We start from the raw sequence: 56542 nt of genomic DNA on the forward strand, positions 1-56542 counted from the left end.
TGTCTCGCCCACTATCCGGCGGCTGACCAAACCCTCCTGGCCAACTTCGCCGCCCCTGGCTAGGTTGACCGCACATACACCCACGGCTTTCACAGCAAAACACGCTGAGCGCGCACCCCCGTGCACCGAGGTCGTCGAGCGTGCGCTCAGGGCGCACGAGCGTGCACCGAGGCAGCCGAGCGTGCCATCAGGACGGCCCGATCACGAATACTCCACCCTGCATGCACCCTCAAAGCCGCCACCGCACACTCGATACGGCGGCATCACATTGATCGCCGCCAAGACATTCCAGGCCACCACCCTCCTGACCACACGGCCCACCAGTGGTGCCGCACCCGCAGCGATGCCCGGCCCACCCGGAATGCGTTCCGCCACAACCGGACGCGCCGGCGTCGTACCCCGCTACGGTCTCAGAATGACCGTGATGTCGCGCCCATTATCCGGCGGCTAACCACACACAGACCAACGCAATCCACGGGTCGAACCCACCCAGCAACGAATTAGGGGGTGTTCATCGGTCATCCGCGCCCTAGGTGAAAGCAGCAAACCCTGCCCGGAACGGTTCGACCTTGACGCTTGCCGCGAAAGTGAATTTTGCGGGTTCTATGCCGGATGACTCCTTCTGGCCCATCAGATCCAAAGGCCCAGTTGAGAACTGGCGGATCGCAGGGGATCAGAGGCGACGCGGGTGGTCAAAGGACGGTTACGGCGCTCCCATATAGCTCGGAATACCCAGTGGTGCAGTCGTTTCCGGTTATCATGCCGGCCACCGCGTCGAGCGATCGCTAACCGCGGAGCCATTATTTTTCATTCGGGAGCGACACCATCGAGCTTTCATCGTCCGTTCACACTCGCGAATGTGTCGACGAGAATCTACGGAACCATTCGGCCTTTCGATATGCTGAGCCCGGTCGCATCCGGAGGCGAACTCATTCAAGCGGCACGAACCGCTTACCCCGGGGCCCACCAAACGCTGTCACGACTTCGCAGCAGTGTGTCAACATGTCGCAATGACACTGCGGGTGTGGGTGCCGCGGCGCTTGGGCGGCGGTCTGGACGGTGTAGGCAGGTCGGCGCTCGTGCTGGCGGTGACGCTGGCGTTGTTATGCACGGCATGCATGCATTCGCCATCTCCGTCGAGCCAGCGTCCGTCGGCGACCGCGGCGACCAGTGGGCCAACGACAGCGGCCCATCCGCCCGCGCAATATGCACCAGCGCCGTGTCCCACAACACCGCAACCCGTGCCGAAGCTAGAAGACGCCCGGTGCGCGGTGCTGGTGGTTCCCGAAAATCGCACTAAACCCGGCGGGCGCACGCTGCGCTTGGCGGTCGCCATTATCCCGTCGGAAACCCAGCCCGCGGCTGCCGACCCGATTGTCTTCATCACCGGCGGGCCGGGTGAGGACGCCATCCTGGATCCGCCGATCGCCGAGGGCGTGGGGCTCAACCGCACTCGCGATCTGATCTTGCTGTCCCAGCGCGGCAACCACTCGTCGCAACCCGCACTGACCTGCCCGGAAATCGACCGGTTCTTCGCGCGTCGCGTGAGCCTGGTGTATGACGCAACATCCACCGGCGACGAGTATGTGCAGGCGGTAAGGGCCTGTCACGACCGATTGGCAGGCGGCGCCGACCTGACGGCCTTCAACTCCACCGAAAGCGCCTACGACCTCATCGATCTGCGCAACGCGTTGCACGTAGATCAGTGGAATGTGTTCTCCCACTCCTATGGCACCGACCTGGCCTTGATCTACTCGCGGCTGGACGCACCGGCGATCCGGTCACTGGTCCTTGACGGGATGACGCCGCCGTCGATCGCGAGCCCGGGCTGGACCTGGAGCAGCGCGCGGGAGGCGTTCGACAACATGATGAGCGCGTGCACCGTCCAGCCGGCATGCCAAGCCCACTACCCCAACCTGGCCGACACTTTCGTCCGGCTGGTCAATCAGATCGAGGCGCATCCGGCTACCACCACCGTCAAGGTCGAGGGGGCCGGTGATACCCAAGTGGTGCTCGACGGCGGCGCCTTGCTGAATTGGATGGTCCCCCTAGGGACACACTTTCCGGCCGAGCTGCCGGCCGGGATTGATGAACTCGCGCATGGCAATCCGGCGCGGATCGCCCGGCAGTGGGCGTCGGCCTGGGTGAACCCCGGCAAGGCCGGGATGATGGGTTGGGGCCTGACGCTAAGCATCTGGTGCAGCGAATGGGTGCCGTTCGAGTCCGCAGACGACCAGTTACGGGCCGCCCGGCAGGCTTTCGCCGCGCTGCCTGATTCGGTGCGCGCCCAAGCCCCGCAACTGCCGTTCCTGCGTCAGGGCTGCACGGCCTGGAATGTGCCCAAGGCCGCCGATTGGGTGCGCGGAGTCAGCGACGCCGCGATGCCGGCCCTGGCGCTGTCTGGCAGTTATGACGGGCAGACCGGCGCGGCGTCGGGACAATATGTCGCCCAGCATCTTCCGCATGCGATCTCGGTGACGGTCCCGGGCGTGGCACATGGGATTTACGCCGATCGCTGCGGCGCCGCCGTCATCGCATCCTTCTTCGACAACCCACAGCAGCCCGACACCAGCTGTATAGACTCCACCACCCCGCCGCCCTACGCCATTAACCCGCCGCCACCGTGACGCTAACTCGACGGTCTCTGCTGGGCGGAGCAATCACGGGGGCGGCGGCACTGGGATTGGCGTCATGTTCGTCCAGGCCTGACCGAACCGCAAAACCCGCGTCCGTCTTCGACGAACTCGATGCCAAAATCGATGCGGGCATGAAGGCCTACGGGATCCCGGGCGTCGCCGTTGGCGTGTGGGCCGGCGGTCAGGAATACGTCAAGGGCTACGGTGTCACCAACATCGACCATCCGGTGCCCGTGGACGCCGATACTGTTTTCCGAATCGGTTCCACCACAAAGACATTCACTGGCACCGTGGTCATGCGACTGGTGGACGAAGGCAAGGTGGACTTGGACGCGCCCGTGCGCCGGTACCTTCCCGGGTTCGCCGTTGCCGACCCGGCTGTCAGCGCGGCCGTGACGGTGCGTCAGCTGCTCAACCACACCTCGGGCTGGATGGGTGACGACGTCCAGGACTTCGGCCGCGGCGACGACGCGATTTCGGCCTACGTCGCCTCGATGACACGCCTACCGCAGCTCACGGCGCCGGGAACCGTATTCGCTTACAACAACGCCGGTTTGGTGGTCGCGGGCCGGATCATCGAGGTTGTCACCGGCTCGACATACGAGTCGGCGGTGCAACGTCTACTGCTGGACCCGCTGCAGCTAAGCCACACCCATTACTTCTCCGACCAGATCGTCGGTCTCAACGTGGCGGCCGCGCACAACGTGGTCGACGGCAAACCGGTTGTCGATACCGGTTTTTGGTTGTTTCCGCGTAGCTGCAACCCGACCGGAGCGTTGATTTCCAGCGTGCGAGACCAACTGCGCTACGCCAGGTTTCATCTCGGCGACGGCACGGCACCCGACGGAGACCGGCTGCTGGGAGCGCAAGCGCTTGCGGCAATGCGCTCGGACCCTGGCGCCGGCGGCACCCTGCAGGTCGAGCTCACCGGAATGGGTGTGGCCTGGATGCTGCGGCCATCCGCGGAAGGCCCGGTCATTGTCCAGCACGGCGGCACCTGGAACGGGCAGCGCTCCGGGTTCTTCATGGTGCCCGAGCGCAACTTCGCCATGACGTTGCTCACCAATTCCGACGGCGGAGCGGCGCTGACCACAGACCTGTTCGCCGACGACTGGGCGCTGCGTCGCTTCGCGGGGATCAGCAACCTGCCCGCGGTACCGCAGCACCTCAGCGCCGCCGACCTGGCGCCGTACCAGGGGCGTTACGTCGCCGAGCTCATCGACGAGTCCGGGCATCTCGGGCAGGCGGTCATCGACTTGCGGACCGGGGATGGCCAACTCGACGGCACGATGAGTGCCGGTGACTCCGGCACGGACAGCAGCCGTATGGGCCTTGCCTTCTACCGGCCCGACTATGCGATCGACCTCGGACCCGACAACAAGCCGCTGGGCACGCGATCCAATTTCGTGCGCGACTCAGCCGGCGACGTCGCCAGGTTCCGCAACCACGGACGCCTTTTCCAGCGCCGGTAGTGCGACGGTGTCGGACCGGGCCGTCGAGCAGCCCCGCGTCAGCGCGACCTTCGGCGCGTCGCGGCGATCCAGCTCAGCGTCGCCAGCGTCGCCACCGGATAGACCAGGCCGGCCCAGGCCAGATACCAGGGCCGGCTGATCACCCAGATGGTGGGTTGGGCGAAGCTGAGCAACCACGGCACGCCGATCATGGTCAGCGCCAGCCAGCCCCCGCCGATGATTCGAGCACCAAGGCGCTCGCGCAGCGGTCCCTGCAACAGCCAGATCATCAGCGGCACCAGCCACACCCAATGGTGGGTCCACGAAATCGGCGAAAGCAGTAGCCCGAACAATTCGACCACCAGCAACTTGCCCAGCTGATCGCCCACATCCAGCGCCCGCCACGCCAGGACAGCCAGGACCGCCGTGACGGCAATGGCTGCCAGCACCAGCGGACCGAAACCGGCGTCGTGTCCGAGAATCCGCGAAATCGCGCCACGCCAGGACTGATTGAACGACGTGGCAATGGGCCCGACGCGGCGCGCGTCGCCCAGCAGGTCGGTGAAGTAGTAACGCGCCTGGTCGCCGACGACCAGTACCGACACGGCGACGCTGGCCGCGAAGACGACCGCCGACGCGGCCGCGGCTAGCCAGCGCCGTACGCCAACGAGATAGACGGCGGTGATCGCCGGCGTCAGCTTGATGCCGGCAGCCACCCCGACCAGCAGGCCCGACAGCCACCATCGGCTGGTGTAAACGGCCCACAGCGCCACCAGCATCAGCAATACGTTGATCTGCCCGTAGTCGAAGGTACTGCGCAGCGGCTCTAGCCAGATGGCGATCGCCGTCCACACCATGGCGGCGCGGTGGCCGCGACCGGCCGGCACACCCAACAGGCGTTGGCTGATTCGGACCGCGCCGTATAGCGCCGCCATCGTCGCGAGCTGCCACAGGAACGCAAGCAGACTGAACGGCAGCAGATGCAGCGGGTAGAAGACGACCGCAGCGAATGGTGGATAGGTGAACGGCAGTGGGAAATCCGGTGTCTGATCGGCGTACACGTAGCTGTACAGGGTGCCCGGGTGATCCAGAGCCGCCGCTCCGCCCACATAGACATGCAGGTCGACGAAGTTCGCGCCGTTGGGCGCCAGGTAGGTCCAAGCGAATCGCGCGATGACGCTCAGGACCAGCAGCAGCGGCGCTACCGGCATCTTCCGCCGGGCGGTTCTCGCCTTGACGTCGGCTGAAGTGGTGTCTATCCGCACGACTCTAGTGGGAACGCGTTGCGCCGGTGGCCGGGTCACCGCCGTCACTCGTATCGGTAACGATCACATAAATGCCACACGTGTCACTTGAGTCACACCAGTACCGCGATAGCTTCGGCTTCGGGACCAGTCACCGCTAACCAGGGAGAGTCATGCCAACCATTTGGACCTTCGTACGCGCCGCCGCCGTCTTGGTCGGTTCGTCCGCCGCCTTACTGACGGGCGGTATCGCCCACGCCGACCCGGCGCCGGTGCCGGATCCGGTTTCCAACATCCCGCAGCAGCTGATCGCCTCGGCCGCCAATGCGCCGCAAATCCTGCAAAACCTCGCGACGGCCCTGGGAGCGACCCCTCCGGTCCCCAGAGCCCCCGAACCGGCGCTTGCCGCCCCCGGCGTCGCGTCCATGATTCCCGGGTTAGCTCCGGCCGCGCCGGCTGCACCGGCGGCCACACCGACCATTCCCGGGGTGAACGCGCCGATCCCGGGGATCACCGCACCCGTGGCGGCTCCGACGGCTCCCGCGCCGGTGGCCACGCCGGCCATTCCCGGGGTGACCACACCGATCCCGGGCATCACCGCACCCATGGCGCCGGCGGTGCCGGCCGCTCCCGCGGCACCTGCGGCGGCGCTTCCCGGGTTGGCATCGGCGATTCCCGGTCTCGCCCAGGCGCTGCCGGGGTTGGCTTCGGGCGCCATTCCGGGACTACCGGCCGCTGCACCTGCCCCGGCCCCCGCGCCCGCAAGCCCGGCAGGTCCGCCTCAGACGCTGCTAGCAGCCCTGCCCTGAGCACAAGCGCCTAACGGCTGACCATCACCGAGGACTGGGAGAAATAACTGTGGCAAGCACATGGAGCCTGTCCAAGGGTTTGGCCGCCGCCGTCGTCACCACGGCTGCCGCGTTCGGGCTATGCCCGGACGCGGCAGCCGACCCGGCGGCGCCGCAGCCCAACCCCAACCAACAGCTACCGGGCCTGCCGGCGTTATCCCAGTTGAGTCCGATAATCCAGCAGGCCGCCAGCAACCCCGGACAGGCGACGCAGTTGCTGATGGCGGCGGCGCAAGCGTTTGTCCATAATCCCGCGGCGCCGACGGAGTCCAAGAACGTCGCCGCTTCGGTGAACCAGTTCGTGGCCGAGCCGGCCAATCCCGGTTCTCCTGCTTTGGGGGTCCCGGCACCGGCTCCGGCTGCCGAGACCGCCCCGGTGCCCCACGTGCCACCGCCTGGTGTAGAGCCCGGAACGCTGGCGCATCTGCCGACCGGGGTCGATCCCGCACACGCCGCGGGCCCCGTCCCGGTCGCGGCTCCCCCGTCGGTTGCCGCACCGGCGCCGGCCGCGCCACCGCCGTCGGGCGTGCACGCTCCAGCCGCCGCACCCGCGCCGGCCGCACCCGCCGGGGCACCGGCACCCGCACCCGCCGCGGCACCGGCACCCGCTCCTGCTTCGGCCCCTGAAGGGACCCCCCCTCCGCCGGCCGCGGCTCCGGCGGCGGCCCCCGGATTCGGTCCGGACGCCCCGCCCACGCAGGACTTCATGTATCCCTCGATCGGCACGAACTGCCTGGCCGGCGGTAGCAACGTCATCGCTACCGCGCTGTCGGTCGCGGGCCCGGCCAAGATTCCGGCGCCGGGGCCGGGGCCCGGTCAAACGGCCTATGTGTTCACCGCCGTCGGGACCCCCGGACCCGCGGACGTGCAGCGGCTGCCGTTGAAAGTCACCTGGGTGAACCTGACCACCGGCAAGTCCGGGAGCGCCACGCTCAAACCTCGGCCCGACATCAACCCGGACGGGCCGACCACGTTGACCGTGATCGCCGATACCGGTTCGGGCAGCATCATGTCAACCATTTTCGGTCAGGTCACCACCAAAGAACGGCAGTGCCAATTCATGCCGACCATCGGCTCAACGGTGGTGCCCTAGACCTGCCTAGGCCCACGGCACCGCGAGTACATCGCGACACCCCAACGCCCGCAACAGCTTTGTCACGAGTACCCGTCGGAGCGGCGAGACCCGGCGGCTCCGGTCACCGAACCCGGCTCGCCGCCGCGGCCGCCAGCTAACGAATCACGACATCAGTACGCCATGAACAAGATGGCGTCGCGGTCGTAGTCGAGGCCCGGATGAACGTCGGCAAGATGTTTTTGGGTCAGCTCTACCAGCTCGTCCTCGTCCTTACCGGCGATGGCTTCGCCGCACGGACACGTTATGTGTGTCTTCACGTTGCCGCCTTTCCCTTGGCTTTGCCGTGGCCCGTTACTTGGATTTCTTGGATTCTGCCTTCATCTGTTTCTTGTGCGAGCGCACCTGCCCGAGCGACCGGGCGTCGACGATATCGGCTACGGAGATGTAAGTGCCGGGTTGGCCGTATGGTCCGGCAGCCTCCCGCCAGCCCGACGGCGTAACGCCGTACTGCTTGCCCAGCAACGCCAGAAAGATGCGGGCCTTTTGTTCGCCGAAGCCGGGCAGGCCCTTGAGCCGCCGCAGCAGCTCGTTGCCATCGGGATCGCCGGCCGTCCACAACGCGGCCGCATCTCCGCCGTAGCGGTCCACGACGATCTGCGCGAGCGCCTGGATACGCTTGGCCATCGAACCCGGAAACCGGTGTATCGCAGGCTTTTCCGAGCACAATGCGGCAAACTTGTCGGGATCGTAGTCCGCTATCTCACCGGCATCGAAGCCCCCCATCCGGTCGGCGATCTTCTTGGGCCCGGCGAACGCGGTCTCCATCGGCACCTGCTGATCGAGGAGCATGCCGACCAGCAGTGCGAACGGGTTGGAGCCGAGCAACACGTCGGCAGCCGGGTCTTGGACGAGCTGCAGTTTCGGCATCCACACAGTTTAGAACTCGCGGGACGGCGGTCCGGCAGTGCATCGGTTCTGTATCGAATTCGCTTACCCTGCAGAGGGATTGCCGCGCCTAGCCGCTCTTGCGACGAAATTCCCGACGGTTCTCCACCGGACCGTGCACCCGCGGTTGCTTGGCGCCACCGTCCTTGTGATCCGAGCCGCCGGCCGATTTGGCCAGCTTACGGTCGAGGGCTTCGCGGAACTTGCGCTTGGTCTCGTCCTCCGGGGACTTCGATGCAGCCATACTCGGCAGCCTAACCCGGTTGCCTACCGCTTACCCGGCGGCAGACCGTAAACGTGGGAAATCGGCAGGCTCAGCAGCACCCGCCGATCGGTGACCATGGCCTCCCGGTATTCGTCCCAATCCGGATGCTCGCCAGCGATGTTGCGGTACAAGGCAATTAGCGCCTCGACGGTGTCGTCGCCGGGCGCGGCGGCCGGCGGCGTCAGCTCCGCGATGCCCTCGGCGACGGCATAGGACCATCCGTCGTCGGCGTCGACCAGGATCGACGCCCGCGGATCCCGGCGCAGGTTGCGCGTCTTGGCCCGCGGCTCGGTGATCGACACCTGGAACACCAGCGTGCGGGGGTCGAAGTGATACCGCACGTTGGACAATTGGGGACGTCCGTCGCGTTTGATGGTGGCCAGCACTCCGATCGAGTTTCCGCTGATCACGGCCAACAGTTTGTCGTCGAAGACGTGGCGTCCCATGCCCGAAAGCCTACGTTGCCTCGCGGCGGCCCAAGACCACCTGGTGGAATCGGATCATGACCCGGTATGCGGCATTCTTGCGCGGCGTCAATGTCGGGGGCGTGACCCTGAAGATGGCCGACGTCGCCGCGGCACTGACCGACTCCGGGTTCACCGACGTGCGCACCGTCCTGGCCAGCGGCAACGTCCTGCTCGAGTCGTCCTTCGATGCGGCGCAGGTGCGCGCCACTGCCGAGGCCGCGCTGCGTAAGCGGTTCGGTTATGACGCGTGGGTGTTGGTCTACGACATTGATACGGTGCACGCCATCGACGACAGGTACCCGTTCGACCGGGAAGTCGACGGCTACCAGTCGTACGTCACGTTTGTCAGCGACGCGACGGTGCTCGACGAACTGGCGGCGGTGAAAGCTGCCCCGGCGGAGAAAATCAGCCGCGGCGACGGCGTCGTTTACTGGCAGGTACCGAAGGGAAGCACATTGAACAGCGCCATCGGCCAAACCATGGGCAAGAAGCGCTACAAGTCGTCGACCACCACCCGCAACCTGCGAACCCTGGACAAGGTGCTGAAATGACCCCCGCCGACGAAGCCGCCCAACAGAAGGTCAGCCTCACCGGAGTCTCCGAGACCGCCCTGCTGACGCTGAACGCCAGGGCCGCCGAGGCCCGCCGAAGCGACCCGATCATCGAGGACCCGATGGCCGTCAGGCTGGTCGACTCCATCGACTTCGACTTCGCGAAGTTCGGTCCCACCCGCCAGGACATCGCGCTGCGGGCCCGGGCCTTCGATGCCGCGGCCCTGTCCTTTCTCGGCCGGCATCCGTCGGCCACGGTGGTGGCGCTGGCAGAAGGACTGCAAACTAGCTTCTGGCGTTTGGACGCCGCCCTTCCCGAGGGTCAATTTCGTTGGCTCACAGTTGATCTGACGCCGATCATCGATATACGGTCACGGCTGCTACCGATGCCCGCGCGGATCTCGGTGTGCGCTCAGTCCGCACTGGATTACAGCTGGATGGACTCTGTCGACCCCTCCGGCGGGGTGTTCATCACCGCCGAGGGATTGCTGATGTACCTGCAGCCCGAACAGGCGCTGGAGCTGATCGCCGAGTGTGCGCGGAAATTCCCGGGCGGTCAGATGCTCTTCGACCTGCCGCCGCGCTGGTTTACCATCTTCAGCCGGCTGGGCATCCGGACTTCGCTGCGCTACAAGATTCCGCCGATGCCGTTCAGCATGTCCGTCGGGGAAGCGGCGGACTTGGTGAACACGGTGCCGGGCATCCGCGCCGTCCGCGACGTCCCGTTGCCCACCGGCCGCGGCCTGGTGTTCAACGCTGCGCTGTCGGCGGTCTACCACATGCCGTTCTTCGATGCACTGCGCCCGTGCCTGACGCTGCTGGAGTTCGGCTGAACTTTCAGTCGGGCACGTTGGTGAGATAGCGCATCGCGTCGGACTTGGTCAGGCCGAGCGCGCGGGCAACTTCCACATACTCTTTTGCTGCGGCGGCCATGGCGGCATCGGTCGGGTCGAAGCGGGAGATAAACGTGCCGAAGCGCCCGCGCGTCTCGACGATCGCCGCCGACTCCAGCTCCCGGTAGGCCCGCGCCACCGTGTTGGCGGCAACGCCGAGTTGACCGGCCAGGTCGCGCACCGTCGGCAGCCGGGTTCCCGGCGGTAACGCACCGGCTCGCACCCCGTCGATAACTTGGGTCCTGAGCTGGTCGAATAGCGGCTTGCCCGCCTTCACATCGATCCTTAACCAATCGCGCAGCTCCACTTATTCAGTATCTACCAAGCACGGCTATCTTTGTGGGATGCGAGTGACGGTGCTCAGCGGGGCGGGGATCTCGGCGGAGAGCGGCGTCCCGACCTTCCGTGATGACAAGAACGGATTGTGGGCCCGCTTCGACCCCTACGAGCTGTCCAGCACACGCGGTTGGGAGAGCAACCCCGAGCGGGTGTGGGGCTGGTACCTGTGGCGCCACTACCTGGTGGCCGAGGTCGAGCCCAACGACGGACATCGCGCGATCGCTGCCTGGCAGGGCGCCGCTGACGTCACCGTCGTCACCCAGAACGTTGACGACCTGCACGAGCGTGCCGGCAGCGCCCCGGTGCACCACCTGCATGGCAGCCTTTTCGAATTCCGTTGCGCCCGTTGCGATATGCCTTACACCGAGGCGTTACCGGTGATGACCGAGCCCGCGATCGAAGTCCAGCCGCCGGTCTGCGGCTGCGGCGGGCTGATCCGGCCCGACATCGTGTGGTTCGGCGAGTCGCTGCCCGAGGGGCCGTGGCAACACGCCATCGAGGCGACCGAAGCCGCTGATGTGGTGGTGGTGGTCGGGACCTCGGCGATCGTCTACCCGGCGGCCGGATTGCCGGAGCTGGCGCTGGCCCGCGGCATCCCGGTGATCGAGGTCAATCCCGAGCCGACACCGCTGTCACGCGGCGCGACGATCTGTATGCGCGAGTCGGCGAGTCGGGCATTGCCGGGGTTGTTGCAGCGGCTGCCCGCCTTGCTCACGTAGCTGTCGCGTCGAGACCGCGGGAGGTATCGAACCTGCGCACAGACCGGTGGCTGTGGTCGCGGGCTGACCGCCGCATGGCACGGCTCGAAATGGGTAGACGAACGCCGGCCCGTCGAATTGTTTTGGTCGAACGCGCGACCGCCACGCGGCCTGCGCACCTACGATGTGCGGCTCCGGCCCGAGGAGTAGACGTCGTTGGCGGGATCCCCGTGACCACACCGCAACGCACCGCATACGACATTGGACGGCGAAAGCCGAGGGCGCCACGATCGCACACCTGGACGCTTTGCTCGTGGCAACCAAAGTCAAGGTTGCTGAAGTCGCCGAAGCGGCCGACCGGCATCGCGCTGCGCGGGGCTTGAGGCAACTGGAAAACGCGCTGGAACTGGTCGGCACCGGTTCGCAGTCGCCCGAAAGAGAGTTGGCTGCCACTGTTGATCATCGGCGCCGGTTTTCCCCGGCCGACCACGCAAATCCCGGTGGCAACACCGGATGGCATCCCGACGTACTACCTCGATATGGGTTGGACGGAGGTCATGCTCGCCGTCGAATACGTCGCCGAGCATCATCGCCGCGACCGCTGGCAAAACAAAAGACATCCGGCGAAGTGAGGAGTTGCAGCAGCTCGGCTGGCTGATCGTCCAAGTGGTGGCAAACGATAGTCCCGGAGACATCGTTCGCCGGATCCGTGGCGCGTTGGAGTTTCGAGCGGCGAGCCTGCGATAGCCGCATCCCGCCTGCGCACACATCGCGCTCGGCCCTCGGGACCGCGCGCTGGACGCAGTTTCGGCGTCACTCCAGCGGACGCCGAGCCCGGCCCAGCGCCAACTCCGCCACCGGCAACGGCGCCCACGCGGGCAGCGTCCACTCCCGTCGCGCGTTGTCCACGTCGAAGCCCGCGGCGACAATCGCGCGCTCGGTATCGCGATGGGTGTGGCAGTTGCCGGCCAGTCTCGGCCAGAATGTCGCGTCGACGAACCGCTGAAGCCGGCCCCGAGCACCGGCACTGGCTACGTGCTCGAGATACCGCAACTGACCACCCGGGCGTAGCAACGAGCGCAGATGCAGCAGCACCTCGACCGGGTCGTGCACCGAACACAGCACCAGCGAGCAGACCACCGCATCGAAGGGCTCACCGGCGCTGAAGTCCTCTGCCGTATCGCCGATCACCACCACGGGAACGGGTGCGCCCTCGGCGGCCGCACGGGCTTTGGCCGTCAAGTGCGGCTCGGGCTCCACGGCCACGACCTCTGCCACGGTCTGCGGGTAGTAGGCGAAGTTCGTCCCGACACCGGCACCGACTTCGAGGACCCGGCCCGTCAGGCCGGACAGATTCTCTCGGCGCAGATCTCGGACCGCCTGGGCTTCGTGGGCGGCGATGATGGGCCAGATGCGGGCGAAGAACGGGTGCTCGAACCGAGTACCGCGCGTCATACCTGCGCTGCCTCCGGCGAGCGATGCCGCATGACCCAATCCAGCACCTGCCGAGACGTCGCGTGCCGACCCGCCAGACCGGCCACCATATGGCCGCACAGGACCGCGCTGAGCACCCGGTCGGCGAACGCCTCCGCGTCGTCGAACGGCAAGTGCGGCTTCGTAATCAATAAGGCCGCCACACCGTGCACGGCGGCCCACAACTCCAGGGCAATCATCGTCGGGTCGTCCACGCGGTAGACGCCCTCGTCCATGAGCGCCCGTACGGAGGCGCGCATGTGCTGGAACGCGGAGCTGTCCAGAGCGAGATCGACGTCGCTGCCCGACCGCCACTCCCCCATGGTGGCCAGGCGGTACAGCTCCGGGGTCTGCAGAGCGAACCGCACATAGGCCAGACCCTGTGCCCGCAGCACGTCCACCGTGGACGACTGGCCGGTAGCCGCCCGCTCCATTTCACCGTCAAGTCTGGCCAGATAGCGGGCGCACACCGCATCCAACAGGGCGTCTTTGTCCGCGAAGTGCAGATACAGGGAAGGCGGTGTGACTCCCACCCGCTGGGCCACCGACCGGATCGAGACCGCCCGGACCTGGCCCGTCTCCAGCAGCAGCTCGGTGGCCGCATCCAGGATTTCCTGGCGCAGCCGGTCACCCGATCCGCGCGGGGCACGTGAACGACCCAGTCCCATCGACACGTCAACCCTTCAACGTTGCGGCGATTTGCGGCTCGTCGGAGCGGCCTGCCGCCCCGGACCGATGCTCGACCGCGGCGCCCTCGCTGATGCCAAAACGCTCATGCAGCCACACCAACGGTCTGGGCGCCCACCAGTTCCAGCCGCCCATCACGTGCATGAAGGCCGGTACCAGGACCATGCGCACCAGTGTCGCATCGGCGGCCACGGCAAGCGTCAGGCCCAGGCCGAACATCCGCATGAAAGACACGTGTGCCGCGATCAGCGCGGCGAACGACATCGACATCACCAACGCCGCCGCGGTGATCACCCGCCCGGTGCGCGCCACCCCGAGCGCCACGCTCTCGTCGTTGGCAGCATGGGCCTCGGCCGGGCTCGGGGTTGCCGGCCGGGCGGCACCGGAAGCCAGCCAGTACTCGCGGATCCGGGCGACCAGGAACACCTCATAGTCCATCGACAGCCCGAAAGCGATGCAGAACAACAGCACCGGCATGTTCGCCACCAGCGTCCCGCTCGGGGTGGTGCCCAGTGCGCCCAGATGGCCGTCCTGGAAGATCCACACCAGCGCACCGAACGCCGCACTCAGCGACAGCACGTTACAAACCAGCGCCTTGGCCGGCAGCACGATGCTGCCAGTAAGCAAGAACAGCAGTACCAGCGTGATGAGGGCCATCAGGCCCAGCACCAGTGGGAGCCGGTCGGTCACCGCATCGACGCTGTCGCGGTTGACCTGTGCCACGCCGGCCATCTCCACCGACCGCCCGGCCGGGCCGCTCACCCGGTGCAAGCGTTTGAGCTGGATGTCAGAGGCCTGGGAAAACAGCGGTGCGGTGCTGTTCACGGTCAGAAATGCGCTGCCATCGGCAAGCCCGGCGGCTCCCGCCGGCGGCCCCACCTTGTTGCCGCCGACGAAGGTTCCCCCCGGGGCGCTCACCGACGACACGTCGGGCACCCGCGACAGGTCTGCGGCATAGCCATCCAGATCAGCCGGAGTCAGACCACGGGCGTCGGGGACGACCACCGGAACCGCCATCGCCAGGTCGTGAGCGAAGCCCTTGCGCAACCGATCACCCACCTGATGGGCGGAGGCCGTTTGCGGCAGCACCCGGTCGTCGGGGAAACCCCATTTCACAGACAGGAACGGAAGTCCCAGCAGTACCAGCAGCGCGACCACCGCCAGACCGATCGGCAACCACCGGCGCATGACGAATTTGGTGGACCGATACCAGAACAGTTGCTCGACGGGTTTGTGCGCCGGTTCGGCGCGACCCAGTATGCGGCGTATCAGGCGGCGAACATCCAACGCATCCAGCCGCGGACCCAGCAGCACGATCGCGGCCGGCGTGATCACGATCGACGCCGTCGCCACGAAGGCGACGGTGGCCACACCGGCGTAGGCGAACGACTTCAGGAAGTACATCGGGAACGCCACTGTGGCCGCCATCGACAATGCCACCGTGGTCGCCGAAAACAGGACCGTGCGCCCGGACGTGGCCATCGTCCGGATGAGGGCCTCGTGGGGATCACTGCCCTCGGCCAACTCATCGCGGTAGCGGCTGATGATCAGCAGGGTGTAGTCGATGGCCAGCGCCAGACCCAGCGCGGTACTCAGGTTGAGCGCGAAGATCGACACCTCGGTGGTAAACGTCACCAATCGCAGCACCGACATCGAGCCGACCACCGCCAACGCGCCCAGCGCCATCGGCAGGGCCGCTGCCAACAGGCCACCGAACACCCACACCAGCACCAGGAAGCTGAACGGAATCGCGATCGCCTCCATCACCAGCAGGTCGTCCTGGTTCTGTTTGTTGATCTGCGCGTACTCCATGGCCGACCCGCCCGCGCGGACGGTGACGCCGTCGCGGTCGTGGACAATTTCGTCGGCCAGCGTTTGAGCATTCTTCTGCGCGTTGTTCTCGCCGCCCTTGATGTTGACCACGATCAAACCCGACTTGCCGTCGGTGCTGACCAGGTCGCCGGCGGCCTGCGCCGGCCCGGTCCACGGTGATGTCACGTTGTAGACCAACGGCGACCGTTGCAGCCGGCCAACGACATCGGCACCGACCCGGCGAGCCGCCTCGCTACCGGCCCCCCCGGGAGCGGTGACCAAGATCAGCATCTGTTGGCCGCTCTGACCGAACTTGTCGGTCAGCACCTTGATGGCGCGGGCAGATTCGGAGCCGGGGTCCTGGAACCCGCCGGGCGATAGGCTCTCGGCGACCGGGATGCCGAAGACCGCGGCGGCCAGGAACGCCAGTAACGCAACCCCGATGATTCGGCGCGGCGCTGCTATGGCGAGTCGTGCGATCCCCTGCAACATCATGCGTCCCCTCCAACGCCGGCATAGGCCGTCCCCGAGCGGCCGCCGTATCCGCGGTAACTTATCAGCGATAACTTACAGGCGTCAAACAACGCCTGCCCTACTGACGAACTTGGGTACCGGTACCGTTCACCGGGGCGCGAAATCTTGCCGCTGATGGCATTCACCCGCTGGTGGCGGCACCCTACCCACCGGTAAGAATTGCCACCATTTTCCGAATCGTGACTCACCGATTCCTTAAGGGTGACTCCTACGCTCAGTGACATGTGGATCGACGACTCGAGTGCCGACGTCATCAAAGCCGACTTCGAGGCTCTCTACCACGGCGACATGCTGGTGGAAGGCGAGACCTCGGAGCAGTTCGAAGACTGGCACCCGCTGCCTACGGCAAGCTGAGGCACACCATGGGCATGCTCGCACGGCTTCTTATTGCCGAACCGGCCGTCAGCCGGTGGTTTCGTCGATAACTCGATCTCTTTATCGAGGTGAGCCCCCCGCTATTGCGGGGGGTTTTCCATTTTCTGCTTTGTCCGGCCATGTCCGGCCGTCAGCGCGGTGCCATCCTGATGGCGCCGTCCAGCCGGATGACTTCGCCGTTGAGCATAGGGTTTTCGATGATGTGCACGGCCAGCGCCGCATACTCGTCGGGGTTGCCCAAGCGCGACGGATGCGGCACCTGCTTGCCCAGCGACTCGCGCGCCGGTTCGGGCAATCCGGCCAGCAGCGGCGTGTCGAACAGACCGGGCGCGATGGTCATCACCCGGATCAGGTGGCTGGCCAGGTCGCGCGCAATCGGCAGGGTCATGCCGACCACGCCGCCTTTGGATGCCGAGTAGGCGGCCTGCCCGATCTGACCGTCGAACGCCGCCACCGACGCGGTGTTGACGATGACGCCGCGCTCCTCCCCGATCGGCTCCGTCTTGACGATCCGCTCCGCGCCCAGCCGCAGCACGTTGAAGGTACCGACCAGGTTGATGTCGACGACCTTGCGGAACGCGGCCAACGGGAAAACACCGTCGCGGCCCAGGACGCGAATCGCGTTACCGGTGCCTGCGCAGTTGACGACGATACGCAACGGCCCCAGCGATTCCGCCAGATCCAGCGCAGCGCTCACGGCGGCCTCGTCGGTCACGTCGGCCTGCGCGAAGCGCGCGCGATCGCCGAGTGCCCCCACCGCGTCGTCGCCCCTGAGATCCAGCACCACCACCTGAGCCCCGGCGTCCAGCAGCCGCTTGGTGGTGGCCAGACCCAGTCCTGATGCGCCGCCGGTGACCACGGCTACGGCGTCCCTGATCTCCATCCAAGTCCCTTCTTGTTCAGCACCGTCAAAACACCCGACCTACCGGTTGGTCGGGACTATACCCAGTCCTGCAGCACCGCTTCGACGTTGGTCACCGGAGCCGTCGGTGGCCGCGGTTCCTCTGGCACGGTGCGCGAGAAGCGTGGCGCCGGCATGGGCTGTGGGCCGCCGTTGACCTCGTAGAAGGTGTTCCGTTCGGCGATGTGCGGCTCGCTGTGCACCTCGCCGAACGCCAGCACCGGCGTCACGCAGGCATCGGAATCGGCGAACACCTTGGCCCAATGGTCGCGGTCGTGCCGGCCGAACGCATCGGTCAGCACCGCACGCAGTTCGGGCCAGCGGGTCACGTCGTTCTGCGCGGGCAAGTCGGCCGCGTCTAGGCCCAGCCCCGCCAGCATGGCGGCATAGAACTGCGGCTCGATGGCGCCCACGGCGACATAGCGGCCGTCGGCGCACTCGTAGGTGTCGTAGTAGGGCGCGCCGCCGTCGAGCATGTTGGTGCCGCGCACGTCAGTCCACATACCGGTGGCGCGCATCGCCCACATCATCTGCACCAGCACGCTGGAGCCGTCGATCATCGCCGCGTCGATGACCTGCCCCTTGCCGGAGTTCTGGCGCTCCCACAGCGCCGCCAGGATGCCGACGAGCAGAAACATCGAGCCGCCGCCGAAATCGCCGACCAGATTCAGCGGCGGCACCGGCCGCCCGTTGACCCGGCCGATGGCATGCAGGATGCCGTTCAGCGAGATGTAGTTGATGTCGTGACCGGCCTGCTGGCTGCGCGGCCCCGCCTGACCCCAGCCGGTCATGCGGGCGTAGACGAGCCGGTCGTTGACTGCTGCGCAGTCCTCAGGACCAAGGCCCAGCCGCTCGGTGACGCCGGGACGGTAGCCCTCGATCAGCACGTCGGCCTTGGCGACGAGTTTGAGGACGAGCTCACGCCCCTGCTCGGACTTGAGGTCAGCGGTGACGATGCGACGGTTACGCAGCATCGCGTCTTTCGCGACACCTCCCGAACCCGCTGCGGGACGATCGATACGCACCACGTCGGCTCCGAGATCGCCCAGGATCATCGCGGCGTGCGGGCCAGGCCCGATCCCCGCCAGCTCGACAACGCGCAACCCATGTAGCGGTCCTGCCATCGATGTACCGACCTTTCGTCCGCGGTGACGTCGTTCGCATCTTTGCAGCCGCCGCCCACGACCCTGCATCCGGTCACCTAAGGTGAGGCCCATGCCGGGGCAGGACGGGATCGACAGCCTGACGCCGGTCGCTGGACTTGACGTCACGCTGACCGACGGTGTGCTGTCGGTGACCATCGACCGGCCGGCGACGCTGAATTCGCTGACGGCGGGGGTGCTGGCGGGCATCGCCGATGCGATGGAGCGCGCGGCCACCGATCCGCGGGTCCGGGTGGTGCGCCTCGGCGGAACGGGTCGGGGCTTTTGCTCCGGGGCCGGGATGAGCGCCGAGGATGTGGTTCGCGGCCAGTCCCGCACCGAAACCATCGCGGAGATCAACCGGACGATCCGGGCCATCACGACGCTGCCGCGTCCGGTGGTCGCCGTGGTACAGGGTCCGGCCGCCGGGGTCGGGGTTTCGCTTGCCCTGGCAAGTGACCTGGTATTGGCTTCCGACGAAGCATTTTTCATGCTGGCGTTCACCAAGATCGGCTTGATGCCCGATGGCGGAGCGTCGGCGTTGGTGGCCGCCGCGGTTGGCCGCGTCCGCGCGATGCGGATGGCCCTACTGCCGGAGCGATTGCCGGCCGCAGAGGCGCTGTCGTGGGGCCTGGTCAGCGCGGTCTACCCGGCAGAGGATTTCGAAAACCAAGTGGGACAGGTTATTTCGAGGTTGCTGGCGGGTCCGGCGGTCGCGTTCGCCAAGACCAAGGATGCGATCAACGCGGCCACGCTCACCGAGCTGGACCACGCTCTGGAACGGGAATTCTCGGGCCAGGCGGTCTTGTTGCGATCGCACGACTTCGCCGAGGGCGCAAGGGCATTCCAGCAGCGCCGGACACCGACGTTCACCGACTCCTGATTGCCCGCAGGTTGAGCCGTCCGGGCGGCGTCTCAAGTCCGGGCGAAATGGGGCAATCCTTACCGGCGTCGGGTCCGAATAACGTTGGACAACGTCAAAGACCCCCGGAGATCCCATTGTCAGCTGGACAGGTCAACTGCCTCGTTACCGGAGCGACCGGCTATATCGGTGCCCGACTGGTGCCGCTCCTGCTGGACGAAGGCCATCGCGTTCGCGCCCTGGCCCGCGACCCGAACAAGCTGGCAGACGCGCCATGGCGGGAGCGGGCCGAGCTGGCCCGAGGCGACCTCGGTGACGTCGATTCGCTCATCACCGCTTTCAACGGCATCGACGTGCTGTATTACCTGGTTCATTCGATGGGCACCGCCACGGACTTCGCCGCCGAGGAAGCCCGGGCCGTGCGCAACGTCGTGACGGCAGCGCGACATGCCGGAGTGCGACGCCTGGTGTACCTCGGCGGGCTGCACCCCGAAGGCCGCAAACTCTCACCCCACCTCGAGTCGCGCCGGGCGGTGGGTGAGGCGCTGATCGAATCGGGTATCGAGACGCTGATATTGCAAGCCGCCGTGGTGGTCGGATCGGGATCGGCGTCGTTCGAGATGATCAGGCACCTCACCGACCGGTTGCCGGTGATGACGACGCCGAAATGGGTGCACAACCGCATCCAGCCGATTGCCGTTCACGACGCGCTGTATTACCTGGTCGCCGCGGCTACGGTGGCGCTGCCGTGTTCTCGGACATGGGACATCGGCGGCCCAGATGTCTTGGAGTACGGCGACATGATGCGGATATACGCCGAGGTAGCCGGACTGCACCAGCGCCGGTTGGTGGTCCTTCCGTTTCTGACACCGAGGATTGCCAGCCTGTGGGTCGGCACCGTGACGCCGATCCCGTCGGGTCTGGCGCGGCCCCTGATCGAGTCGCTGGAATGCGATGCGGTGATGCGCAACTCGGATATCGACGCCATTGTCGCGCCACCGCCGGGTGGTCTGACCGGTTATCGCCAGGCGGTTGAGTTGGCGCTCGAGCGCGCGGCCCGGGGACGGCCGGCCGCGACCTGGGACTCGCTGCATTGCGAGCCCGCCGACTTGCTGCCCAGCGATCCGAAGTGGGCCGGCGAAGTCGTCTACAGCGATGTCCGCACTGCCGCGACCACCGCCGCGCCCGAGGACATCTGGACGTCGGCTCAAGACGCCGTCAACGGCAGCCGGTGGTACTCGTTCATCTTGGCGCCAGGGCGGCGTCGCTCGGGGCGGCGATGGAGCCCGGCAGACCGCAAACCGACCACACTGCAGTTAGCCGCCGCCAACCGGTTGCCCGGGCCAGCGTGGCTGGAAATCACCGTCACGCCCGGAGGAACCGACTGCAGCAGGTACACGCAGCGGGCGATTGTCTATCCCCGCGGCGTGCCCGGCCGGCTGTACTGGGCGATGCTGCGGCCCCTCTACACCGCCGCACTGCGCGCGCTGGCACATGACGTCATCGCGTCGGCCGGATAGCCGATCAGACGCCGAACAACGGCGGCAACGCAAGCACCATGATCAGACCCCACACCGCGTGCGTCAGAATCGGCGCAAGCACACCGCCGGTGAAACGCCGCTCCCACGCACACACCGTTCCCAGGATGACCGCTGCGAATCCCAGCATCGGGTTGCCGGTGGCCATGATGGCCGCGACGTACACCACCGTGGAGATCAGTACCGGATAGAAGCGGCCCAGCGCGGTGTACAGCGCGCCGCGGAAGAACATCTCCTCGGCGACACCGTTGATCAAGGTGATCAGCACAACGAGCACCGATCCGTGCTCGGCGAATCTCAAGACGCGGGCAATCAGATCCGACACGGCCGGGATTTCCCTGGTGACCAAGCCGCCCAGAATAAACACGCCACCGAGGACCAGGCCCACCGTGGTGCCGGTGATCACCGGACGCTGGTTGCGTCCCCGCCAACAGATACCGCCGAGATGCAATGGTCCGGACGCCAGCGCCCCGACAGCCCAGATCACGGCCAGGCCCAGCGTCAGCCAGTGGAACGTCGACTCCCCGGGCCGGCGACTCATCGACAGCCCCAGCACCGCCGCGCCGATCAGCAACACGACGCCGACCACGATGCGTCGCCGCAGCACTATCGCGGGCGGCTCATGATGCGGCACCGCGACATTGGTCATCGCACGGCGAAGATCCTGGATCGCTCGGGGGCGCGGCGTGGCGGATTGGCTCATGCGGGCAGAACTTTCGGAGTCAGGGCGATGAGGATGTCCAGACTAGTTCGCAATGCCCCGGCGAGTGGGCCGGGGACGATGTTCAGCAGCTTCAGCGTGGGTCGCGCGATGGGTGGCGTCACCGCGCGGGCGAGCCGCCGGATGCGCAGCGCGTCCCCACCGGCCCAGGAGGGATCGGAATCCGCGAGGTGATGGGGATCGGCCAGGGCGTTGACCGGAGCTGCCGGAGTATGCGGGTCGTCCGCCAAGGCCAGCGCGATGGCGTCCTTGACGCCGAGCAACCCGCCGGGCGGATCGGGCACCCGGTCTCGCAGGCCGCTCGCGGAGGCCCGCATCGGATGATCCAGTGATTCGACCAGGCCCGCGGCCAGGCGCTGCGGAACGGGCAGCGCGGCCGCCGTGATGCGCGACGCTATCGCGGTGTCGAGCGTGTTACCCACGGGAACCGCGGCGTGCCATCGGCCGCAGATGCGGGCGTAGGCCGCGAGCAGCCGCCGGTAGGACGTGGTGTCGGGGCCGCAAATGTCGTATGCGCCCGCCGGCACCCGGTCGGAGTCGGCGGCGGCCACCAGATAATGCAGCACGTCGCGAACCGAGATCGGATCGATCGGATTGTCCATCCAGTTCGGCATGGGCATGACCGGGAACCGATCTCCCACATAGCGCAACATCTCGAACGAGGTCGAACCCGCGCCGATGATGATCGCCGCGCCAAGCCACACCAGTTCCGGGCCGTGCTCGACGGTCAGGGCCGCCGCCACCTCGGCCCTGCTGGTCAGGTGCTGGGACAGCGCCTCGTCTTCGGGGGCGTCGGGCACGAAGCCACCCAAATAGACGATGCGCTGCACTCCGGCAGCGCGGGCGGCGACGGCCACGTTGGCGGCCGCGGCGTTGTCGCTGTTCCGGAATCCGGGTTGACCGATCCCGTGGACCAGGTAGTAGACGACGTCGATGTGACCCGCGACGTCCATCGCGGCCCGCGCCGACGCGGGGTCCGAGGCGTCGAGCAACACCGGTGTCACGTCGTCGAACCAGCCCAGCCGCTGGAGGCGAGCCAGGTTCCGGCTGGCGGCGACGACGTGGTGACCGTTCTCTAGCAGCGCCGTGACCAGACGCGACCCGACATAGCCGGTGGCGCCGGTGACCAGAATCCGCATACATCCAAGCTAGCCGCACGACGGCTAATGGCAGGCGATGGCACCGGAGGTGAACCGATCCGGCGGGCCGGACGTGACTCCCCACATGAATACATTCACAGGGGGTAGGCCGGTGCGCTTCGCTGCGCAGGCCAGTTCGGCTTTGACGACGAGTCCGCACGTGGCGGGCGTGGCGGTGACGTTCCCGCCGCACCGCTATAGCCAGGAAGAAACCATCGGAGCGTTGACGACCTTTGCCGGCCCGGAGTTTCGCCGGTTCGCCAACAGCAGCGGGGTCACGGCCCGCCACACCGCACTGCCGCTATCGCGCTACGGCAATTTGAGCGGTTTCACCGAAGCGAACGACGCCTGGGTCGACGTCGCCCTCGACTTGGGTGAGCAGGCCCTTCTGACGGCGCTCGACGAAGCCAGGGTCAAGCCCTCGGACGTCGATGTCATTTTTTCGACGACGGTGACGGGGTTGACCGTGCCGAGCCTGGAAGCGCGCCTGGCCGCCCGAGTGGGTCTGCGCCAGGACGTCAAACGTATTCCGCTGTTCGGGTTGGGCTGCGCCGCCGGCGCCGCCGGAGTGGCGCGGGTACACGACTACCTGCGTGGCTTCCCCAACCAGGTCGCCGCGCTACTGGCGGTGGAACTGTGCTCGCTGACCGTTCAGCGCGACGACCACTCGGTGGCCAATCTCGTCGCGTCCAGCCTGTTCGGTGACGGCGCCGGGGCACTCGTCGCAACCGGGGCACAGCTGGGGTCAGCCGGACCAAGGCTGCTGGCCAGCCGCAGCCGGACCTACCCCGACACCGAGGACGTGCTGGGCTGGGAGATCGGCAGTGACGGTTTCCGGATCGTCTTGTCCGTCGAGGTGGCGACCGTCGTGGAGAAATACGTCGGCGACGATATCCGCACTTTCCTGGGCGACCACGGGCTGACCACCGCGGACGTGTCGACGTGGATCCTGCATGCGGCCGGACCCAGGGTCATCGACGCCGTCGAAAATGCGCTCGAGCTGCCCGGTGACGCACTGGATCGCACCCGAGAATCATTGCGGGACAACGGCAACCTGTCATCGGTGTCTGTGCTGGATGTGCTTCGGACCACCATGGCCGATCCGCCGCCGCCGCCGGGATCGTTTGGGATCATGATCGCCATGGGCCCGGGTTTTTCTTCCGAATTCGTTCTGCTGGGCTGGTAGGCCATGTATTACCTGCTGGTCCTGGCCGTCGGCGTGGAACGGGTGGCGGAGTTGATCGTCGCCAGGCGCAATGCGCGCTGGTCTTTCGCGCAGGGCGGCAAGGAGTTCGGCCGTCCGCATTACGTCGTGATGGTCATTCTGCACACCGCGCTGCTGCTCGGCTGCTTGATCGAACCCTGGGCGCTGCACCGGCCATTCCTTCCCTGGCTGGGCTGGCCGATGGTGGGCGTGCTGCTGCTCAGCCAGGGGCTGCGCTGGTGGTGCGTCAAGTCGCTGGGACGGCGCTGGAACACCCGGGTCATCGTGTTGCCGCACGAGCCGTTGGTGCGACGCGGGCCCTACCGGCTGATGCATCACCCCAACTATGTTGCAGTCGTGGCCGAGGGGTTTGCGCTGCCGATGGTGCACACCGCATGGGTGACCGCGCTCGCCTTCACCGTGGCCAACGCCATGTTGTTGACGGTGCGCCTGCGAGTGGAGAACTCCGTGTTGGGTTATTCATGTCCTACGACACCGACCTGCTGATCGTCGGCGGTGGCCCCGGCGGGCTCGCCACGGCATTGCACGCACGCAAGCACGGGCTTTCGGTGATCGTCGCCGATCCGCGGGAGAGCCCGATCGACAAGGCCTGCGGAGAAGGGTTGATGCCAGGCGGCCTGGCCGAGCTCACCGCACTCGATGTCGACCCGGCCGGCATGCCGTTTCACGGCATCGCTTACGTGAGCGAGCAGCGCCGCGCCGAGGCGCGGTTTCGCAGCGGCCCGGGCCGGGGCGTGCGGCGCACCACCCTGCACACGGCCCTGGCGGCGCGGGCTAAAGAGCAGGACACCGAATGGATTCGGACGCGAGTGACCAGTGTCGCGCAGGACGCCGATGGCGTGACGGCCGCAGGCGTGCGCGCGAAGTGGCTGGTGGCGGCCGATGGGCTGCATTCGACCGTCCGGCGCGCCATCGGCATCGCGGCCACGGCCGGAACGCCGCGGCGCTACGGGGTGCGCTGGCATTACCGGGTGCCGGTGTGGTCGGAGTTCGTCGAGGTGCACTGGTCGCGGTGGGGTGAGGCGTACGTGACGCCGGTGGAACCGGACCTGGTAGGCGTGGCCATCCTGTCCCGGCAGCGGCCCGAGCTCTCCTGGTTTCCCTGGCTTGCCCAGCATCTGCACGACGCCGAACCTGGACGTGCGCGCGGCTGTGGCCCGCTGCGCCAGGTGGTGTCCCGCCGGGTCTGTGGGCGGGTGCTGTTGGTGGGCGACGCAGCCGGCTACGAGGATGCCCTGACCGGCGAAGGCATCAGCCTGGCCGTCAAGCAGGCGGGCGCCGCGGTGCGGGCCATCGTCGACGGCGCACCGGCGTCATATGAGACCGCCTGGCATCGCGTTACCCGCAATTACCGGTGGCTGACCCGAGCCTTGGTGCTGGGCAGTACGCCGTACGCGACGCGGCGGGCCATCGTGCCGGCGGGTGAGCTGTTGCCTTCGGTGTTCGAGTGGGCGGTCAACACGCTGGCGCGCTAACGCGCCTTCCAGACCGGCTCGCGCTTTTCGGCGAACGCCACGGGCCCTTCCCGGGCGTCCTCGGACCGGATCAGCGACTTCATCTCCCGCATGGTGCGCTCCCAGCCCACTTCCTCCTCAGCTATGACGCCGCCGTCGACCCCGTAGGCGATGCGCTTGCTGGCCTGCACGGACAACGGCGCGTTGCCGGTTACCCGGGCGGCCAGGCCCAGCGCACTGTCCAGCACCGAGCCCTGCGTGACAACCTCGTTGATCAGGCCCCAGCCATGAGCGTCGGAGGCCGTGATCGGCTCGCCGGTCAGCAGCAGCTCCATCGCCACCTTGCGGGGCAGCTGGTGCACGATCCGAAAGACACCGCCAGCAGCGGCGATCAGCCCGCGCTTGACCTCCGGCAAGCCGAACGTGGCCCGTTCGTGGGCCACCACCAGGTCGCTGGCCAGCGCCAACTCGGTGCCGCCGCCCAGCGCGGTGCCGTTGACCGCGGCGATGGTGGGCTTGTCGATGAAGTGGCGCACGTAACCGGCGAAGCCCCACTCGCCGTGGTCGGGGTGGTAGATGTTCTCGCGGCGGGCGATCGCCTTGAGGTCGGCGCCAGCGCAAAATGATTTGTCGCCGGCGCCGGTGATCACCACTGCCCGTACCTCGGGATCATGCTGGGCTTCGTCGAGTGCATTGCCCACCCCGACGCTCACGGCGCTGTTGATGGCATTGCGGGCTTCGGGCCGGTTGATCGTGATGACCATGACGTTGCCGCGGCGTTCGACCAGTACGGCCGGCGTAGCGCCGTCGGCTTCGGTCACAACAGCTCCAGGATGGTGGCGTTGGCCTGACCGCCGCCCTCGCACATCGTCTGCAGTCCATAGCGAATTCCCTTGTCCCGCATGTGATATAGCAGGGTAGTCATCAGCCGCGCACCCGAGCCGCCCAACGGGTGGCCGAGCGCGATCGCGCCGCCGTTGGGGTTGAGCCGCTTCTCGTCGGCGCCGATGTCACGCAGCCAGGCCAGGGGCACCGGGGCGAACGCCTCGTTGACCTCGTATGCCCCGATGTCGCCGATGGACAGACCGGAGCGTTTGAGCACCTTCTGGGTGGCCGGAATGGGCGCGGTCAGCATGATCACCGGGTCGGCCCCGGCCAGCGCCACCGAGTGGACCTTGGCAATAGGCTTGCGCCCCAACTCATTTGCCTTCTCGGTGGACATGAACAGCAGCGCGGCCGAGCCGTCGGAGATCTGCGAGGAGTTGCCGGCGTGGATCACGCCGTCTTCCTTGAACGCCGGCTTCAGCGACGCCATCTTCTCCATCGGGGTGCCGCGGCGGATGCCTTCGTCCTTGAGGACGGTATTGCCGTCCTGGCCCTTGATGCCGACGATCTGATCGTCGAAGGCGCCGGAATCCTGTGCCGCCGCAGCCTTTTCGTGTGATCCCAGAGAGAACTCGTCGAGCGCCAGGCGGTCCAGGCCCCATCGCTGTGCGATCATCTCGGCGCCGATGCCCTGGTTGGGGATCGCGCCGTCATAGCGGTCCAAGAAGGTCCTCGGATAGGGCCGTCCGCCGTTGGCCAGCGACGAACCCATCGGGGTTCGTGACATCGACTCAACCCCGCCGGCAACGACGACGTCGTAGTGACCGGCTGCTACCCCGGCCGCCGCGAAGTGCACCGACTGCTGGCTCGACCCGCACTGGCGGTCCACGGTCACCCCGGGAACCGTCTCGGGCCAGCCGGCCGCCAGCAGTGCGGTGCGCGCGATATCGAGGGCCTGCTCGCCGGCCTGCATGACGCAGCCCCAGATGACGTCGTCGACCAGTTCGGGGTCGATGCCGGCCTTGTGGACCAGCCCGTTGAGCACCTGCGCGGACAGATCGGCCGGGTGCACCCCGGACAACCCGCCGTTGCGCTTGCCGATGGGGGAACGTACTGCCTCGACGATGACGGCTTCAGCCATGGGTATGTCTCCTTTGACAGAGTGATTCTGAGTACATTGTTAACCAATGTAATCGGCAGATAGGGCCGGGGTTCTCCTGCATCCTCGTGGCAACTCCCGGCCGCGCGCACGCAGACCGTACGCAACCGCGAGCATGTCTCATGGGGGAATCAACACCGTCATAAGATATCGAGCGGACCCGCTGGGCAGACCGTGATCGCCTGATATCACGGACAGGCGCACCGGTTTCTCCTCACTAGATATTTGGCTCCGCGTGGACGACGTCCTGACGTCAACCCACGTTTACATGGGGCGAGCCCCCGATCCCCCAAATACGTTTCGGCCAATTCAGAACGCGGTACGTACCGCTCCCGGAACCTCGACTTGGGCTGGTTGTAAGCTTCGCCCTCGACAACCGACGCTAACCAAAAATGGGTCGCGCAGTTGATGAACAAGAACTTGGCGGCAGCAAACCGGCCTTCGGGAATTCGGGATCGTTATGCGGCCGGCGCACACCGGTGCGCTGGACCGTCGCGGCGCCGCGACAGCGCCGTATCTGACAGTGGGCAGTTGCGGTGACGGCGCCTGGTTTGGATGGCCTCGCCTCCGGAAGTGCATGCGGCATTGTTAAGCGCCGGCCCGGGACCGGACTCGTTGGTGGCCGCCGTAGGTTCGTGGACCTCACTGGCTGCTGAGTACGCCAACGCGGCCGAGCATCTTGACGGATTGTTGATTACGGTAGAGACCGGTCCGTGGCAGGGCGTCAGCGCAATGTGCGCCATGGCCGCCTATGCACCGTATCTGGACTGGTTAATGCAGGCCAGCGCTGATTGCTCAGCCATGGCCCACGCCCATCAGGAGGCGCTGGCGGCCTACGTTGACGCGCTAGCGGCGATGCCGACCCTAGCGGAATTATCCGCTAATCATGCCCTGCATGCGATGTTGACAAATACAAATTTCTTCGGCATAACCACGATCCCGATCACGTTCACCGAAGCTGACTACCTGCGCATGTGGATTCAAGCAGCCACCACGATGAGTGCCTACGAGACTGTATCCGTCGCAGCGTTGGCCACAGTGCCACATATCGACCCCGCCCCTACCATTCTTAAGCGCCCCGGCACCGGCCTAGCTACTAGCGCTACGGCTGCCGACCGTTCCCCTGGGAGCAAATCTACAAGGTTTTATATAATGCTGTATTCGAAGCCGCAGTAATTCTGGTCGCACTCGGCAAGAATCTTCATGAAATCGAATGGGCCTGGTACGCGCTTCTCGACGCAGTTCTGCATTTAGACATTGTTAGAGCCATCGATCTGTTAACTGTGCTCAGTTACCCCGCGTTCAGGTTTTCCGTGACGCTGTTTATCGTTCTGCCGCTTCTTTTTCTCCAAACAGTCGACACAGTTATTGGGATAATGCTTGCGTGGATCGCCCAAGATTTGTGTTCGGCCGGGCTGCTTTCCGTGGGCCCATTGACTGCAGGAATGGCCGATCTCGCGCCAGCGGTAGCAGCTTTCGCAGGAGGTGCTGTCCCCGTGGCGCCACTAGCGGGTGCCGAGTCGGCAGCGCTGGCGCCGTCGATGGCGGTCGCGAACGGACCTGCGGCGGCTGTCGCCGCAGTGGCTGCCGGTGCGCGCGGGACCAGGCTTGCCGGCACCGCCTACCGCGAGATCGATGTGCTGCCGGGCGGGATGGCCACGGTTGGTCACGATGAGTCTTACGGGATGCGAATGCCGATGTTGCCGGCGACCTGGGCGTCGGGAGCAGTCAAGATAGGCGCCGTGGCGGTTGGCTAGGTACTCGCCTGTTGGGCCTGTCGGGCCGGCTCATGCCAAACGGATCAACACGTCAGCTAGCGTTGACGGTCGGGACAAGAACGGGGAATGACCTCCCGGAAGCTCGATCAGCTCGGCGTCCAGCCGGTCACGCGCGACCCGCGTGGACCAGTCGGGTTCAGTATCCGGTCGTCGCTGGTGATGACGGAAGTACAGCTGACAGCAGGAAATTCGGCCAAGGGGAACGGTAGCCAAAGCGAGGAGGAGGCCTGCGGTCGAAGACGCGCCACAGCAATTGTGCTCGCATTCATCGAGTGCCCCACCAAGATCACATCGTCGTCGCATTCACCGAGGGCAGTGCACACGATGTCGGCGTAGGTGCCCAAGCTCGCCGGCGGATCCTCGCTGGGCAAAACCATCGCGACAACGTCATGACCTTCTCGGCCCAATGGCGGAGTCAACAACTCCCAGCACCAAGCGCCGTGCCAACCACCCGTGAACCAGCACAAATGTCGTCATGCTGGTGCCACCGGAGCCGGCGCAGCGCTATTTGAGGCGGTGGCCTGTGCGTGTGACCACCATCTGGATAATTTCAACAATTCGCGTGTTTCCTCCTCAAGCGTCCCAGCTCGGGAGCTGATGACAACTGATGGGTTGGGGGGTCGTAGCCGCTCGGGCGCCAGCCTTTCTAGCCCGTGCCGCATGGGCAAGCTGAAGAGCCAACGCGGCTTCCCCGCGCTGGTCAACAGGGGCTGCATAGCTATTGCAGAATCCGGCCAATTCAACCGCATCAGTATCGCTGAAATACCGTCGCGATTGCAGAATCGCATCGCGTATTTGGACGGTGGTCTGATGCAGTTCTAGCATCGTTTCCGGCGGCCCATGCCCTGATGAACAAGCTCGAAATAAGCTTCGGAGACCGCGGCGATCATGCTTTCACGAAGCACGGTCAATTTACGACGGTCTCGGCTCACTCGATCAATTCCACAATGGTCGATCATATTCAATACAAAAGGAATAATTCCAAAAGACGCGACGGCTGTCGTCGACCCGAAAAGATCAAGCCATAACTGCTCAGCCGGTAATTGACACTATGCGCCCAGCCAAGCTGTTCAAACAGTTCCAGCAAAGTCGTCGCACCAGTGTCAAAGGGTCGACGATGAGCAGAAAGACTCATCATGGCCCTGGCCGTCCGATGTTCCCGACGTTTCGCGTCGGGCCGACCAGCCCGTGTGGCTGCGGCAAGAAAAACCACGGATCCCGACGGCTGCCGCAATCCGATGTCGACGTGGATGGAGATGCGGTTCACGCAGCGAACGCCTCGGCCACCAGGAAAAGAATCCCATGAACTCACCAGCAGCGAGCATCATCGCCGCCAACGACAACTGCTGCGTTGCCGTCTCGGTCAACAGGGCACCGTCAGGAAATAGCTTCTCCACGGCCCGCTCGCTCAGTAGCAAGGCGACAAATGATAGCGCTAATATTTTGTTGTAATATTTTTCGTACTGGCTTTCATCGGACCATTTATAGCGGGCACCAACAACAATTGCCGGGAAATTTGTCACGGGCCAACCGATGCCATCGGGAACAATGGCGGTCATCGCGCCTGGAAAAAGAAGCGCATCATCGAGGTTTCGGTGGCGGCTTCCGCGGCGGCGATGGTCAACATATTGGCGAACATCTCGGCGTCGCGCTCCTGGTCGCTGGCATAGCCCGTGCGACCCAACACCGCATGCACGGTAGCCGGTCGATGTCCGGCAAGGCGGTGCGACACGGTGCACGCTCACGGTCCGTGTCATCGCCGAACTGCCGCAAACGACTGTGTCCCAACACAATATGACCGATCTCATGACACACAATCTGATCAATGTGATAATCCGAACTACCCGCCTCATGCAAGATCAAGTCGTCGTCGTCGCCCGTCAGCCACAAACCACACGGGCTGCCGGAATCAACCTGATCGGTCTACTGCACAATTCAGCCACGTTCCTAACAAAGCAATCCCGGTTCCAGGGGACGGGAATCGGCAGCTCCCGGGCCAGCGCAAGTACGTCCGCGTGAGAAACCGCCATCTAACATCCGTCATCCTTTTCCGGAATCCTTCGGAGCGATTTTGGGCAGGCGCTCAAGCTCGCGAACACGGTCGAGGATCGCTGCAATACTGTTGAGCGCCGCCGGCGTCAACCCTGAGGCCCGTAGCGCCAAATCCCGCACCCCGGCGTCGCGCAGCGCTTGCAGCAGATCGAGCTGGACATCGATCAATGGGTCGACGCCCGGGTCGATCAGGTAGGACGCAGAGACACCGAAGAACTCGGCGATGGCCCGTAGATGTTGGACGGTTGGATTCCTCTTGATGCCGCTGCGCAGCTGCCATAGGTAAGCCGAGCTAATCGACACCCCGGTCTTTTTGGTGATGGCCTCCGCGGCAGCCGCGTTGGACAGCGGCGGCTCAGAGGGCTTGCGCATGATCTCGAAGAGCTTGTTGAGCTTCAGCGACAGATCCGATGCATGCGACGAACCCTGTGGCCCATCCGCGCTGGTCAATAAGCCCTCGTTTCATGCACAGTCCAGCAGTGTGTACTGAGGTTACTACGGGCTCTCCCGCAACCAACATCACATTCATCTCAGTACATGTTGCGGACCAACAAGATATACTGATATGAATTCGGCATGGCGCTCGCGGCCTTCCCGAACAGCATCAACCCAGCAGGCGATCACGACACCGCCGGATCAGTATCCGCGCCGGCCACCCATCGGTGCCCTGTCGCCGTTGGCCCACCCGCCTTCAGCGTTACGGCTCACGGCAGTCCGATGACGTTCGACATCGACGACGATGCGTTTGCTACGTGGGTTGCCGACGAAGGTGATGGGCTGACACAGCGCCTTGCACCGTCAGGAACTGAAACCCCGGGATCAACGTTGTCGGATCTGGTCTATGCGGCACTCAGTGCTGGGGCACTCGTCGGCGATCCTAGCCTGGAACTCAACGTCCACGGTGACGGTGTCGGGTACCTTCTGCGACTCAACAATGCCGGTGGCCGTCAACAGTTGGTTGGCCTGACCAGAGGATGGCACGAGCTGGAACGGCCGCCCGAAGATCTCTCCCCTAGCGAACGGGCGCGCTACTGCCTGCAGCAAATCTGCGACATCGCCAACACTCTGCTCAGCGACCTGCTTGCGCCCCTTTAGCCAGCTTCACTCCACCGTGTCGCGTGATCAGTTGAAGGCATCTGATATTGATTCAAGAGATCTGCTGCATGATGGAGCCGCTGGTCCGTCGAACTTTCCAGTCGGTCCTTGTCATCGCTCAGATCGTACGGTCATGCGAGGACTTCTGACCGATGGTGTTGTGGCACAGTGCAACCCACGCCATTTTCCCGGGCCGGAGCCGCCGTGATGGCGGCGTGCGATGTCGGCCACGGCGACGGATCCTTGGTGTCAGCGAAATGTCAGCGAAGTGTCAGCGAAGAACCGGGCGATATCGCCCGACCCGAAACGGTCGGCTGCCTTGGGTGGCGTGTTCGATGCGCTGCACTAGCACCCGGGCAGTCACCACGTCAGCGGTGGAAGCCGAAGCCGCGTAGGAGATTTCGGTGACCTGGGCATCAGAGATCCAGGAGCCGGTGTCACACGCCCTCCCTCGACCACCTGGTCCGAGCAACTTCGCGATATGTGCGCGGTTTACGCATATTGGCTGATGCTTTTCCTCCGTGCTGGCAGCATGCTGCCAGGCATGTATTCCGTTGGAACCGACTCGTACCCCCGAATTACGCCAACTCGTCGACCGCGCCGTTACTCATTGAGATGACACACGGAAGCCAGTCCAGACCAGTACCCATGACTGGCCTCGTGAGGTTTCTGCGTCCTACCTCATCGATCCCGGCATCGATTCGTACGTCAACGCCTAGCGCAACCCGGTTCAAGTGTTGAGTCACAGAGGGCAGGCGATCTTGTGATGCCTGCACAAGCGCCGACACCGGACGCGGCAAAGAGCCCCGGTCGATCGCACACAGAAGAATCAACGGTAGGCCACCGATACATCCGGGTGGCGAGGAGTTGGAGAGAGTTTGGATGGCAGTATCGAACACTGACTTGCTCGCACTCGCGCGTCAGCTGCCCATTCCTGTCCCTTGGAACCGGGATGTTTTCATTGAGAACCTGGCCTCTCAGCGAGGTCGGCGCATCCAGCTACTCCCCACCGATACCTCGGGATTTACCGAAAGCCCGTGCGGAGTGTGGTTGATCCGCGACGACGACGACCTCATCCTCCATGAGGCCGAGAGCTCTGATTACCACATCGATCAAATCGTGTGTCACGAGATCGGCCATATGGTGTTGGGGCATGGACGCTCCACCCAGTCGGCCAGCAACACGGACGACCCCGAAAGCCAGCTGTGCCTCAAAATGCTACCTGACCTCGATCCCGCTGCCGTGCGAAAAGTGCTGCGCCGCAAACTCTTTGTCGACGATCAAGAGCGCGATGCAGAGAGGTTTGCGCACATCTTAATGCTCGCCTCAGCTGAAGCGGCCGCCGCCAGGTCAGCAATACGCAGCGTCTTCTTCCGAGCGAGATGACGTCATCTGTTCCGGGGTTAGTGGCCTGGCCTCTGCTGGCACTGATGACATCCATTGCGGTCATGCGCTATCTCTTCTTCAGCACGAGCGAATTCGAGAAATACCTGAATCACGTACTGGCAATATATCTCGTCTGTAACCTATTGCGCGAGAAGATGATTGAGAAATTCCTTGCCGGTCATCACATAATAGCTGTCACAACCGCCCAGGAGCTGTCGTTGGTGGCGATGATACTACTTTCCGCAGAATTCTTGGGATTTATCACGCTCGGGTCCGGTTTGCCGCTCTTGGAAGCCCGTCGAAGACACCGGCATTACCGAATATCAGCGATCATCCTCAGCATCGCTTTTTTTATTTCCGCGTCCCACGCCAGAGCGACCGGACAGCCTCTTGAAGTCGCCCACGGATGGGACATTGTGCTCGCCTGGGTGCTCTTCATGGTCATTCCGGAGCTGATGGCGGTCCGGCTCGTGATCATGGGTGTCAAGGAATGGATGAGTCTCGGGTCGGGACGACAAGAAAGAATCGTCGCCGCGTGCGGTTTCATGGTCGGCATTGTGGATGTATGTACCAGCCGGTACGTCGTGTTCTATGTGGTCTTTCAGCAACTCGGATGGGTGCACAACAATCGCTTTATCCTTGCAATGGACAGCTGCTATTTCTTCTGGCTGGCACTGGCCGTCAACGGGCTCGCGGCTATCCCTATCGTTCGAGCACTGAGTGCCCGCGCGGGCCTAGACGGGACCAGCCGATCTTGGCGGGCACTTCAGAGATTTCGGGAGACCCTGACTGTTGCCTTTCCCGAATGTGTATTTGAATTGCAGGCCGTTTCTCCGGGCCGCCGAAAGACAACTTTGGACCTGCACCAGACCGTCGTCCAAATACGCGACGCGATGTTGCTCCTACGGCCTTACCTTCGTGAGATCTCCGCTGATGCGACAACGCGGTTCCTCGACCGATACTCGGTGCCTACTAGCGATCGCGACGCGGCTATCCAGGCATTGCAGATCGCCGAGGCAGTCCGCGCGAGGGAAATCGGAGCGACACCAGAACGAATAGCGCCAGCGGTCATCCCCAAATCGCGGCCGGGGCGCTCGACCACTCTTGACCAGGAGGCAGCTGAACTCGTGCGACTGTGCAAATGGTGGCCGAGCGCCCGGACTGCAACGCATCCACGTATTGGCTTGGCCGCTGGGCGGCCCTGTGAACAGGCAGGTACTTCACGATGACTCCACACCGCTCCGATAGCTGCGCGGTGCCGCGCCCGCGATTGCGACTACCGATCATCGGTGACCTGCTCGTCGTGAACTGGACCAAACCCTGTCAGGGCCTGGCCAGGGAAGTCGAGGCCCACGGCGGGATCATCGAGCACCGCATCTTCGACCTCCGTCTCATTACGGTCGCTTCGACCGCCCTCATTAACGAGATCAATGACGAATCACGGTGGGAAAAGAGCCTCGGGCTGGTGCTCCCCGAACTGCGCGCGATTGGCGGTGACGGGCTTTTCACCGCCTACAATCATGAACCCAATTGGCGTATGGCCCATAACATCTTGATGCCGGCATTCACGAAGGCCGCTATGGCCTCTTACCACGCCAGCATGCTGGAAGCTGCTCGCGAACTAGTCAGCTCCTGGTCGCAGCGTGCTGCCGACGGAAGCTGGGTGGACATCCCAGACGAGGCCAACCGGTTCACCATCGAGGTGGTGGCGCGCGCCGGCTTAGGTCATTCGTTCACCAAATTGAACGACCCCAGCGATAACCCGATCATCAGCGCCTTCCTGCGCGAGCTCACACACGCCAGAACCACCGCGCGGACCAACGCCATCCCCCGCTACGAGCAACTACTGGGCCGACGCCGCCGCAACCAGCATCAACGCGACAAGCAATACCTCAGCGACCAGGTCGGCGCCATCATCAACGCTCGCCGGAGCAGCGGTGGGAGCGACAACGCACCCGTCAACATGCTCGACGTCATGCTGCACGAAACAGATCCCGCCACAGGCGAAAGCCTCGATAACGCCAACATCGCCAACCAGGTCCTGACCCTGCTCATCGCCGGCAGCGAAACATCCGCCAACGCCATCGCCTTCGCGCTGCACTACCTGTCCACCAATCCACACATCGCCGCCGCCGCGCGCGCTGAAGTAGACCAACGTTGGCCCGATTCTGGGGTGCCTGACATGTCGTTCGACGACGTCGCGAAGTTGCGCTACCTCCGCCGTATCGTCGACGAGACATTGCGCTTGTGGCCAATCGCGCCAGGATATTTCCGGCAAGCCAGGACCGACACCGTACTTGGTGGTCGTTACCAATTCAAAGCGGGAGATTGTGTATTCGTCCTGCTACTGTCTGCGCACCGCGATCGCGCCTGGGGGAACGATGCCGCTGAGTTCAACCCCGATAGATTCCTACCCGGGAACATTCGAAGGCTCGCACCCCACATTTACAAACCGTTCGGAACCGGCCCCCGCGCATGCATCGGTCGCCAGTTCGCAATTCACGAAATTATGCTGACGCTGGCTATCATCGTGCATCAATTTGTCTTGGAGTCATACCCGGGTTATCAATTGGAAGTATCGGAAAGACTAACCCTCAAACCAGACGGCCTGCGAATCCGCTTTCATCGTCGCCAGCGAACACCTCTTTAGGCCGAGCTGGTTATACCTAAGACAGCACCGATAATTATAAGGTTAATTCGGCGTGTTAGTTGGTCAGCACATCACTCGCTGGTATGGAGATTCAGGATCGGAACCTCCATAGTCTCCGATAGATACGCAGCGCGAGTACGCGCGGCAATCGTTCCGGATCACTACCTCGGGTGGTATAGGTGGGCATCCGGCCTGCAATCGACGCGAGCCACGCCGCTTCGTCCATTGCCAGGCTTCGTTCGACCAACTTAGCGGCAGCCAACATCTCCGCGTCTGCTCGTGAGGGCGCCGTCCACCGTTCTTCAATGTTGCGAAACGGATCTGCCCGATAATGTCCGCAGTGCTGAATCGCGATTGTCCACATTTGACCTGATCATCTCACTGAACGTGTTCATGCCGCAAATCGAAATCATGAAATCCGGGTAATCTATTGGGAGCTGTTCGGCGAGACAGCAACGGCTATCGTCAACCATCAGCTCCTCTTTTCGTGGGATTCGGTGATCACGTTCCTAGCCACCACACGGCTGTGATCCACAACGGCGTCACTCTGGTCATCGGTCGGCTTCGTTGAGCCGCGCAACTCCGCAAGGAGGACGGGGTTACGACGCGCCAGTTCTTCCACGATGAGAACGCGGGATTCTGGCGGAATAGCGTCAAGAACATTGCTCGCGGATTACTCCATCCATTACGGGTTCATCGCGGGCAATTCGCCCAACCGCGACCACTGGCCGTCTTGATCCAAGACGACTGCCTGGCGGCGCCTCACGCCCGCGCCCGCTGTGCCGATCACGCTTCGCATCAAGCGTCCAGCCTGCTGGTAGTTCGTGGCTGGCGGCTGCGACCGGGCCCGTGCGTAGGCGCTGCGCGGCAACCTCAGCTCGCCGACACTAGGCCCGCGCCTCCAGCACTGCCTTGAGCCGGGCCAGATCCTTGGCGTTGGCCCGCTTCATCGCCTTGGCCATGACCGGCGCGGCGATCCCGGCGAACCCGGACGGCTCGCCGCGGTTGCGCAGGGTCATCGTCGTTGTGCCATTCGGGCCGTCTTCCCACAGGTAAGTGGTCTCCATCGGGAAGGGCCCTTCCGCGGTGCGCATCATGAACCTGCTGCCCGGTTCCAGATCGACCACCTCGTAGGTGTAGCTCAACGAGCGCCCGAGAAACCTTGCGGTGAAGGCGAATTGCGAGCCGATCGACAGCGGTTTTGGCGTCTTCCATTGCACCGACGTGATATTGACGTACCAGGCGGTGGCGTTGTCTGGGTCGCAGGCATAGGCGGCCACGTCGCTGCGGGTCCGGGCGATCAGGATCTCGCTGGCCACATCGACTTTCATGTCACTCCTAGTTGCGCATTCCAGTGCGCGATGCGCCGTTGGCGGTACCGCCGTTCGGGCATGGTGGTCGACTCCGTGAGGGAAGCCTGCATCGCCCCGACGGCCTCGGCGAATCTGCCTTGCCGGGCCAGCAGCTCACCGCGGACAGCATGCCAGCGCTGATCGGGTTCGAGCTCCGCGAGCTCTGCTAAGCCCGCTGCGGCCCCGCCTGATTCGGCAACAGCCACGGCACGGGCCAAGGCAGCCGGCGGGCTCGGGTGCACCGACAGCAGCATGTCGTAAAGCCGGACGATCTCCGCCCAATCGGTAGCGGCATACGACGCGGCCCGGGCATGCTCGGCCGCGATCGCAGCCTGCAATTGATAGGGATCGGCCACCGCTGCGGTGCGGCGTAGCGATTCATCCAGCAGGGCAAGCGCTTCCGTGATCGCATCGCCGTCCCAGCGCGAGCGGTCCTGCTCAGACAGCGGCACCGGATCGCCGGCGTTGTCGCACCGTGCGGCACGCCGGGATTCGGTCAGCAGCAACAGCGCCAACACCGCCATCGGCGCCGGTTCATCGGGCATCAGCTCGTGCACCAACCGGGCCAGGCGCACCGCCTCACGGGCACCGTCGACATCGGTCAGCCGGTCGCCGCCGGCCGCGGTGTGGGCGATCGTGTAGGACGAGTGCACCACCGCGCACACCGCCGCCAGGCGCACCGGCAGGTCTTCGTCGGCCGGAACCCGGTACGGGATGCCAGCCCGCGCGATCTTGGCTCGGGTCCTGGTGAGCCGCTTGGCAATAGCGGCCTCACTGGTCAGCAGCACCACCGCGATCTGCGCCGGCGACAGACCGCACAAGGTGCGCAACGCCAGCGTCACCTGAGCCTCAAGCCCCAGCGCCGGGTGACAGCAGGTGAAGATCAGCCGCAGCCGATCGTCGGCCACCATGCTGTGGGGCGGCAGATCGGGAACCGCGAGCTCCATGCTGGCACGCTCCTTTTGGGCTCGAGCACCCTCACGGCGCAGTAGGTCGATCGCGACCCGGCGGGCGGTCACCGTCAGCCACGCGCGTGGCTCGGCGGGCACGCCGTTGCGAGGCCAGTCCCGAAGCGCGCGCAGCGCCGCTTCCTGTACCGCATCCTCGGCGATCTGCAGCGAGCCGACCGCCCGGACGAGGGTCGCCAGAATGCGGGTTCCCTCGATCCGGACGGTTTCGGCGAGCGCGGATTCGGCGGTCAACCGAATTCGATGATGGGACGCACCTCGACGGCACCGTCCCACGCGGCGGGTATCTCGGCGGCGATCCGCAGCGCCTCGTCCAGATCGGCGGCCTCGATGAGATAGAAGCCGGTCAGCGCTTCCTTGGTCTCGGCATAGGGGCCGTCGCTGGTGACGACGTCACCGCCGCGGGCACCTTTGACACGAACCGTCGTCGCGGTGGACGTCGGGTACAGCGCTGTGCCACCACGAATCGCGGCGGCGTGCTCCTGGCCGAACTTCATGTATTCGGCCATGTCGGCGGCCTGCTCGGGGGCCGACCAGTCGACGTCCCTGGTGTAGGTCAGTGCGGCATATTGCGCCATGAGATTCCTCCTTGTCCCGATGATCATCCGGGCCAATCCCGGATCTCATCAAGAGGACGATCGGGACGGACCCGATCAGGACACCCCGAGGCGAAGGTGGGTCGAAGTCGAGTCAAACAGCACCGGGAGCGAGGTCGGTGACCGGAAAATCTGGCCGCGAATGTGCGGATCGTCGCCGCCGGGATCAAGGCGCAGGCCGGGCAACCGGTCGAGCAGCAGGTTGAGCGCCACCCGCATCTCCAGGCGGGCCAGGTGCATGCCCAGGCAGATATGAACCCCGTGACCGAAACCGATGTGCGCCCTGGCCGGGCGGAAGATGTCGAAGCGATCCGGGTCGGGGTATCTGCCCTCTTGCCGGTTTGCCGCGCCCAGCATCGGCATGACCGAGGAGCCGGCGGGTATGGGCACGCCGCCCAGTTCGGTGTCGCGGGTGGCCACGCGGGTGATGGTCAGCAGCGGCGGCTCCCAGCGCACCGCCTCCTCGATCGCCTGCGGCAGCAGTGCGCGCTCGGCCCGCACCGCATCGAGTTGATCTGTGTTGGAAAGCAATCCGAACAACATGTTGCCCAGCGAACGGTACGTGGTCTCGACGCCGGCCGGCAGCAGCAACCGCAGAAAGGAGAAGATCTCCTCGTCGGACAGCTGCTCGCCGTCGATCTCGGCCTGCGCCAGGCCGCTGATCAGATCGTCCCGTGGTTCCGCGCGCCGGGCGGCCAGGATCGGGGTGAAGTACTGCTGCAACGCCTGCGACGCGGCCCGGCCGCGCTGCGGGTTGACGGTGAAGCTCAACAGCGAGATCGACCAGCGCTGAAACTGCGGATAGTCCTCGCGCGGCAGACCCAGCAGGCCGGCGATGATCTGCGTCGGATAGGGAAAGGTGAACTCCTTGACCAGATCGCCGTGGCCGCGGCCGGCGAACCGGTCGATCAGCTCGTTGCCCACCTTGCCGACCAGCTCATCCTCCCAGCGCGCTAACGCCTTCTGCGAAAAAGCTTTTGCCACCAGCGCGCGATGACGGCCGTGTTCGGGCTCGTCCATGCCGAGCATGACGTGGCGGCCCAGCACGTCGCCGAAGGCGTCGATGATGATCGCCGACGAGAACGTCTCGTTGTCCCGCAGCAGCTGCGCGACGTCCTCATGGCGGTAGACGATGAAGACCGGCTTGGATTCCTCATGCGGCATGGCCGAGAAGTCGATGCGCTGCACCGGTTCTTCCCGCCGCAGCCGGGCCAGCTCGGTGTAGGGATCGCGGACGTCGCCGGATACCACGTCGTCGAAGGCACCGAAGTCCTCCAGATCGTCGAACAGCTGCACGCGCACCCCTTCAGCCGGCCGGATAGCCCACCGATTTGATCTGGGTGTACTGGTCGAACCCGGCGATCCCGTTCTGCCGGCCCACCCCGCTGTCCTTGTAGCCGCCGAACGGGGTGTCGGCACCGTACGGCGCGGCGCCCTGCACACCGATGAACCCGGCCCGCAGCCGCCGCGCCACCGCCAGCGAGTGTTCCAGCGAACCCGACATCACGTTGCCGGCCAACCCGTACACGCTGTCGTTGGCGATCCGGATCGCGTCTTCCTCGTCGTCGAATGCGATGACCGACAACACGGGCCCGAAGATCTCCTCCTGGGCGATCGTCATCGAGTTGTCGACATCGACGAAAAGCGTTGGCCGGACAAAGAATCCGCGGTCGAAACCGGTAGCCGCGTCGGGGCCGCCGACCAGGCAGGTGGCGCCCTCGTCGACACCCTTGCTGATGTAGCCGAGCACCCGCTTGCGTTGCTTGTCGGAGATCACCGGGCCGCACAACGTCGCTGGGTCCTGGGGGTCGCCCGGCATGACGTTGTCGTAGATGTTCTGCAGGACCGCCACGCCTTCGTCGTAGCGCGACCGCGGCAGCAGCAGCCGTGTCGGGTTGGCACAGCCCTGCCCGGCATGCATGCATGGCGCGATGCCAATCGCGCAGGCCAACCCGAACTCGGCGTCCTCGAGAACGATGGTGGCCGATTTGCCGCCGAGTTCGAGGAACAGCCGCTTGAGCGTCGCCGCGCCCTTTTCCATGATCCGCTTGCCGACGACGGTCGAACCGGTGAACGAGATCAGGTCGACCTTGGGCGACAATGTGAGCTCCTCGCCGACCAGATGGTCTGATGCGGTGACGATGTTGACGACTCCCGGTGGGATGTCGGTCTTTTCGGCGATCAGCCGGCCCAGGCGGGTGGCATTGAACGGCGTGTCCGGCGCCGGTTTGAGCACCACGGTGTTGCCGGTGCCCAGCGCTTGGCCGAGCTTGTTGATGGTGACCTCGAACGGGAAGTTCCACGGCACGATCGCGCCGACCACACCGACCGGTTCGCGCCAGACCTTGCGGCTGGTCAGTTGGCCGGTGATGCTAACCAGCACGTCGCCCAGGTCGGTTTCCCATGGGTACTCGTCGATCAGCTTGGCGGGATAGCGCAGCGCGTCGGCCAGCGGCGCATCCAGTTGCGGTCCGTAGGTGATCGCCCGCGGCGCACCGGCTTCGGCGATGAGCTCCTCGCGCAGCTCCTCCCGTTCGGCTTCGATGGCCTCTTGTAATTGCTCCAGGCAGCGCTTGCGTAATGCGCGGTTGGTCGACCAGTCGGTCTCGTCGAAGGCTCGCCGGGCGGCGTCGATGGCCCGGTGCATATCCGCCTTCGACGCGTCGGCGACCTCTCCGATCGGCTCCTCGGTGGCCGGGTTGATGTTGCTGAAGGTGCCGGCCTGACCGTCGACGAGCTTGCCGTCGATCATCATCTTCGATTCGAACCGGACCTTTACAGTGTCAGCCATTTTTGTTCAGCTCTCTTCAGACGAGGCTCACTATTCCGGCGCCCGTAATGCCCCAGAGCGCGGGAGACCCAGCGCCAGCCGGGTCACCCTATGGAGAGCCTTACCGGAAAGCAGCCGGTTGGCAACCATCAGCATCCGGGCGTCGGGACCGACGGCGTGGCGGGCAAAGGGCGAGGGGTCCTCGACGGCGCTGGCCAGCGCTCGCGCGAACTGCTCCGGTGAACGCGCCAATCGCATCGCGGCCCGGCCGCGCCGGTCGACCTTGGTGTGCAGCGCGGCGTACGGACCGGCCAGGTCGCGGTGGTCCGAGGTTCCCACGTCGGTGATGATGTCGGTGTCGAAGGTTCCGGCAACCAGGACGGTGACACCCAGTCCGAACGGAGCCACCTCGGCCGCCAGCGACTCGGCCCACCGTTCGAGTGCGCCCTTGGCCGCGGAGTACGCCGCGATCTCCGGCATGCCGCGCACGCCGCCCTGGCTCGAGATCATCACGATGCGCCCTTGTCCCGCGGCGCGCATCGACGGCAACAGCGCCTTGGTCAACAGCACCGGCCCGAAGACGGCCGTCGCGAACATTCGCTCCCACAGGTCGATCGGCGTCTCCTCGACCGTCCCGGCCGCGGATATGCCCGCGTTGTGCACCAGCACCCGCGGAGCGCCGACCGCCTCCTCGATCGCCTTGGCCGCGGCCGTGACGGATGCCTGGTCGGTGAGATCTAGCTGGACCGCTATCAGGCGTGAATCCTCTTTTGCGGCAGCGGCCGTCGACCGCAAGGCCGCCATGCCGGACTCAAGTGAGCGCATCGTGGCCACCACCCGCCACCCCTGCCGGTACAGGTGCGCGGCCGACGCGAGGCCCAGCCCGCGGGACGCGCCGGTGATGACGACGGCCGGTGGCTCACCCATGCGCCGGTCCACAGCGGCCACCGCGGGCGGGCGGAGACACGTCCGGGCGGCCGTGCGGTTGCGCGCTCATCCAGGTCGACCAGATGCCCGCCGAATACGGGCCGGACTGGCCGTTGCGTTCATAAACGCCTTGCGGGTCATAGACTTTGGCCTCCGGATAGGGCCACGGGCAGGCGACGGAAGTGGCCGTCCGGGTCCACTTGATGACGGCCAAGCCGGTGCCGTAGCCGAGGTAGGCGAGGTTGATCAGGGCGAACATCACCACGAACATCGCCAGCTTGGGCTTCCGGGGAAAGATCCGGGTTCGCTGGGCGAGTTCTTCGGCCACGGTGCGGCCGGTGTCGTCGCGGTAGAGCAGCACCCCCGCCGGGATCATCACGAAGGTCACCATCACCGTTTCCCAGATGAACGGGAACTGGTAGGTCTGGCCGGCGAAGGCCGATCCGAACGGAATGACCTGCGAGTAGATGTAAAAGCCGGTGCGCACCAGCGTCATCTCGAGCATCGCGTCGATGAGCATGCCCACGGGCAGGATGATGGCCGCCAGCGTGATCAGCGGATGGCGCCAGACAAACGAATCCAGCCGGCTTCGGGCCTGGATCCTGCGCAGGATCCAGATCGCCGGGAAGTAGGGTCCCAGGTAGAACATGATGTAGCCGATCACCAGGAACGGCTCCACCGTGGGTGACAGCGACACCAGCGGCCAGTCTTCCGGCCAGTGCCATAGCTGCGGGTTGTAGACCGCATACGGCGCCCAGTTCATGATCGGGTCCTGCCAGACGATCAGCGTGGTCACGATGCCCATGAGCAGGACGGGGTGGGCGGGGTGGCGGCGCCATGCCACCACATAGACCGCGATGATGATCGACATCGAGATGATCGTGAAGATCTGGAAGAGCCCCAGCCAATGCTGATAGCCGAACAACGGCTCGACCGGACGGGGGACGCCGGTGACCTCCGGATTGCGAATTCGCGGTGAGACGGCGCCCTTTCGGGCGTAGTAGGCAATAACGGCGAGCACCGCCACCGCTATCAAGATCAACCCGACCGTCCACATCGAGCCCTTTCGGCGCGTGGCCGGGACCGATGGCGTTGTCTGCTGGGTGGTCATCGCCTATCCGGCGCCAAAGCGATCGACGAGATGGGAGTTGGCGCCGTCGGGATCTAGCCGCCGCGCCACCAGGTAGCCCGCGCCCATCCAGGCCCGCCGGGTCCATTTGCCCAGTGAGACCCTGGTTCCTGGGGCGCCCGAGGCGGCCGGCAGCATCTTCACCCGCTCCAATGCCTCCTTGACGCCGCGTGGACTCAAGGGGTGGGCATCGGCGAATGCGTGCAGCAGCGTGTTGGCCACGTCATGGTTGACCACCGGCACGAAATAGCAGGGTCGACGGCCATATTCCGATTCGTAGCGGTCCAGGAACGCCTGGCCTACGCTGTTGGCCTCGTCGTACTGGTCGATCCCCGTCCAGCCCATAAAGGCTTGCCACATAATCGGATTGATCCAGGCATTCTGAAACGCGGTGCTGGTGAACCGGGGCGGATCCCAGTCGAGTTCGGTCAGGGCCGGGTTGATGAACACGATCCCGAAGCCGAAGCCGCAATGTACCAGCGCCGACGGCTTCGCCTCATGCACCGTGCGGATCGCCTGGCCCACGTCCTGGGCGGTTTGGGCGATCGGGGCTTCGGCGACAATGCGAATCCCCTTGCTTTGTACTGCTTTTCGGAAGTTTGCTAGGTAGCTCTGGCCGACCAGCGATTGCTCCACCAGGACGGCCACCTCGGTGTGACCGCCCTTGGCTAACAAGTCCGCCCAGAAGATCGGCTCGTCGGTCATCGACCCTTGCGGAAACGCGAAGGTCCACTCCCCCAGCCAGTCATCGCTGCCGCAGACGTTGACGGCCGGAACCCGGAACCGCTCTTCGATCGCCTCTTTGGCCGGGACGGCGTTCTCGCTGATGTGCGGGCCGAAGACCGCCAGGCAGCCCTCGTCGACCAGTTCGCCGTAGGCGTCGATGACGGCCTTGACCGTGCCCTTGGGCAGCCCCTCCACCTCCCGGTACACGATCTGCACCGGCCGGTCGATGATTCGCTGCCCCATCCCGCCGTTGAACACCAGGTCGAACGGGCGCGTCAGGTCGTCGCGCATCTCCTGCGGATAGAACTCCGGCAGCAGGAAGTCGAACAGGTAGCCGATTTTGATCGGTTGCGCGGTGCTCTCGTAGGACAAATCCCCATCTCCGTTGGCGCGGCAGTCCCAATAAACCTAAAATTTGTTCTGAGATTAGCGCGGTGAGCGACGCAGCGTCAATCGGTCCGGGCTAGGAGTCCGCCAGGTAGACATCGATCAACTCCGACAGGCCGCCGGCGGTATGAAAGTCGTCGGTCAACGGGCCGGCAATGGCGACGCGGGCCGCCTCACGAGTGCTCAGTCCCTCGGCAATCAGCCGGCCCGCGGTGATGAGCACTCTGGTCGACGCCACCTCGCGCAGCCCGCCGTTCTCCAGCCGGCGGATCGCTTGTGCCAATCGCACCAGCGCGGTGGCCACACCGGAGCCGACGCCGGACTCTTGAGCGACAATCTTCTCCTCGACATCAGCTGCGGGAAAACAGAATTCGATGGCAACCAGGCGCTGCCGGGTGGAATCCTTGAGATACTTGAGGACACTCTGGTACCCAGGGTTGTAGGACACCACCAAGCAAAACCCCGGTGCCGCATCCAGCGTTACACCCAGGCGTTCGATGGGGAGCTGGCGTCGGTGATCGGCCAGCGGGTGCAGCACCACGGTGGTGTCTTGGCGCGCCTCGACAACCTCGTCGAGGTAGCAGATCGCACCTTCACGCACGGCACGGGTCAGCGGGCCGTCGACCCACTGCGTCTCCCCACCGCGCAGTAGGAACCGCCCCACCAGATCCGCGGTGGTGAGATCGTCATGACAGGCCACCGTGATGAGAGGCCGCCGGAGATCGTGGGCCATGGCTTCCAGGAACCGCGTCTTGCCGCAGCCGGTGGGCCCCTTGAGCAGCACCGAGAGGCCTTGCCGGAACGCCGCCTTGAACACCTGCTCTTCAGTGCCCACCGAGACGTAGAAGGGGCGGGCTACCGGTGAAGTCGCGTCGCCATCGCCGGGTGCTGGCATGGCCGCAGCGTAACGCGGAACAGATATTTGGCTCAACTCCGCGCGGGCTTGCGGACTTCGGCCGAGCGCAGCGCCGCGCGGAACAGCGGCCCGGCCACCCGCCGCAGCTGTTGCGGCTCGGTGATCGCGGCCAGCGCCGCGCTGCCGAACACCCGCTGCAATTCCTGCGGGTCGGTATTCGCACCGACGGCCAGGCAGACACACCCGGTGCCGCGGCTGCGGGCTTCGGCCAGCGCGCGACGGGAGTCTGCCGCGCCGTAAGCGCGTTCGTAACCGTGGTCGTAAGCCAACCCGTCGGACACCACGACCAGCAGCCGCCGCGTCGTGCCCCCATCGGCTTCCAGCACCGCCGCGCCATGCCGGATCGCCGCACCGAGCCTCGAATACGCGCCCGGCAGCAGCCCGCCGAGCCGTCGCAGCGCGGGCACATCCAACGGGTCGTCGAATCGCTTGACCGGAACCAGGTGCACTTCCGCCCGGCCCCGCGAGTGAAACGCATAGAGCGCCAACCTATCTCCGAGAGCATGAAAGGCAACAGCAAGTGCTGCCGTAGCGGCCCGCTGCTGGTCGTGCACCGTCTTTCCCGCCGCGCCCGGCTCGGCGGCGGATCCGGAGATGTCCAGCAGCAGCAGCACCGCAAGGTCGCGCCGGCGCCGCAGCCGATCGAGGTAGATCGCGTCGCTGGGCAGCGCACCGGCAGCCGCATCGACGCGTGCCTCCACGGCCGCGTCGACATCGATGTCCTCGCCGTGCAACTGCCTGCGAAACCAATCCGGTCCCAGGCCGAGGCGAGCCAGCGAGCGATGCAATTCGTACCGGTTCAAGTCACCCGGGACGGACGCGTCGCTGACCACCGCGGGAATCTCGCGCACCGTGCACCACTTCGGCCGATAGCACCGACGGTAGCTGTCCCATTCCGGGTAGGTGACCGACCCTGCCGTCCGGCTTGGCCGATCGGCACGTTCGCCGAGCAATCCGGGTGGTACCGACGATACCGCTGCACCGGCGGACCGGGCTGCCCACCGCGAGCGGTGCGTCGGCACGTCGGCCCCCGGCTGACCACCTCCGCCGAGCCGGCGCGCCGGGCGCAGTATCTGGCGCAGCAACCGGCCGGGCGTTGCGCCGCCGCCTATCGGGCTGACGAAGACTGCCTGCTGATCTGCCGGGTCGTCGCCGACATCGGCCAGCACGCCGCCGGCTTGGCGGGCATCTTCACCCGCCCTCGGCGCGCCCGGGGCGCAGCGCTGTATTGCCGACTGCGCCAGAATCTTTCGAGGCAAAATAGCTCCGAAGCCAGCTGTCGGCCCGGCGATGGGGTGCGGTCCCAGCGCGATAGCCAACGAGGCCTTCGGCGAATCACTGCAAGCGGCGATGTCGCGGTCGATCAGGCCGCGCGCCGGCGTCGGCAACCAATCGTCGTTGGCTGCCAGTGCCCGGTGTCCTTCCACCGCGAGGTATCGCCTGGCCACCGCGGGACGCCGCCGCAACGCGCGAACCACGTCGGCCGACAGGCTCCCCGCCGCCAGCAACGACGCCTGCACGGCCAGCGACGCGAGCCGATCGCGCCCCGGCAGCCCGGCATCGACGAAGATCGTGCGGCCATCCGTCCATGCCACCTCACCGGCGCCGGCCGCGGCGACCTGCACCGTACGGCCCGCGATGGCCGAGGCCACGATGCCCAGCCGCGACAGACGATCGGTGCTGCACTTCTCGCTCGCCAAGCGGTCCGTCCTGGATGATCATATTGACCAAATATCTGTTCCAACGTAGAGTCCGGCTTGGCACGCAGTCAATCTCGCAAGGTCGACACACGCACGTGGACTTCTCATATCCCGCCGAAGTGGAACGGTTCCGCGATGAGTTGCGCGCCTGGCTCGCGTCGAATCTCACCGACGAATTGATCGCGGCCCGCCGATCCCCCGGACGCAGCGACACGGTGTTCGAAAGACTACGCGCCTGGAACGCCGCGTTGGCCGACGCCGGATGGGCGGCCGTCTCCTGGCCCCGCGAGTACGGCGGCCGCGGCGCCACGGTGCTCGAGCAACTGGTCTACACCGAGGAAACCACGCGCGCCCGAGCGCCCCTGCCACTCAACGTGATCGGCATGAACAACATCGCCCCGGCGATCATGCACTACGGCACCGACGCCCAGAAGACCACGCTGCTGCCCCGGATGATGCGCGCCGACGATATCTGGTGTCAGGGAATGTCGGAGCCCGAGGCCGGATCCGACCTTGCCGCGCTGCGTACCCGCGCGGTGCCCGACGGCGACGTCTTGGTGGTCAACGGTCAGAAGGTCTGGACCTCGCTCGGGCATCGCGCCGACTGGTGCCAGCTGTATGCCCGCACCGACCCCGAGGCGCCCAAGCACCAGGGCATCTCCTGCCTGATCGTCGACATGACGTTGCCGGGCATCGAGGTTCGGCCGCTGGTCACCCTCAACGGCGACGCCGACTTCGCCGAGATGTTCTTCCACGATGTGGCGGTGCCGGCCGACTCGCTGCTGGGTCCGCTCAACGCGGGCTGGCAGGTCGCCACCACGACGCTGAGCCACGAGCGCGCCGGCGCGGCGCGGCTCTACGCCGAGTTGCAGATGCGGCTGGAGGAGCTGGTGGCCGATTTCGCCGCATGCGGGGCCGGGGACGACCCGGTCACGTTGCGGCGGCTGGGCGAGATCGCGGTGCGCGTCAAGTATCTCGAAGTGCTTTGCCTGCGCTCGATTTCGGCGACCATGCACGGCGGCTCGGAAATCACCGCGTTCGGCTCGGCCAGCCTGGCCAAGACGGTATGGGGCGAGCTCGGCCAGAATCTGGCGGCCCTGGCCTTTGACGTGCTGGGCCCGCACGCAACCCGGTGGGCCGACTACCGGCTGACGTCACGGTCGCTGACCATCGCCGGTGGCACGACGCAGATCAACACGAACATCACCGCGCACCGGGTGCTGGGGTTGCCGCGCCGATGAACCTGGAACTGTCCGAGGAACAACTGGCGCTGCGCGACACCGTACGGCACTTTCTGGCCGAGATGGCGCCGATTTCGGGGCACGTGCGCATGTTGCTGGACGACCCGACCGGCACCACCGAGCCGGTGTGGCAGGGCCTGGCCGAACTGGGTACCACCGGACTATTGGTGCCGCCGGACTACGGCGGCGCCGGCATGACGATGGTCGAGGCCGGCATCGTCGCCGAAGAACTCGGCGCCGCCCTGCACCCGGGACCTTGGTTGTCCACCGCGATCGCGGCGACGCGGGCACTGAGCCGCTGCGACGCCGGGACGGAGGCCGCCGAGATCTTCACCGGGATAGCCGAGGGCACCACCATCGCCACCGTCGGACCCTTGGACACCGGACAGCCCTTCCCGACAGCTGACGGGGTGTTGCTCACCGGTAAGCTGACGGCCGTCCCCGACGCCGGCGCCGCCCACGTGCTATTGGCCTTTGCCCAAAGCCACGACAGTGCAGGTCTTTTCGCTGTCGACACCGATTCGCCCGGCGTCTCGGTGATGCCCGAGCGCGGTATCGACCAGACCCGCAAGCGGTTTCGGGTCACACTCGACGGGGTGCCGGCATCAAGACTGGCCGCTGCGTCGCCGGCTGCCGTCGCTGCAGTTGTCGACGACGTGCTCATCGGCATGGCCGCCGATGCGCTCGGCGCGGCCCGCGCCGTCATGGACTTGGCCGTCGAATACGCCAAGGTACGAAAACAATTCGGACAGGCGATCGGCTCCTTTCAGGCGATCCAGCAGCTGTGTGTCGACATGTATGAGACGGTGGAGCTGGCCCGCAGCGGGGTCGTTCATGCATTGTGGGCCTCGGATGCCTTGCCCGACAGCGCTGACGGCGAGCGACGGCTTTCCGCGCTACGGGCCAAGGCGTTCGCCGGGCGGCTTGCCACTGTCGCCGACACGGCTATCCAGATTTTCGGCGGTATCGGCTACACCTGGGAGCACGACGCTCACCTGTATCTCAAACGCTTGCTGAGCTGGAGCGCGTTCCTGGGTGGACCGGACCGCTATCTCACCGAACTCGGTGCGCGCCTTGCGCATCCAGGACGGGAAGGCAGCCGATGATCGACTTTACGACCACGTCGCGATTGTCACCGGAGCCGGCCGGGGGCTCGGCCGACTGGCCCGGATGCTCAGCGTGCACCTCGACGTCGGATTCCCTGTGAGCCAGCCCACCTACCGGGTGATGAAGACCCGAGGCTATGGCCGGTTCGGCTCCGTGTGCTTTCGCAAGGTGATCAGTCCCGAGCTGGTGGTACCGATCATGGTCTTCCTGGCCAGTCGGGCCTGCGAGGTCACCCATCACAACTACTCGGCCTGCACCGGGCGCTTCGCGCGGGCGTTCGTCGGCCGGGGTCCGGGATGGTCGGCCGGCCCAGGACGGCGAACCCACCGCCGAGGACATCGCGACTCACTGGTCCGAGGTATCTGCGACCGAACCGGTCACCGCGCCGGAGTCGGGGTTTTCAGCGTCTGCGCGCGGCTGGGCGTCACTTGATAGCCGCACGGGCCCAACCGATTCGGGCCTATCCGATCCCGGTGCGGGGAATCACGCTGGGCCGCGACTGCGCCGGATTCGAGCCCGCGCCGCCGCGGCCCATCATGCCGGCGGGCATTCCGGCGCCGGCACCGCCCGTGCCCATCGGCATCGGCATCATCGGCATGCCTGAGGGCCGCGCCGCCCCGGACAGATCAGCCGGATTGGGCAGGCCGGCGCCGGGCAGGCCGGACAGCGCCGAACTGGCCATCCGGGTCGGCGCCGACCCTTGCCATGTCGGCGGAACCGACATCGTCCCCACCATCCGGGCCTTGCCCAGACCCGCCGACATCGCCGAGCCCAGTCCCCCGCCGCCGATCGGGGTCGGCCCCGCATGCGCAGCGCCCACCATTTTCGGAGCGGTAGCCGGCAATTCAGCGGCCGCTGCCCCCGCTAGCCCCGACGCGGGTGTGCGTACCGCATTGGTCATCACGCTCATCAACGGTGAAATTGCCATGCTCACCGGATACATCAACGACGACAACGGCACCGACTGCAGCATCGACAGGGCACTGGGCGCCGCCGCCACGATTCCCTGCACCGGCGTGGCCACCGCGGCCCCCGCCGACGACATCATGGCCGCGACACCCGAGGCGGCCTGCGACGCCAGCCCGGCCAACCCCGCCACCGTCAGCGGCGGCAAGCTGAACGGCGTCAGCGTCGATGCCACCGATGCCGCTCCGGCGTGATAGCCCACCATCGCGGCCACGTCCTGCGCCCACATCTCCAGGTAGTCGGACTCGGTAGCCGCGATCGCCGGCGCGTTCTGACCCAAGAAATTTGTCGCCACCAATGATTGCAACGACACCCGATTCGCGGCTACCGCGACGGGATGCACCGTGGCCGACAACGCCGCCTCGAAGACGGTCGCGGCCGCCCGCGCCTGAACAGCGGCCGACTCCGCCTCGCCCGCCGCCCCGCTCAACCAACCCACGTACGGCGTCGCCGCTGCTGCCATCGACACCGAGGCCGGACCCGACCACGGCCCGGCCGCCAGCCCGGCGACCACCGAATCAAACGATGCCGCCGAGGCCCGCAGGTCCGCGGCCAGGCTCTCCCAGGCCGAGGCCGCCGTATACAGCGGACCCGATCCCGCGCCGGCAAAAATCCGCGCCGAGTTGATCTCCGGCGGCAACCATGCAAACTCAGGAATCATCTCAACCCCAAACCGCCGGCCGCATCAAACGGCTCGGACATACATTTCCCCCGCCGACAGCCTCCACGACGACATTCACCTGCAGCAACAGTCACCTAAAGCGACTATTTGCACCACGGCCGAATGGTAAGGCGGTGCGATGTAAAAAATCCGCGCTTTCGCACCGAACCTTCCTGTCAATTCCCTATCAGCGACCTAGAAAATTCCTGTCAACCTGATATGGCCGGGTTCGGGTTCGAGGCCTTAGCACGACACACCACCCAGCCCAGTGATCGCGGGATCAACCGAACGCGCGGCCCCGACAGGCCGAACGGCCGGTACCGCTCGGGAGTTATTCGCCATGCCACTTATCGATCTGCGGACCCCGCGACCTCTCGTTGTGTGATGGCAGCGGATTCGCTTGTAGCAGTACGATTTTCGCTTCAAACAGCAGCGTGACGGTACGGATCGGGAGTTATCCGCTTTCCTGCCCGGCGGCAAGCACAGATGTGGGCAGGCTCGAATAGATGAGACGGCTTCTCAAACTGTAGCGCCAGCTCGCCTTCGCCGCGCGAACCCAGCACTGGCGTTGGACCAACCATCATTTCCGCATGTGCGCGTTCAACTTGTTCAGGCACAATCGCGTTGGTGACAACTCCGCAAGGGCCGTCGCACGGCGAGTCGCCGGAATGGAACATTCCCTCCCCACGGTCGCTACCCGACAACGGACCGCGAGACCCAACGCCTCACCCTGCGCCTCCGTCGGATTCGCCAACCCGGCAGATTCCCCACGGCGGTCGGTCATACCCCTCACCGCCGCCGCTGAACCGACCACAACCACCCGGTCGCCCACCGAGTCCACAACCGTATCCACCGAGCCGGTCCCCGAGCCCGCTGCAGGCTCAGCCCGATCCGCCACCGGGGCAACCCGAGCGGGCCGCCGGTGCGCCGCCGCCGAAGGACCCGCCACCGCAATCCCGTCGCCGCTGGTTACGCAACTGGCGCTCGGTGACCGTCGTCCTGGCCATCGTGCTGGTCGTCGTCGTAGCCGGTGCCGAGCTATTGGCCCGCCACCTAGCCGGCAGCAAGGTGGCACAGGCGGTGCAGTGCGAGGTCCAAGACCGCGCCAGCGTGTCGTTTGCCTCCACGCCGCCACTCCTCTGGCAGTACATCAGCAGCCACTATCCCGACATCTCCATACAGACCGCCGGCAATCAGGTGCGTAGCGCCAAGGGCATGAAACTCAGCATCGACGTCAACGACCTCCGGCTCAGCGATTCCAACAACTCCAAAGGCACCGTCGGCGCACTGAACGCCACCATTACCTGGTCATCCGACGGCGTCAAGAAATCGATCCAGGACGCCATCCCGGAACTGGGCAGTTTCGTGGCTAGCAAAGTCACCACCGACCCCCGCGCCGGAACCATCGAATTGAAGGGTGTGCTCGACAGCGCCACTCTCAAGCCCCAGATCGCCAACAACGGGCTGTCGCTGCGGGTGGTCAATTTGACCGCGCTGGGCTCGCGGATGTCGACGGATACGGTGCAAAAGCACCTCGACGATCTCACGTCCAAAGCGACCCAGAACTATCCGCTGGGCATCCACGCCGAGACCGTCAAGGTCAACGACACCGGCCTGTCGGCTACGTTCTCCACCACCAACGCGACCATCCCGGTTGGATCGTCGTCTCAAAGCGGCCAGGACTGCTTCAGCGGCCTCTGATTGGCCCAGATCGGATCGGGCGCGCTGCTGTCATGGCCGATCCAGCCGCCGATCCAGCCGTTTCGACACGACAGCGCCGGCCCGTCTTAGAATCGGCCTGCCACGCACTTCCCGCAGACCGTTGATCGACCAGCAGTCTGCTAGCCTTTAACAAAGATTTGGTTCTGCAGGAGGATGTGTGCGCATTGTTGCCGGGCCGCAATCCTTCGCAGCGGCGCATCAGTAGCGATGTCGAAAGCCAGCGCGTTGGCCAAAGGCCGGCAACTCCACAACCGCGCGGGCGCGGATGACTCCGGGACACGCCGGGCCGAGATCCTGCAGACCGCGGCGTCGTTGATCGCGTCGTCGGGATTGCGGACGTCGCTGCAGGAGATCGCCGACGCGGCAGGCATTCTGCCGGGAAGCCTCTACCACCACTTCGAATCCAAAGAGGCGATTCTGGTCGAGCTGATCCGCCGGTATCAAGACGATCTGAACCGCATCGGGTGGACTGCACAGCAGCAACTGGACGAGCCGGACTCGCGGCCGGTGGCCGAGAAGATCGCCGAACTTGGGTCGGCGATCGCCAACTGCGCCGTCGCCCATCGGGCGGCGCTTCAAATGTCGTTCTACGAGGGACCGAGCGCGGATCCCGAACTGATGAAGCTCACCCAGCAGCGGCCCGCCGCGCTGCACGAGGCGATGGTGCAAACGCTGCGCGCCGGCAGGTGGAGCGGCTACATCAAACCGGACATGGATCTTCCGACGCTGGCCGACCGCATCTGCCAGACCATGCTGCAGGTGGGGCTCGACGTCATCCGCCACCATGCCTCGGCTGACCAGGTCGCGCGGCTGATGTGCCGGATCATCTTGCAGGGGTTGGCAACCCGACCTCCGGGCGATTCGGAGCTGGACGGATCGAGCGCGCTGGCGGCCGCCAACGACGCCATCGCGACGTGGACCGACGACAAGGACGCCGACCCCGGCGACAAAGCGGCCCGGGTCCGTGCCGTAGCCCGAACCGAGTTTGGGCGCAAGGGATATGAAGTCACGACCATCAGAGACATCGCTTCTGCGGCCGGTATGGGCACTGGAACGGTTTATCGGGTGATCGGATCCAAGGACGAACTCCTGGCTTCGATCATGCGCTCCTTCGGTCAGAAGGTCGAGGCCGGCTGGGTCAGCGTACTGCGCTCGGATGCCACGCCGATCGAAAAGCTGGACGCGCTGAGCTGGATCAATATCAATGCGCTGGATCAGTTTTCCGATGAATTCCGGATACAACTGGCCTGGATGCGGCAGTCGCCGCCCAACACTCCCAACCCTGGGTGGCTGTATGCCACCCGGCTACGGCAGCTGAAATCTCTACTGTCCGAAGGTTTCCGCTCTGACGAGATACGAATCGAAACCCCGTCCCTGGCGATGCTGGCCCGCTCCGTCATCGCCTTGCAGTGGATACCGGAGAACATCCTTCGCGCCGTCGGCCCGCGGGCCGCCCTAATTCATGCCCGTGACACGGTGTTACGCGGCGCCGCGGTACGCGGCGAGCCGTGACGCCAGTTGCGTCTGCGGTTTGAAAGTATTGAACCAAAAATATGTTCTCCCTAGAGTGGGGCAGGTAAGCGGCGCACACGTAGGGCCCGCGGGGAAGGGATCTCCATGACTGTTCTGGATCGGCTGCGCTACGACGGCAAACGGGCGTTGGTTGTCGGCGGCGCGACGGGCATGGGCGCCGCGGCGGCCAAGGCGGCAACTGAACTCGGCGCCGACGTCACCGTCATGGACCACGCGCCGGTGACCTTTGACGTCGCCCAGTCGCTGCGGGTCGACTTGCGAGACCCGGCATCGATCGACTCGGCGATCGGGCAACTCGGTGGACCGGTCCACGCGGTGTTCTCCGCAGCGGGCGTCGCCGAAGGCCCGGAGCTGATGAAGATCAACTTCATCGGCCATCGCCATCTGATCCAGCGGCTGCTGGACAACGACCAGCTGCTGTCCGGCTCGGCGATCTGTTTCATCTCATCGGTCGCCGGCATGGGGTGGGAAAACGACCTGCCGCGCCTGCAGGAGTTCCTGGCCACGCCCGACTACGCGGCGGCCCAGGACTGGGTTGCCGCGCACGAGGCCGAGGGCATCATCCACTACGGCTTCAGCAAGAAGGCGGTCAATGCCTATGTGGCGACGCAGGCCTATCCCCTGCTGAGGAAGGGGATACGGATCAACGCCATCTGCCCCGGGCCCACCGACACCCCGTTGGCCCAAGCCAACGCGGACCTGTGGCTCAGCTACGCGCAGGACTACCGCGACGAGACGGGCTCCAAGGTGCACACCCCGGAGCAGATGGGCGACGTGATGGTGTTCCTCAACAGCGCGGCCGCCTTCGGCATCAGCGGTATCACGTTGCTGGTGGACTACGGGCACACCATGGCATCGCTCACCGGCGCCTACCCGCCCGGCAAACCGATCCTCGACCTGATCATGGGCCGCGTCCCGATGCCCTAGCCGCTGCGGCCCTGGCAGCCGATCCATCGGCCGGGCCCGCAGCGTAACCTGGACCACGCAGCTGGTCTGCCGTCGTCGCAGCAACGCGGCGCCGGCATCGAGCGAGGCATGTTAGCGACGCCCCGCGAGAGGGAATCCGGTGGGAATCCGGAACTGTCCCGCAGCGGTATGCAGGAACGACCGCCGTCAACAGCACTGGTCGCACGACTGGGAAGCGACGGCCATTAGGAGCACCACCACCGGTGCGCGCCTGCGAGTCCGAAGACCTGCCAGCCGTGCCGGGCGCGCCGCGTCCGGCGGGTCATCGCCTCGTGGAGTGGGCGTTTGGCCGTACCGGTTACGGTGTTGCGCCGCAATCGGTTTCGGCTGCACGTCCGCGGGCGGTGACCACACCGTCGAGTAAAGGACACGCCGTGACCGCTCATAGTTCTCAGAAGTTCACCGCCACCATCACCGGCTCCCCCCGCATCGGCCCCCGCCGTGAGCTCAAGCAAGCGACCGAGGGCTACTGGGCCGGACGCACCAGCCGATCCGAGTTGGAGTCCGTCGCCGCCACCTTGCGCCGTGACACCTGGACCGATCTGGCCGCCGCCGGCCTGGACTCGGTGCCGATCAACACCTTCTCCTATTACGACCAGATGCTCGACACCGCGGTGCTGCTTGGTGCGCTGCCGGCCCGGGTGAGCGGGGTATC

59 protein-coding genes, 1 pseudogene and 1 riboswitch (1 of these 61 cut by a window edge) are annotated in these 56542 nt (G+C 65.6%); of the genes and pseudogenes, 28 read left to right on the forward strand and 32 right to left on the reverse strand.

What is annotated here, in order from left to right:
• Nucleotides 1-181: 181 nt before the first annotated feature.
• From EET13_RS32395 to EET13_RS21250, 3 genes are all read left to right on the forward strand, one after another.
• Nucleotides 182-451, forward strand: coding sequence for a PPE family protein, SVP subgroup (locus EET13_RS32395; protein WP_280177736.1), 270 nt, complete (start codon nt 182-184; stop codon nt 449-451).
• 559 nt (nt 452-1010) lie between these two features.
• Nucleotides 1011-2627, forward strand: coding sequence for an alpha/beta fold hydrolase (locus EET13_RS21245; RefSeq protein WP_244604027.1), 1617 nt, complete (start codon nt 1011-1013; stop codon nt 2625-2627).
• Nucleotides 2628-2659: 32 nt separating this feature from the next.
• Nucleotides 2660-4108 (forward strand): serine hydrolase domain-containing protein, encoded by a 1449-nt coding sequence (locus EET13_RS21250; protein ID WP_425293711.1) that lies wholly within the window; start codon nt 2660-2662, stop codon nt 4106-4108.
• A 38-nt stretch (nt 4109-4146) separates the two neighbouring features.
• Here EET13_RS21250 and EET13_RS21255 read toward each other — a convergent pair whose 3' ends face one another.
• Nucleotides 4147-5400, reverse strand: coding sequence for a mannosyltransferase (locus EET13_RS21255; protein WP_425294261.1), 1254 nt, complete (start codon nt 5398-5400; stop codon nt 4147-4149).
• Nucleotides 5401-5504: 104 nt separating this feature from the next.
• Between EET13_RS21255 and EET13_RS21260 the strand changes: the two genes are divergently transcribed.
• Complete coding sequence (locus EET13_RS21260; RefSeq protein WP_122444127.1) at nt 5505-6140, forward strand: hypothetical protein; 636 nt, start codon at nt 5505-5507, stop codon at nt 6138-6140.
• Between the two features lie 34 nt (nt 6141-6174).
• Nucleotides 6175-7272 (forward strand): Rv1157c family protein, encoded by a 1098-nt coding sequence (locus EET13_RS21265; protein ID WP_122444128.1) that lies wholly within the window; start codon nt 6175-6177, stop codon nt 7270-7272.
• A gap of 152 nt (nt 7273-7424) precedes the next feature.
• Here EET13_RS21265 and EET13_RS21270 read toward each other — a convergent pair whose 3' ends face one another.
• The 4 genes from EET13_RS21270 to EET13_RS21280 all read right to left on the reverse strand — a co-directional run bounded on the left by EET13_RS21270 (nt 7425) and on the right by EET13_RS21280 (nt 8910).
• Nucleotides 7425-7571, reverse strand: coding sequence for a DUF1059 domain-containing protein (locus EET13_RS21270; RefSeq protein ID WP_122444129.1), 147 nt, complete (start codon nt 7569-7571; stop codon nt 7425-7427).
• 34 nt (nt 7572-7605) lie between these two features.
• A complete protein-coding gene (locus tag EET13_RS21275) occupies nt 7606-8181 on the reverse strand; it encodes an HhH-GPD-type base excision DNA repair protein (protein WP_122444130.1) in 576 nt (191 codons plus the stop codon).
• Between the two features lie 88 nt (nt 8182-8269).
• Nucleotides 8270-8443, reverse strand: coding sequence for a DUF5302 domain-containing protein (locus EET13_RS30550; protein WP_168990853.1), 174 nt, complete (start codon nt 8441-8443; stop codon nt 8270-8272).
• A gap of 23 nt (nt 8444-8466) precedes the next feature.
• Nucleotides 8467-8910: a PPOX class F420-dependent oxidoreductase gene (locus EET13_RS21280; protein ID WP_122444131.1), complete on the reverse strand. Its 444-nt coding sequence runs from the start codon at nt 8908-8910 to the stop codon at nt 8467-8469.
• Nucleotides 8911-8966: 56 nt separating this feature from the next.
• On the opposite strand from EET13_RS21280, the gene EET13_RS21285 reads away from it, so the two are divergent.
• Together EET13_RS21285 and EET13_RS21290 are read left to right on the forward strand one after the other, a co-directional pair.
• Entirely contained in the window at nt 8967-9482 is a 516-nt protein-coding gene (locus EET13_RS21285) for a DUF1697 domain-containing protein (RefSeq protein WP_122444132.1), read from the forward strand.
• Nucleotides 9479-10315, forward strand: a complete 837-nt coding sequence (locus tag EET13_RS21290) for a class I SAM-dependent methyltransferase (RefSeq protein ID WP_122444133.1) — start codon at nt 9479-9481, stop codon at nt 10313-10315. Before EET13_RS21285 ends, EET13_RS21290 begins: the two co-directional genes overlap by 4 nt.
• A gap of 4 nt (nt 10316-10319) precedes the next feature.
• Here EET13_RS21290 and EET13_RS21295 read toward each other — a convergent pair whose 3' ends face one another.
• Nucleotides 10320-10682, reverse strand: a complete 363-nt coding sequence (locus tag EET13_RS21295) for an Rv1152 family transcriptional regulator (RefSeq protein WP_122444134.1) — start codon at nt 10680-10682, stop codon at nt 10320-10322.
• Between the two features lie 37 nt (nt 10683-10719).
• On the opposite strand from EET13_RS21295, the gene EET13_RS21300 reads away from it, so the two are divergent.
• Together EET13_RS21300 and EET13_RS30555 are read left to right on the forward strand one after the other, a co-directional pair.
• Entirely contained in the window at nt 10720-11433 is a 714-nt protein-coding gene (locus EET13_RS21300) for an NAD-dependent deacylase (RefSeq protein ID WP_122444135.1), read from the forward strand.
• Between the two features lie 434 nt (nt 11434-11867).
• Nucleotides 11868-12044 carry a hypothetical protein gene (locus EET13_RS30555; protein WP_168990854.1) on the forward strand — a complete coding sequence of 59 codons (177 nt, stop codon included), beginning with the start codon at nt 11868-11870 and terminating at the stop codon, nt 12042-12044.
• 181 nt (nt 12045-12225) lie between these two features.
• Here the strand turns inward: EET13_RS30555 and EET13_RS21305 are convergent, their stop codons facing one another.
• From EET13_RS21305 to EET13_RS21315, 3 genes are read right to left on the reverse strand one after another with little or no spacing between them, the layout of a single operon-like run.
• Nucleotides 12226-12867: a class I SAM-dependent methyltransferase gene (locus EET13_RS21305; RefSeq protein WP_122444136.1), complete on the reverse strand. Its 642-nt coding sequence runs from the start codon at nt 12865-12867 to the stop codon at nt 12226-12228.
• A complete protein-coding gene (locus tag EET13_RS21310; protein ID WP_122444171.1) occupies nt 12864-13553 on the reverse strand; it encodes a TetR/AcrR family transcriptional regulator in 690 nt (229 codons plus the stop codon). The genes EET13_RS21305 and EET13_RS21310 overlap by 4 nt, the downstream gene beginning before the upstream one ends.
• 7 nt (nt 13554-13560) lie before the next feature.
• Nucleotides 13561-15876 (reverse strand): MMPL family transporter, encoded by a 2316-nt coding sequence (locus EET13_RS21315; RefSeq protein WP_122444172.1) that lies wholly within the window; start codon nt 15874-15876, stop codon nt 13561-13563.
• Between the two features lie 264 nt (nt 15877-16140).
• Between EET13_RS21315 and EET13_RS32400 the strand changes: the two genes are divergently transcribed.
• Complete coding sequence (locus tag EET13_RS32400; RefSeq protein WP_116526608.1) at nt 16141-16272, forward strand: hypothetical protein; 132 nt, start codon at nt 16141-16143, stop codon at nt 16270-16272.
• Nucleotides 16273-16423: 151 nt separating this feature from the next.
• On the opposite strand, the gene EET13_RS21330 is transcribed toward EET13_RS32400, so the two are convergent.
• Together EET13_RS21330 and EET13_RS21335 are read right to left on the reverse strand one after the other, a co-directional pair.
• On the reverse strand, nt 16424-17176 hold the full coding sequence (locus tag EET13_RS21330; protein WP_122444137.1) for a 3-hydroxyacyl-CoA dehydrogenase: 753 nt from the start codon (nt 17174-17176) through the stop codon (nt 16424-16426).
• Between the two features lie 56 nt (nt 17177-17232).
• Complete coding sequence (locus tag EET13_RS21335; protein ID WP_122444138.1) at nt 17233-18318, reverse strand: CaiB/BaiF CoA transferase family protein; 1086 nt, start codon at nt 18316-18318, stop codon at nt 17233-17235.
• 91 nt (nt 18319-18409) lie between these two features.
• On the opposite strand from EET13_RS21335, the gene EET13_RS21340 reads away from it, so the two are divergent.
• Together EET13_RS21340 and EET13_RS21345 are read left to right on the forward strand one after the other, a co-directional pair.
• Nucleotides 18410-19219, forward strand: a complete 810-nt coding sequence (locus EET13_RS21340; protein WP_122444139.1) for an enoyl-CoA hydratase — start codon at nt 18410-18412, stop codon at nt 19217-19219.
• Nucleotides 19220-19335: 116 nt separating this feature from the next.
• Complete coding sequence (locus EET13_RS21345) at nt 19336-20718, forward strand: DUF2867 domain-containing protein (RefSeq protein ID WP_122444140.1); 1383 nt, start codon at nt 19336-19338, stop codon at nt 20716-20718.
• Nucleotides 20719-20722: 4 nt separating this feature from the next.
• Here EET13_RS21345 and EET13_RS21350 read toward each other — a convergent pair whose 3' ends face one another.
• Nucleotides 20723-21439, reverse strand: a complete 717-nt coding sequence (locus EET13_RS21350; RefSeq protein WP_122444141.1) for a CPBP family intramembrane glutamic endopeptidase — start codon at nt 21437-21439, stop codon at nt 20723-20725.
• A complete protein-coding gene (locus tag EET13_RS21355) occupies nt 21436-22596 on the reverse strand; it encodes an NAD(P)H-binding protein (protein WP_122444142.1) in 1161 nt (386 codons plus the stop codon). Before EET13_RS21355 ends, EET13_RS21350 begins: the two co-directional genes overlap by 4 nt.
• 49 nt (nt 22597-22645) lie before the next feature.
• Here EET13_RS21355 and EET13_RS21360 point away from each other — a divergent pair, with 49 nt between their 5' ends.
• From EET13_RS21360 to EET13_RS21370, 3 genes are read left to right on the forward strand one after another with little or no spacing between them, the layout of a single operon-like run.
• The gene (locus EET13_RS21360) at nt 22646-23782 is read left to right on the forward strand and encodes a type III polyketide synthase (protein ID WP_425293712.1); all 1137 of its coding nucleotides are present in this window, start codon (nt 22646-22648) and stop codon (nt 23780-23782) included.
• A gap of 3 nt (nt 23783-23785) precedes the next feature.
• Complete coding sequence (locus EET13_RS21365; protein WP_122444143.1) at nt 23786-24307, forward strand: isoprenylcysteine carboxyl methyltransferase family protein; 522 nt, start codon at nt 23786-23788, stop codon at nt 24305-24307.
• A complete protein-coding gene (locus EET13_RS21370; RefSeq protein ID WP_122444144.1) occupies nt 24283-25296 on the forward strand; it encodes an NAD(P)/FAD-dependent oxidoreductase in 1014 nt (337 codons plus the stop codon). Before EET13_RS21365 ends, EET13_RS21370 begins: the two co-directional genes overlap by 25 nt.
• On the opposite strand, the gene EET13_RS21375 is transcribed toward EET13_RS21370, so the two are convergent.
• Both EET13_RS21375 and EET13_RS21380 read right to left on the reverse strand, forming a co-directional pair.
• Nucleotides 25293-26096, reverse strand: a complete 804-nt coding sequence (locus EET13_RS21375; RefSeq protein ID WP_122444145.1) for a crotonase/enoyl-CoA hydratase family protein — start codon at nt 26094-26096, stop codon at nt 25293-25295. The genes EET13_RS21370 and EET13_RS21375 overlap by 4 nt on opposite strands.
• A complete protein-coding gene (locus EET13_RS21380; RefSeq protein WP_122444146.1) occupies nt 26093-27241 on the reverse strand; it encodes a thiolase family protein in 1149 nt (382 codons plus the stop codon). Before EET13_RS21380 ends, EET13_RS21375 begins: the two co-directional genes overlap by 4 nt.
• 573 nt (nt 27242-27814) lie before the next feature.
• On the opposite strand from EET13_RS21380, the gene EET13_RS21385 reads away from it, so the two are divergent.
• Both EET13_RS21385 and EET13_RS21390 read left to right on the forward strand, forming a co-directional pair.
• Nucleotides 27815-28435, forward strand: a complete 621-nt coding sequence (locus EET13_RS21385; protein ID WP_122444147.1) for a PPE family protein — start codon at nt 27815-27817, stop codon at nt 28433-28435.
• Nucleotides 28436-28755: 320 nt separating this feature from the next.
• A complete protein-coding gene (locus EET13_RS21390) occupies nt 28756-29016 on the forward strand; it encodes a PPW family C-terminal domain-containing PPE protein (RefSeq protein ID WP_136623215.1) in 261 nt (86 codons plus the stop codon).
• A gap of 107 nt (nt 29017-29123) precedes the next feature.
• On the opposite strand, the gene EET13_RS32915 is transcribed toward EET13_RS21390, so the two are convergent.
• The 5 genes from EET13_RS32915 to EET13_RS21410 form a co-directional block, all read right to left on the reverse strand.
• Nucleotides 29124-29504, reverse strand: coding sequence for an alpha/beta fold hydrolase (locus tag EET13_RS32915; RefSeq protein ID WP_425294263.1), 381 nt, complete (start codon nt 29502-29504; stop codon nt 29124-29126).
• A 106-nt stretch (nt 29505-29610) separates the two neighbouring features.
• A complete protein-coding gene (locus tag EET13_RS32920; protein ID WP_425294264.1) occupies nt 29611-29862 on the reverse strand; it encodes a DUF6545 domain-containing protein in 252 nt (83 codons plus the stop codon).
• A 278-nt stretch (nt 29863-30140) separates the two neighbouring features.
• On the reverse strand, nt 30141-30596 hold the full coding sequence (locus tag EET13_RS21400; RefSeq protein ID WP_122444149.1) for a hypothetical protein: 456 nt from the start codon (nt 30594-30596) through the stop codon (nt 30141-30143).
• Nucleotides 30593-30724, reverse strand: a complete 132-nt coding sequence (locus EET13_RS32405; RefSeq protein ID WP_280177738.1) for a hypothetical protein — start codon at nt 30722-30724, stop codon at nt 30593-30595. The genes EET13_RS21400 and EET13_RS32405 overlap by 4 nt, the downstream gene beginning before the upstream one ends.
• 353 nt (nt 30725-31077) lie before the next feature.
• Nucleotides 31078-31461 carry a helix-turn-helix domain-containing protein gene (locus EET13_RS21410; RefSeq protein WP_244604036.1) on the reverse strand — a complete coding sequence of 128 codons (384 nt, stop codon included), beginning with the start codon at nt 31459-31461 and terminating at the stop codon, nt 31078-31080.
• Between the two features lie 345 nt (nt 31462-31806).
• On the opposite strand from EET13_RS21410, the gene EET13_RS21415 reads away from it, so the two are divergent.
• The 4 genes from EET13_RS21415 (at nt 31807) to EET13_RS21430 (ending at nt 36220) form a co-directional block, all read left to right on the forward strand.
• A complete protein-coding gene (locus EET13_RS21415) occupies nt 31807-32184 on the forward strand; it encodes a hypothetical protein (RefSeq protein ID WP_211189113.1) in 378 nt (125 codons plus the stop codon).
• A gap of 882 nt (nt 32185-33066) precedes the next feature.
• Nucleotides 33067-33570 carry a hypothetical protein gene (locus EET13_RS21420; RefSeq protein ID WP_122444151.1) on the forward strand — a complete coding sequence of 168 codons (504 nt, stop codon included), beginning with the start codon at nt 33067-33069 and terminating at the stop codon, nt 33568-33570.
• Nucleotides 33571-33614: 44 nt separating this feature from the next.
• On the forward strand, nt 33615-34799 hold the full coding sequence (locus EET13_RS21425) for a DUF6545 domain-containing protein (protein WP_136623216.1): 1185 nt from the start codon (nt 33615-33617) through the stop codon (nt 34797-34799).
• Nucleotides 34796-36220, forward strand: coding sequence for a cytochrome P450 (locus EET13_RS21430; protein WP_122444153.1), 1425 nt, complete (start codon nt 34796-34798; stop codon nt 36218-36220). Before EET13_RS21425 ends, EET13_RS21430 begins: the two co-directional genes overlap by 4 nt.
• Before the next feature lie 529 nt (nt 36221-36749).
• On the opposite strand, the pseudogene EET13_RS32610 reads toward EET13_RS21430, so the two are convergent.
• The 11 genes and pseudogenes from EET13_RS32610 to EET13_RS21480 all read right to left on the reverse strand — a co-directional run.
• Nucleotides 36750-36869 (reverse strand): annotated as a pseudogene (locus EET13_RS32610) (hypothetical protein); the annotation flags it as partial.
• A gap of 238 nt (nt 36870-37107) precedes the next feature.
• Nucleotides 37108-37551 carry an SRPBCC family protein gene (locus EET13_RS21435; RefSeq protein ID WP_122444154.1) on the reverse strand — a complete coding sequence of 148 codons (444 nt, stop codon included), beginning with the start codon at nt 37549-37551 and terminating at the stop codon, nt 37108-37110.
• Nucleotides 37548-38774 (reverse strand): RNA polymerase sigma factor, encoded by a 1227-nt coding sequence (locus tag EET13_RS21440; protein ID WP_244604030.1) that lies wholly within the window; start codon nt 38772-38774, stop codon nt 37548-37550. The genes EET13_RS21435 and EET13_RS21440 overlap by 4 nt, the downstream gene beginning before the upstream one ends.
• Nucleotides 38771-39049 carry a YciI family protein gene (locus EET13_RS21445; protein ID WP_244602042.1) on the reverse strand — a complete coding sequence of 93 codons (279 nt, stop codon included), beginning with the start codon at nt 39047-39049 and terminating at the stop codon, nt 38771-38773. Before EET13_RS21445 ends, EET13_RS21440 begins: the two co-directional genes overlap by 4 nt.
• A 144-nt stretch (nt 39050-39193) precedes the next feature.
• On the reverse strand, nt 39194-40432 hold the full coding sequence (locus EET13_RS21450; RefSeq protein ID WP_122444175.1) for a cytochrome P450: 1239 nt from the start codon (nt 40430-40432) through the stop codon (nt 39194-39196).
• Nucleotides 40433-40442: 10 nt separating this feature from the next.
• Nucleotides 40443-41927: an aldehyde dehydrogenase family protein gene (locus EET13_RS21455; protein ID WP_122444156.1), complete on the reverse strand. Its 1485-nt coding sequence runs from the start codon at nt 41925-41927 to the stop codon at nt 40443-40445.
• A gap of 30 nt (nt 41928-41957) precedes the next feature.
• Nucleotides 41958-42833, reverse strand: a complete 876-nt coding sequence (locus EET13_RS21460) for an SDR family oxidoreductase (protein ID WP_122444176.1) — start codon at nt 42831-42833, stop codon at nt 41958-41960.
• Nucleotides 42826-43944, reverse strand: a complete 1119-nt coding sequence (locus tag EET13_RS21465; RefSeq protein ID WP_122444157.1) for a spirocyclase AveC family protein — start codon at nt 43942-43944, stop codon at nt 42826-42828. The genes EET13_RS21460 and EET13_RS21465 overlap by 8 nt, the downstream gene beginning before the upstream one ends.
• A 3-nt stretch (nt 43945-43947) precedes the next feature.
• Nucleotides 43948-45060: an ABC transporter substrate-binding protein gene (locus EET13_RS21470; RefSeq protein WP_122444158.1), complete on the reverse strand. Its 1113-nt coding sequence runs from the start codon at nt 45058-45060 to the stop codon at nt 43948-43950.
• A gap of 91 nt (nt 45061-45151) precedes the next feature.
• Complete coding sequence (locus EET13_RS21475) at nt 45152-45970, reverse strand: CbbQ/NirQ/NorQ/GpvN family protein (RefSeq protein ID WP_122444159.1); 819 nt, start codon at nt 45968-45970, stop codon at nt 45152-45154.
• 32 nt (nt 45971-46002) lie between these two features.
• Nucleotides 46003-47691 carry a nitric oxide reductase activation protein NorD gene (locus EET13_RS21480; protein WP_244604031.1) on the reverse strand — a complete coding sequence of 563 codons (1689 nt, stop codon included), beginning with the start codon at nt 47689-47691 and terminating at the stop codon, nt 46003-46005.
• A 95-nt stretch (nt 47692-47786) separates the two neighbouring features.
• On the opposite strand from EET13_RS21480, the gene EET13_RS21485 reads away from it, so the two are divergent.
• The 3 genes from EET13_RS21485 to EET13_RS21495 are packed head-to-tail and all read left to right on the forward strand — an operon-like array spanning nt 47787 to nt 50471.
• Complete coding sequence (locus tag EET13_RS21485; protein WP_122444160.1) at nt 47787-48932, forward strand: acyl-CoA dehydrogenase family protein; 1146 nt, start codon at nt 47787-47789, stop codon at nt 48930-48932.
• The gene (locus EET13_RS21490; RefSeq protein ID WP_122444161.1) at nt 48929-50038 is read left to right on the forward strand and encodes an acyl-CoA dehydrogenase family protein; all 1110 of its coding nucleotides are present in this window, start codon (nt 48929-48931) and stop codon (nt 50036-50038) included. The genes EET13_RS21485 and EET13_RS21490 overlap by 4 nt, the downstream gene beginning before the upstream one ends.
• Nucleotides 50007-50471, forward strand: a complete 465-nt coding sequence (locus tag EET13_RS21495; protein WP_136623217.1) for a hypothetical protein — start codon at nt 50007-50009, stop codon at nt 50469-50471. Before EET13_RS21490 ends, EET13_RS21495 begins: the two co-directional genes overlap by 32 nt.
• 28 nt (nt 50472-50499) lie before the next feature.
• Here EET13_RS21495 and EET13_RS21500 read toward each other — a convergent pair whose 3' ends face one another.
• Nucleotides 50500-51666 (reverse strand): PPE family protein, encoded by a 1167-nt coding sequence (locus EET13_RS21500; RefSeq protein ID WP_122444163.1) that lies wholly within the window; start codon nt 51664-51666, stop codon nt 50500-50502.
• A 987-nt stretch (nt 51667-52653) separates the two neighbouring features.
• Here EET13_RS21500 and EET13_RS21505 point away from each other — a divergent pair.
• The 4 genes from EET13_RS21505 to metE form a co-directional block, all read left to right on the forward strand.
• The gene (locus EET13_RS21505) at nt 52654-53367 is read left to right on the forward strand and encodes an LmeA family phospholipid-binding protein (RefSeq protein WP_122444164.1); all 714 of its coding nucleotides are present in this window, start codon (nt 52654-52656) and stop codon (nt 53365-53367) included.
• A gap of 228 nt (nt 53368-53595) precedes the next feature.
• A complete protein-coding gene (locus EET13_RS21510) occupies nt 53596-54900 on the forward strand; it encodes a TetR/AcrR family transcriptional regulator (protein WP_122444165.1) in 1305 nt (434 codons plus the stop codon).
• Nucleotides 54901-55005: 105 nt separating this feature from the next.
• Complete coding sequence (locus EET13_RS21515) at nt 55006-55848, forward strand: SDR family oxidoreductase (protein ID WP_122444166.1); 843 nt, start codon at nt 55006-55008, stop codon at nt 55846-55848.
• A gap of 129 nt (nt 55849-55977) precedes the next feature.
• Nucleotides 55978-56116, forward strand: a riboswitch (cobalamin riboswitch).
• A gap of 145 nt (nt 56117-56261) precedes the next feature.
• On the forward strand, nt 56262-56542 hold the 5' end (the start) of the coding sequence (gene metE, locus EET13_RS21520; protein ID WP_122444178.1) for a 5-methyltetrahydropteroyltriglutamate--homocysteine S-methyltransferase. Its footprint extends 1999 nt past the window's final position; the window shows 281 of its 2280 coding nt (coding positions 1-281); the start codon lies at nt 56262-56264; the stop codon falls past the right edge of the window.

This window comes from Mycobacterium attenuatum (assembly GCF_900566085.1).
GTDB lineage: Bacteria > Actinomycetota > Actinomycetes > Mycobacteriales > Mycobacteriaceae > Mycobacterium > Mycobacterium attenuatum.

Excerpts from the sequence above, each read along its gene's own strand:
- EET13_RS21460 (WP_122444176.1), bottom strand. The coding sequence starts at position 42,833 with ATGGGTGAGCCACCGGCCGTCGTCATCACCGGCGCGTCCCGCGGGCTG.
- EET13_RS21425 (WP_136623216.1), top strand. The coding sequence starts at position 33,615 with ATGACATCCATTGCGGTCATGCGCTATCTCTTCTTCAGCACGAGCGAA.
- EET13_RS21420 (WP_122444151.1), top strand. The coding sequence starts at position 33,067 with ATGGCAGTATCGAACACTGACTTGCTCGCACTCGCGCGTCAGCTGCCC.
- EET13_RS21500 (WP_122444163.1), bottom strand. The coding sequence starts at position 51,666 with ATGATTCCTGAGTTTGCATGGTTGCCGCCGGAGATCAACTCGGCGCGG.
- EET13_RS21475 (WP_122444159.1), bottom strand. The coding sequence starts at position 45,970 with ATGCCAGCACCCGGCGATGGCGACGCGACTTCACCGGTAGCCCGCCCC.
- EET13_RS21435 (WP_122444154.1), bottom strand. The coding sequence starts at position 37,551 with ATGAAAGTCGATGTGGCCAGCGAGATCCTGATCGCCCGGACCCGCAGC.
- EET13_RS21280 (WP_122444131.1), bottom strand. The coding sequence starts at position 8,910 with ATGGGACGCCACGTCTTCGACGACAAACTGTTGGCCGTGATCAGCGGA.
- EET13_RS21490 (WP_122444161.1), top strand. The coding sequence starts at position 48,929 with ATGAACCTGGAACTGTCCGAGGAACAACTGGCGCTGCGCGACACCGTA.
- EET13_RS21355 (WP_122444142.1), bottom strand. The coding sequence starts at position 22,596 with ATGCGGATTCTGGTCACCGGCGCCACCGGCTATGTCGGGTCGCGTCTG.
- EET13_RS21400 (WP_122444149.1), bottom strand. The coding sequence starts at position 30,596 with ATGACCGCCATTGTTCCCGATGGCATCGGTTGGCCCGTGACAAATTTC.
- EET13_RS21515 (WP_122444166.1), top strand. The coding sequence starts at position 55,006 with ATGACTGTTCTGGATCGGCTGCGCTACGACGGCAAACGGGCGTTGGTT.
- EET13_RS21260 (WP_122444127.1), top strand. The coding sequence starts at position 5,505 with ATGCCAACCATTTGGACCTTCGTACGCGCCGCCGCCGTCTTGGTCGGT.
- EET13_RS21290 (WP_122444133.1), top strand. The coding sequence starts at position 9,479 with ATGACCCCCGCCGACGAAGCCGCCCAACAGAAGGTCAGCCTCACCGGA.
- EET13_RS21285 (WP_122444132.1), top strand. The coding sequence starts at position 8,967 with ATGACCCGGTATGCGGCATTCTTGCGCGGCGTCAATGTCGGGGGCGTG.
- EET13_RS21430 (WP_122444153.1), top strand. The coding sequence starts at position 34,796 with ATGACTCCACACCGCTCCGATAGCTGCGCGGTGCCGCGCCCGCGATTG.
- EET13_RS21300 (WP_122444135.1), top strand. The coding sequence starts at position 10,720 with ATGCGAGTGACGGTGCTCAGCGGGGCGGGGATCTCGGCGGAGAGCGGC.
- EET13_RS21465 (WP_122444157.1), bottom strand. The coding sequence starts at position 43,944 with ATGACCACCCAGCAGACAACGCCATCGGTCCCGGCCACGCGCCGAAAG.
- EET13_RS32920 (WP_425294264.1), bottom strand. The coding sequence starts at position 29,862 with ATGCTAGAACTGCATCAGACCACCGTCCAAATACGCGATGCGATTCTG.
- EET13_RS21315 (WP_122444172.1), bottom strand. The coding sequence starts at position 15,876 with ATGTTGCAGGGGATCGCACGACTCGCCATAGCAGCGCCGCGCCGAATC.
- EET13_RS32400 (WP_116526608.1), top strand. The coding sequence starts at position 16,141 with ATGTGGATCGACGACTCGAGTGCCGACGTCATCAAAGCCGACTTCGAG.
- EET13_RS21330 (WP_122444137.1), bottom strand. The coding sequence starts at position 17,176 with ATGGAGATCAGGGACGCCGTAGCCGTGGTCACCGGCGGCGCATCAGGA.
- EET13_RS21305 (WP_122444136.1), bottom strand. The coding sequence starts at position 12,867 with ATGACGCGCGGTACTCGGTTCGAGCACCCGTTCTTCGCCCGCATCTGG.
- EET13_RS21415 (WP_211189113.1), top strand. The coding sequence starts at position 31,807 with ATGACGTTCGACATCGACGACGATGCGTTTGCTACGTGGGTTGCCGAC.
- EET13_RS21335 (WP_122444138.1), bottom strand. The coding sequence starts at position 18,318 with ATGGCAGGACCGCTACATGGGTTGCGCGTTGTCGAGCTGGCGGGGATC.
- EET13_RS21245 (WP_244604027.1), top strand. The coding sequence starts at position 1,011 with ATGACACTGCGGGTGTGGGTGCCGCGGCGCTTGGGCGGCGGTCTGGAC.
- EET13_RS21310 (WP_122444171.1), bottom strand. The coding sequence starts at position 13,553 with ATGGGACTGGGTCGTTCACGTGCCCCGCGCGGATCGGGTGACCGGCTG.
- EET13_RS21350 (WP_122444141.1), bottom strand. The coding sequence starts at position 21,439 with ATGAGCCAATCCGCCACGCCGCGCCCCCGAGCGATCCAGGATCTTCGC.
- EET13_RS21410 (WP_244604036.1), bottom strand. The coding sequence starts at position 31,461 with ATGCGCAAGCCCTCTGAGCCGCCGCTGTCCAACGCGGCTGCCGCGGAG.
- EET13_RS21275 (WP_122444130.1), bottom strand. The coding sequence starts at position 8,181 with ATGCCGAAACTGCAGCTCGTCCAAGACCCGGCTGCCGACGTGTTGCTC.
- EET13_RS21340 (WP_122444139.1), top strand. The coding sequence starts at position 18,410 with ATGCCGGGGCAGGACGGGATCGACAGCCTGACGCCGGTCGCTGGACTT.
- EET13_RS21455 (WP_122444156.1), bottom strand. The coding sequence starts at position 41,927 with ATGGCTGACACTGTAAAGGTCCGGTTCGAATCGAAGATGATGATCGAC.
- EET13_RS21510 (WP_122444165.1), top strand. The coding sequence starts at position 53,596 with ATGTCGAAAGCCAGCGCGTTGGCCAAAGGCCGGCAACTCCACAACCGC.
- EET13_RS21365 (WP_122444143.1), top strand. The coding sequence starts at position 23,786 with ATGTATTACCTGCTGGTCCTGGCCGTCGGCGTGGAACGGGTGGCGGAG.
- EET13_RS21370 (WP_122444144.1), top strand. The coding sequence starts at position 24,283 with ATGTCCTACGACACCGACCTGCTGATCGTCGGCGGTGGCCCCGGCGGG.
- EET13_RS21445 (WP_244602042.1), bottom strand. The coding sequence starts at position 39,049 with ATGGCCGAATACATGAAGTTCGGCCAGGAGCACGCCGCCGCGATTCGT.
- EET13_RS21380 (WP_122444146.1), bottom strand. The coding sequence starts at position 27,241 with ATGGCTGAAGCCGTCATCGTCGAGGCAGTACGTTCCCCCATCGGCAAG.
- EET13_RS21385 (WP_122444147.1), top strand. The coding sequence starts at position 27,815 with ATGGCCTCGCCTCCGGAAGTGCATGCGGCATTGTTAAGCGCCGGCCCG.
- EET13_RS30550 (WP_168990853.1), bottom strand. The coding sequence starts at position 8,443 with ATGGCTGCATCGAAGTCCCCGGAGGACGAGACCAAGCGCAAGTTCCGC.